Source organism: Pseudomonas sp. GM80 (genome assembly GCF_000282515.1).
GTDB lineage: Bacteria > Pseudomonadota > Gammaproteobacteria > Pseudomonadales > Pseudomonadaceae > Aquipseudomonas.
The window spans coordinates 1-54,355 of record NZ_AKJD01000150.1; the positions used below are offsets into that span (position 1 = coordinate 1).

General features: G+C 58.8%; 64 protein-coding genes and 1 tRNA gene (1 of these 65 cut by a window edge). 14 read left to right on the forward strand and 51 right to left on the reverse strand.

The features are described 5' to 3' along the window. Window positions 1-64 precede the first annotated feature (64 nt). From der to trmJ, 19 genes are all read right to left on the reverse strand, one after another. Window positions 65-1,534: a ribosome biogenesis GTPase Der gene (gene der / locus PMI37_RS20795; protein WP_008084638.1), complete on the reverse strand. Its 1,470-nt coding sequence runs from the start codon at window positions 1,532-1,534 to the stop codon at window positions 65-67. A gap of 136 nt (window positions 1,535-1,670) precedes the next feature. Then, complete coding sequence (gene bamB / locus PMI37_RS20800) at window positions 1,671-2,822, reverse strand: outer membrane protein assembly factor BamB (RefSeq protein WP_045123217.1); 1,152 nt, start codon at window positions 2,820-2,822, stop codon at window positions 1,671-1,673. Then, window positions 2,815-3,456, reverse strand: coding sequence for a YfgM family protein (locus PMI37_RS20805; protein ID WP_008084642.1), 642 nt, complete (start codon window positions 3,454-3,456; stop codon window positions 2,815-2,817). Before PMI37_RS20805 ends, bamB begins: the two co-directional genes overlap by 8 nt. A gap of 41 nt (window positions 3,457-3,497) precedes the next feature. Next, entirely contained in the window at window positions 3,498-4,787 is a 1,290-nt protein-coding gene (gene hisS, locus PMI37_RS20810; protein WP_008084644.1) for a histidine--tRNA ligase, read from the reverse strand. A gap of 37 nt (window positions 4,788-4,824) precedes the next feature. Beyond that, window positions 4,825-5,934, reverse strand: coding sequence for a flavodoxin-dependent (E)-4-hydroxy-3-methylbut-2-enyl-diphosphate synthase (gene ispG / locus PMI37_RS20815; protein ID WP_008084646.1), 1,110 nt, complete (start codon window positions 5,932-5,934; stop codon window positions 4,825-4,827). 3 nt (window positions 5,935-5,937) lie between these two features. After that, complete coding sequence (locus tag PMI37_RS20820) at window positions 5,938-6,969, reverse strand: RodZ domain-containing protein (RefSeq protein ID WP_008084649.1); 1,032 nt, start codon at window positions 6,967-6,969, stop codon at window positions 5,938-5,940. After that, entirely contained in the window at window positions 6,969-7,727 is a 759-nt protein-coding gene (gene pilW, locus PMI37_RS20825; protein ID WP_008084650.1) for a type IV pilus biogenesis/stability protein PilW, read from the reverse strand. The genes PMI37_RS20820 and pilW overlap by 1 nt, the downstream gene beginning before the upstream one ends. Window positions 7,728-7,739: 12 nt before the next feature. After that, window positions 7,740-8,888, reverse strand: coding sequence for a 23S rRNA (adenine(2503)-C(2))-methyltransferase RlmN (gene rlmN / locus PMI37_RS20830; protein ID WP_008084652.1), 1,149 nt, complete (start codon window positions 8,886-8,888; stop codon window positions 7,740-7,742). Between the two features lie 28 nt (window positions 8,889-8,916). Further along, a complete protein-coding gene (gene ndk / locus PMI37_RS20835; RefSeq protein ID WP_007916882.1) occupies window positions 8,917-9,342 on the reverse strand; it encodes a nucleoside-diphosphate kinase in 426 nt (141 codons plus the stop codon). Window positions 9,343-9,430: 88 nt separating this feature from the next. Next, on the reverse strand, window positions 9,431-9,631 hold the full coding sequence (gene iscX, locus PMI37_RS20840; protein WP_008084655.1) for a Fe-S cluster assembly protein IscX: 201 nt from the start codon (window positions 9,629-9,631) through the stop codon (window positions 9,431-9,433). A gap of 14 nt (window positions 9,632-9,645) precedes the next feature. Next, a complete protein-coding gene (gene fdx, locus PMI37_RS20845; protein WP_007916885.1) occupies window positions 9,646-9,987 on the reverse strand; it encodes an ISC system 2Fe-2S type ferredoxin in 342 nt (113 codons plus the stop codon). Next, window positions 9,987-11,852, reverse strand: a complete 1,866-nt coding sequence (hscA, locus tag PMI37_RS20850) for a Fe-S protein assembly chaperone HscA (protein ID WP_008084658.1) — start codon at window positions 11,850-11,852, stop codon at window positions 9,987-9,989. Before hscA ends, fdx begins: the two co-directional genes overlap by 1 nt. A 51-nt stretch (window positions 11,853-11,903) precedes the next feature. Beyond that, window positions 11,904-12,425 carry a co-chaperone HscB gene (gene hscB / locus PMI37_RS20855; RefSeq protein ID WP_008084660.1) on the reverse strand — a complete coding sequence of 174 codons (522 nt, stop codon included), beginning with the start codon at window positions 12,423-12,425 and terminating at the stop codon, window positions 11,904-11,906. 8 nt (window positions 12,426-12,433) lie between these two features. Continuing rightward, on the reverse strand, window positions 12,434-12,757 hold the full coding sequence (gene iscA, locus PMI37_RS20860; RefSeq protein WP_003227904.1) for an iron-sulfur cluster assembly protein IscA: 324 nt from the start codon (window positions 12,755-12,757) through the stop codon (window positions 12,434-12,436). 34 nt (window positions 12,758-12,791) lie between these two features. Beyond that, a complete protein-coding gene (iscU, locus tag PMI37_RS20865; protein WP_007916892.1) occupies window positions 12,792-13,178 on the reverse strand; it encodes a Fe-S cluster assembly scaffold IscU in 387 nt (128 codons plus the stop codon). 101 nt (window positions 13,179-13,279) lie between these two features. After that, on the reverse strand, window positions 13,280-14,494 hold the full coding sequence (locus tag PMI37_RS20870; protein ID WP_008084662.1) for an IscS subfamily cysteine desulfurase: 1,215 nt from the start codon (window positions 14,492-14,494) through the stop codon (window positions 13,280-13,282). A 47-nt stretch (window positions 14,495-14,541) separates the two neighbouring features. Further along, window positions 14,542-15,033, reverse strand: coding sequence for a Fe-S cluster assembly transcriptional regulator IscR (iscR, locus tag PMI37_RS20875; RefSeq protein WP_003227911.1), 492 nt, complete (start codon window positions 15,031-15,033; stop codon window positions 14,542-14,544). A 246-nt stretch (window positions 15,034-15,279) separates the two neighbouring features. Further along, on the reverse strand, window positions 15,280-16,056 hold the full coding sequence (gene cysE / locus PMI37_RS20880; protein WP_007916901.1) for a serine O-acetyltransferase: 777 nt from the start codon (window positions 16,054-16,056) through the stop codon (window positions 15,280-15,282). A gap of 3 nt (window positions 16,057-16,059) precedes the next feature. Further along, on the reverse strand, window positions 16,060-16,830 hold the full coding sequence (gene trmJ / locus PMI37_RS20885; protein ID WP_008084663.1) for a tRNA (cytosine(32)/uridine(32)-2'-O)-methyltransferase TrmJ: 771 nt from the start codon (window positions 16,828-16,830) through the stop codon (window positions 16,060-16,062). Between the two features lie 145 nt (window positions 16,831-16,975). On the opposite strand from trmJ, the gene suhB reads away from it, so the two are divergent. After that, entirely contained in the window at window positions 16,976-17,794 is an 819-nt protein-coding gene (suhB, locus tag PMI37_RS20890) for a type III secretion system regulator SuhB (protein ID WP_008084666.1), read from the forward strand. A gap of 225 nt (window positions 17,795-18,019) precedes the next feature. On the opposite strand, the gene PMI37_RS20895 is transcribed toward suhB, so the two are convergent. From PMI37_RS20895 to queA, 6 genes are all read right to left on the reverse strand, one after another. Next, a complete protein-coding gene (locus tag PMI37_RS20895) occupies window positions 18,020-18,568 on the reverse strand; it encodes a glycine zipper 2TM domain-containing protein (protein WP_008084667.1) in 549 nt (182 codons plus the stop codon). 121 nt (window positions 18,569-18,689) lie between these two features. Further along, complete coding sequence (secF, locus tag PMI37_RS20900; RefSeq protein WP_008084669.1) at window positions 18,690-19,604, reverse strand: protein translocase subunit SecF; 915 nt, start codon at window positions 19,602-19,604, stop codon at window positions 18,690-18,692. A 9-nt stretch (window positions 19,605-19,613) separates the two neighbouring features. Beyond that, complete coding sequence (gene secD / locus PMI37_RS20905; RefSeq protein ID WP_008084671.1) at window positions 19,614-21,482, reverse strand: protein translocase subunit SecD; 1,869 nt, start codon at window positions 21,480-21,482, stop codon at window positions 19,614-19,616. A 64-nt stretch (window positions 21,483-21,546) separates the two neighbouring features. After that, window positions 21,547-21,885 (reverse strand): preprotein translocase subunit YajC, encoded by a 339-nt coding sequence (yajC, locus tag PMI37_RS20910; RefSeq protein WP_003227923.1) that lies wholly within the window; start codon window positions 21,883-21,885, stop codon window positions 21,547-21,549. 43 nt (window positions 21,886-21,928) lie between these two features. Next, window positions 21,929-23,044, reverse strand: coding sequence for a tRNA guanosine(34) transglycosylase Tgt (gene tgt / locus PMI37_RS20915; RefSeq protein ID WP_162130783.1), 1,116 nt, complete (start codon window positions 23,042-23,044; stop codon window positions 21,929-21,931). Window positions 23,045-23,058: 14 nt separating this feature from the next. Then, window positions 23,059-24,123, reverse strand: coding sequence for a tRNA preQ1(34) S-adenosylmethionine ribosyltransferase-isomerase QueA (queA, locus tag PMI37_RS20920; RefSeq protein ID WP_008084675.1), 1,065 nt, complete (start codon window positions 24,121-24,123; stop codon window positions 23,059-23,061). Between the two features lie 108 nt (window positions 24,124-24,231). Here queA and PMI37_RS20925 point away from each other — a divergent pair. The 5 genes from PMI37_RS20925 (at window position 24,232) to PMI37_RS20945 (ending at window position 28,888) form a co-directional block, all read left to right on the forward strand. Further along, window positions 24,232-24,316, forward strand: a tRNA-Leu gene (locus PMI37_RS20925). A gap of 138 nt (window positions 24,317-24,454) precedes the next feature. Beyond that, the gene (locus PMI37_RS20930; RefSeq protein WP_008084678.1) at window positions 24,455-24,982 is read left to right on the forward strand and encodes a DUF2059 domain-containing protein; all 528 of its coding nucleotides are present in this window, start codon (window positions 24,455-24,457) and stop codon (window positions 24,980-24,982) included. A gap of 1,026 nt (window positions 24,983-26,008) precedes the next feature. Further along, window positions 26,009-26,440 carry a LexA family protein gene (locus PMI37_RS20935; RefSeq protein ID WP_008084679.1) on the forward strand — a complete coding sequence of 144 codons (432 nt, stop codon included), beginning with the start codon at window positions 26,009-26,011 and terminating at the stop codon, window positions 26,438-26,440. Continuing rightward, the gene (locus PMI37_RS20940) at window positions 26,427-27,707 is read left to right on the forward strand and encodes a Y-family DNA polymerase (protein WP_008084681.1); all 1,281 of its coding nucleotides are present in this window, start codon (window positions 26,427-26,429) and stop codon (window positions 27,705-27,707) included. The genes PMI37_RS20935 and PMI37_RS20940 overlap by 14 nt, the downstream gene beginning before the upstream one ends. Before the next feature lie 71 nt (window positions 27,708-27,778). Further along, on the forward strand, window positions 27,779-28,888 hold the full coding sequence (locus tag PMI37_RS20945; protein ID WP_008084683.1) for a DUF5677 domain-containing protein: 1,110 nt from the start codon (window positions 27,779-27,781) through the stop codon (window positions 28,886-28,888). A 17-nt stretch (window positions 28,889-28,905) separates the two neighbouring features. Here PMI37_RS20945 and PMI37_RS20950 read toward each other — a convergent pair whose 3' ends face one another. The 24 genes from PMI37_RS20950 to PMI37_RS21065 form a co-directional block, all read right to left on the reverse strand. After that, on the reverse strand, window positions 28,906-29,883 hold the full coding sequence (locus PMI37_RS20950) for a phage baseplate assembly protein V (RefSeq protein WP_008084684.1): 978 nt from the start codon (window positions 29,881-29,883) through the stop codon (window positions 28,906-28,908). Further along, the gene (locus PMI37_RS20955) at window positions 29,856-30,560 is read right to left on the reverse strand and encodes a hypothetical protein (protein WP_008084686.1); all 705 of its coding nucleotides are present in this window, start codon (window positions 30,558-30,560) and stop codon (window positions 29,856-29,858) included. The genes PMI37_RS20950 and PMI37_RS20955 overlap by 28 nt, the downstream gene beginning before the upstream one ends. Further along, window positions 30,557-31,111, reverse strand: a complete 555-nt coding sequence (locus tag PMI37_RS20960) for a baseplate complex protein (protein ID WP_008084688.1) — start codon at window positions 31,109-31,111, stop codon at window positions 30,557-30,559. The genes PMI37_RS20955 and PMI37_RS20960 overlap by 4 nt, the downstream gene beginning before the upstream one ends. Next, the gene (locus PMI37_RS20965; RefSeq protein WP_008084690.1) at window positions 31,108-32,034 is read right to left on the reverse strand and encodes a hypothetical protein; all 927 of its coding nucleotides are present in this window, start codon (window positions 32,032-32,034) and stop codon (window positions 31,108-31,110) included. Before PMI37_RS20965 ends, PMI37_RS20960 begins: the two co-directional genes overlap by 4 nt. Further along, window positions 32,031-32,717 (reverse strand): DUF4376 domain-containing protein, encoded by a 687-nt coding sequence (locus tag PMI37_RS20970; protein ID WP_008084692.1) that lies wholly within the window; start codon window positions 32,715-32,717, stop codon window positions 32,031-32,033. The genes PMI37_RS20965 and PMI37_RS20970 overlap by 4 nt, the downstream gene beginning before the upstream one ends. A 7-nt stretch (window positions 32,718-32,724) precedes the next feature. Further along, complete coding sequence (locus PMI37_RS20975) at window positions 32,725-34,434, reverse strand: phage tail protein (protein ID WP_008084695.1); 1,710 nt, start codon at window positions 34,432-34,434, stop codon at window positions 32,725-32,727. 11 nt (window positions 34,435-34,445) lie between these two features. Beyond that, window positions 34,446-34,970 carry a phage tail protein gene (locus PMI37_RS20980; RefSeq protein WP_008084697.1) on the reverse strand — a complete coding sequence of 175 codons (525 nt, stop codon included), beginning with the start codon at window positions 34,968-34,970 and terminating at the stop codon, window positions 34,446-34,448. Next, entirely contained in the window at window positions 34,963-36,138 is a 1,176-nt protein-coding gene (locus PMI37_RS20985) for a baseplate J/gp47 family protein (RefSeq protein ID WP_008084698.1), read from the reverse strand. Before PMI37_RS20985 ends, PMI37_RS20980 begins: the two co-directional genes overlap by 8 nt. Then, on the reverse strand, window positions 36,135-36,452 hold the full coding sequence (locus PMI37_RS20990; protein WP_008084700.1) for a DUF2590 family protein: 318 nt from the start codon (window positions 36,450-36,452) through the stop codon (window positions 36,135-36,137). The genes PMI37_RS20985 and PMI37_RS20990 overlap by 4 nt, the downstream gene beginning before the upstream one ends. Next, entirely contained in the window at window positions 36,449-38,434 is a 1,986-nt protein-coding gene (locus PMI37_RS20995) for a phage tail tape measure protein (RefSeq protein WP_008084703.1), read from the reverse strand. The genes PMI37_RS20990 and PMI37_RS20995 overlap by 4 nt, the downstream gene beginning before the upstream one ends. A gap of 6 nt (window positions 38,435-38,440) precedes the next feature. Next, a complete protein-coding gene (locus tag PMI37_RS32065) occupies window positions 38,441-38,581 on the reverse strand; it encodes a DUF6890 family protein (protein ID WP_045123218.1) in 141 nt (46 codons plus the stop codon). Window positions 38,582-38,604: 23 nt separating this feature from the next. Continuing rightward, window positions 38,605-38,898, reverse strand: coding sequence for a putative phage tail assembly chaperone (locus tag PMI37_RS21005; protein WP_008084704.1), 294 nt, complete (start codon window positions 38,896-38,898; stop codon window positions 38,605-38,607). 41 nt (window positions 38,899-38,939) lie between these two features. Further along, the gene (locus PMI37_RS21010; RefSeq protein ID WP_008084707.1) at window positions 38,940-39,395 is read right to left on the reverse strand and encodes a lysis protein; all 456 of its coding nucleotides are present in this window, start codon (window positions 39,393-39,395) and stop codon (window positions 38,940-38,942) included. Next, window positions 39,395-39,928 carry a lysozyme gene (locus PMI37_RS21015; RefSeq protein ID WP_008084709.1) on the reverse strand — a complete coding sequence of 178 codons (534 nt, stop codon included), beginning with the start codon at window positions 39,926-39,928 and terminating at the stop codon, window positions 39,395-39,397. Before PMI37_RS21015 ends, PMI37_RS21010 begins: the two co-directional genes overlap by 1 nt. After that, window positions 39,925-40,221: a hypothetical protein gene (locus PMI37_RS21020; RefSeq protein WP_008084711.1), complete on the reverse strand. Its 297-nt coding sequence runs from the start codon at window positions 40,219-40,221 to the stop codon at window positions 39,925-39,927. The genes PMI37_RS21015 and PMI37_RS21020 overlap by 4 nt, the downstream gene beginning before the upstream one ends. After that, window positions 40,218-40,430, reverse strand: coding sequence for a TraR/DksA C4-type zinc finger protein (locus PMI37_RS21025; protein WP_008084713.1), 213 nt, complete (start codon window positions 40,428-40,430; stop codon window positions 40,218-40,220). The genes PMI37_RS21020 and PMI37_RS21025 overlap by 4 nt, the downstream gene beginning before the upstream one ends. After that, the gene (locus tag PMI37_RS21030; RefSeq protein WP_008084716.1) at window positions 40,430-40,879 is read right to left on the reverse strand and encodes a phage protein; all 450 of its coding nucleotides are present in this window, start codon (window positions 40,877-40,879) and stop codon (window positions 40,430-40,432) included. Before PMI37_RS21030 ends, PMI37_RS21025 begins: the two co-directional genes overlap by 1 nt. Before the next feature lie 5 nt (window positions 40,880-40,884). Further along, entirely contained in the window at window positions 40,885-42,000 is a 1,116-nt protein-coding gene (locus PMI37_RS21035; protein ID WP_008084717.1) for a DUF2586 domain-containing protein, read from the reverse strand. Between the two features lie 11 nt (window positions 42,001-42,011). Next, window positions 42,012-42,692, reverse strand: coding sequence for a phage virion morphogenesis protein (locus tag PMI37_RS21040; protein ID WP_008084719.1), 681 nt, complete (start codon window positions 42,690-42,692; stop codon window positions 42,012-42,014). Beyond that, entirely contained in the window at window positions 42,682-43,128 is a 447-nt protein-coding gene (locus tag PMI37_RS21045; RefSeq protein ID WP_008084721.1) for a phage tail protein, read from the reverse strand. Before PMI37_RS21045 ends, PMI37_RS21040 begins: the two co-directional genes overlap by 11 nt. Continuing rightward, window positions 43,125-43,586 carry a head completion/stabilization protein gene (locus PMI37_RS21050; protein ID WP_008084722.1) on the reverse strand — a complete coding sequence of 154 codons (462 nt, stop codon included), beginning with the start codon at window positions 43,584-43,586 and terminating at the stop codon, window positions 43,125-43,127. Before PMI37_RS21050 ends, PMI37_RS21045 begins: the two co-directional genes overlap by 4 nt. Window positions 43,587-43,682: 96 nt before the next feature. Then, window positions 43,683-44,408, reverse strand: a complete 726-nt coding sequence (gene gpM, locus PMI37_RS21055; protein ID WP_008084724.1) for a phage terminase small subunit — start codon at window positions 44,406-44,408, stop codon at window positions 43,683-43,685. Then, window positions 44,405-45,424 carry a phage major capsid protein, P2 family gene (locus PMI37_RS21060; protein ID WP_008084726.1) on the reverse strand — a complete coding sequence of 340 codons (1,020 nt, stop codon included), beginning with the start codon at window positions 45,422-45,424 and terminating at the stop codon, window positions 44,405-44,407. The genes gpM and PMI37_RS21060 overlap by 4 nt, the downstream gene beginning before the upstream one ends. Window position 45,425: 1 nt before the next feature. Then, entirely contained in the window at window positions 45,426-46,346 is a 921-nt protein-coding gene (locus PMI37_RS21065) for a GPO family capsid scaffolding protein (RefSeq protein WP_008084728.1), read from the reverse strand. A gap of 162 nt (window positions 46,347-46,508) precedes the next feature. On the opposite strand from PMI37_RS21065, the gene PMI37_RS21070 reads away from it, so the two are divergent. The 3 genes from PMI37_RS21070 to PMI37_RS21080 all read left to right on the forward strand — a co-directional run bounded on the left by PMI37_RS21070 (window position 46,509) and on the right by PMI37_RS21080 (window position 49,679). Next, complete coding sequence (locus PMI37_RS21070) at window positions 46,509-48,566, forward strand: terminase large subunit domain-containing protein (protein ID WP_008084730.1); 2,058 nt, start codon at window positions 46,509-46,511, stop codon at window positions 48,564-48,566. After that, window positions 48,505-49,356: a phage portal protein gene (locus PMI37_RS21075; RefSeq protein WP_008084734.1), complete on the forward strand. Its 852-nt coding sequence runs from the start codon at window positions 48,505-48,507 to the stop codon at window positions 49,354-49,356. Before PMI37_RS21070 ends, PMI37_RS21075 begins: the two co-directional genes overlap by 62 nt. Window positions 49,357-49,421: 65 nt before the next feature. Continuing rightward, window positions 49,422-49,679: an ogr/Delta-like zinc finger family protein gene (locus tag PMI37_RS21080; RefSeq protein ID WP_008084736.1), complete on the forward strand. Its 258-nt coding sequence runs from the start codon at window positions 49,422-49,424 to the stop codon at window positions 49,677-49,679. A 52-nt stretch (window positions 49,680-49,731) separates the two neighbouring features. On the opposite strand, the gene PMI37_RS21085 is transcribed toward PMI37_RS21080, so the two are convergent. Together PMI37_RS21085 and PMI37_RS21090 are read right to left on the reverse strand one after the other, a co-directional pair. Then, window positions 49,732-49,917 carry a hypothetical protein gene (locus PMI37_RS21085; RefSeq protein ID WP_008084739.1) on the reverse strand — a complete coding sequence of 62 codons (186 nt, stop codon included), beginning with the start codon at window positions 49,915-49,917 and terminating at the stop codon, window positions 49,732-49,734. 101 nt (window positions 49,918-50,018) lie between these two features. After that, complete coding sequence (locus tag PMI37_RS21090; RefSeq protein WP_045123221.1) at window positions 50,019-50,366, reverse strand: XRE family transcriptional regulator; 348 nt, start codon at window positions 50,364-50,366, stop codon at window positions 50,019-50,021. Window positions 50,367-50,458: 92 nt separating this feature from the next. Here PMI37_RS21090 and PMI37_RS21095 point away from each other — a divergent pair, with 92 nt between their 5' ends. From PMI37_RS21095 to PMI37_RS21115, 5 genes are all read left to right on the forward strand, one after another. Continuing rightward, on the forward strand, window positions 50,459-50,659 hold the full coding sequence (locus tag PMI37_RS21095; RefSeq protein WP_008084742.1) for a DNA-binding protein: 201 nt from the start codon (window positions 50,459-50,461) through the stop codon (window positions 50,657-50,659). Between the two features lie 29 nt (window positions 50,660-50,688). Next, a complete protein-coding gene (locus PMI37_RS21100; protein ID WP_274517675.1) occupies window positions 50,689-51,168 on the forward strand; it encodes a YmfL family putative regulatory protein in 480 nt (159 codons plus the stop codon). Beyond that, on the forward strand, window positions 51,165-51,527 hold the full coding sequence (locus PMI37_RS21105) for a hypothetical protein (protein WP_008084746.1): 363 nt from the start codon (window positions 51,165-51,167) through the stop codon (window positions 51,525-51,527). The genes PMI37_RS21100 and PMI37_RS21105 overlap by 4 nt, the downstream gene beginning before the upstream one ends. Window positions 51,528-51,599: 72 nt before the next feature. Next, complete coding sequence (locus tag PMI37_RS21110) at window positions 51,600-51,854, forward strand: hypothetical protein (protein ID WP_008084747.1); 255 nt, start codon at window positions 51,600-51,602, stop codon at window positions 51,852-51,854. Then, window positions 51,854-54,355, forward strand: partial view of a toprim domain-containing protein gene (locus PMI37_RS21115; RefSeq protein WP_045123222.1) — the 5' portion only. It continues 201 nt past the right edge of the window; only the first 2,502 of its 2,703 coding nucleotides appear in the window; it begins with the start codon at window positions 51,854-51,856; its stop codon lies off the right edge, out of view. Before PMI37_RS21110 ends, PMI37_RS21115 begins: the two co-directional genes overlap by 1 nt.

Here is a 54,355-nt window from a genome sequence, read left to right on the forward strand (position 1 = left end):
CCTGCGGCAGCTCCTACAGAAGCCATTGAGCATTCCCACACCAAGGCAGGAATGGCCACCTCAATCACTTCTTGTCGCGGCGCTTTTTGTCGGCTTTCTTGCTGTGCGACATCATCCGACGCTTCCTGTTGACCTGGCGGTCGGTCAGGGTGTTTTTGTTGCCTTCATACGGGTTCTCGCCGCCCTTGAACTCGATGCGGATCGGCGTACCGACCAGCTTGAGCACACGACGGTAAGTGTTTTCCAGATAGCGCACATACGACTTCGGCACTTTCTCGATCTGGTTACCGTGGATCACGATAATCGGCGGGTTAGCGCCACCCAAGTGAGCGTAACGCAGCTTGATTCGGCGGTTGTTGACCATCGGCGGCGCGTGCTCGCCAACCGCATCTTCCAGAATCTGGGTCAGACGGTTGGTCGGCCAGCGGGTGACCGCCGACTTGAACGAGTTCTGCACCGAAGCGTAGAGATTGCCCACGCCGGTACCGTGCAGTGCCGAGATGAAGTGGATGTCGGCGTAATCAACGAAGAACAGACGACGCTGCAGCTCGACCTTGACGAAGTCGCGCTCGCTCGGCGTCATGCCGTCCCACTTGTTGATCGCGATCACCAGTGCACGACCCGACTCGATGGCGAAGCCGAGCAGGTTGAGGTCGTGATCGACCACGCCTTCACGCGCATCCATCACGAAGATCACCACGTTGGCGTCTTTGATCGCTTGCAGGGTTTTCACCACGGAGAATTTTTCGACTTCTTCGTGGATCTTGCCGCGCTTGCGCACACCGGCGGTGTCGATCAGCGTGTACTTCTCTTCATTCCGTTCGAACGGGATGTAGATACTGTCACGCGTGGTGCCGGGCTGGTCATAAACGATAACCCGGTCTTCACCGAGCATACGGTTGACCAGAGTCGATTTGCCGACGTTCGGACGACCGATGATGGCGATCTTGATGCCGTCTTTTTCGCTTGGGCCAGGAATGCGCTTGGCTTCCTCACCTTCGGCAACGATTTCTTCTTCGCCGTCTTCCGGCTCTTCTTCGTCTTTCGGGAAATCACCCAGGGCGATTTCCAGCATCTGGGTGATGCCACGGCCGTGAGCACCGGCGATCGGGATCGCGTGGCCCATGCCCAACGGAGCGAATTCAGCGCGGGCCATTTCCGGGTCGATGTTGTCGACCTTGTTGGCAACCACGTAGGAGCGCTTGTTACGTTTGCGCAGGTGTTCGGCGATCATCTGGTCGGCGGCGGTGAAACCGGCCTTGGCATCTACCAGGAACAGCACAACATCTGCTTCTTCAATGGCCAGCAGCGACTGCTCGGCCATTTTTTCGTCCATACCGTGCTCGTCACCGGAGATACCACCGGTGTCGACCAGAATGTAGGAACGCCCTTGCCACTTGGCCTCACCGTACTGGCGATCACGGGTCAGACCGGACAAGTCGCCGACGATGGCGTCGCGAGTCCTGGTCAGGCGGTTGAACAAGGTGGACTTGCCGACGTTCGGTCGGCCCACCAGGGCGATTACGGGAACCATGCGGCTCTCCACTTCGTTATTTCAGAAAATACAAAAGCCGCTGCGAGGCAGCGGCTGGTGCTCGGGGCAACGCCTGTTAGCGCTGCAAGCCCCATGAATCCGGGGCCGCCTGGGGGTTTAACCCCAAGCATAGTTGTTACTTGATGGTCAGGGCTTCCAGTTTGCCGCTGTTGCCATACACATAAATCGTGTCACCCACCACCAGCGGACGGGCACGCAGGCCGTCGCTGTCAATGCGCTCACGGCCGACGAAACGACCGTCGACCTGACTCAACAGGTGCAGATAACCTTCCAGGTCACCCACTGCCACGTAGCTGGAGAACACTTCCGGCGCCGACAGTTGACGGCGAGCCAGCGAATCGTTGCTCCACAATGCTGTGGTGGAACGCTCGTCGACGCCTTCAACGGTGCCCGAGGACAGGCTCACGTAAACGCTGCCGAAACCCTGAGCAATACCAGCGTAGCTCGACGCATCGCGCTGCCAGAGTTGACGACCGCTTTCCAGATCCAGTGCCGCGACGCGACCCTGATAGCTGGCAACGTACAGCGTACCGCCGGACAACAGCAGACCGCCGTCGATGTCGACTACGCGCTCCAGCTCCGAACGACCTTGCGGAATCGCAATGCGTTGTTCCCAAACCGGCACGCCGTTGGAAATGTCCAGAGCGACGACTTTACCGGTCGACAGGCCAGCCACCGCGAGGCGGTTGGTGACCAGCGGTGCACTGGTGCCACGCAGGGTCAGTACGGCCGGAGTGCTGTCATACACCCAACGCTGAGTACCGGTGGAAGCATCCAGACCGATCAGACGATCGTCCTGAGTCTGCACCACCACGACGTCACCGTTGTTGGCCGGTGGCGCAAGAACTTCGCTGTTGACGCGGGCACGCCACTTCTCTTCACCGTTGATGGTGTCCAGAGCAACGACTTCGCCACGCAGGGTGCCGATCAGAACCAGCCCATAACCAACGCCGACAGCGCCGGAGACAGGCAGATCAAGATCCTGCTTCCATTTCACATCGCCATTGCCGCGATCCATGGCCATCACCACGCCGGTTACATCGGCGGCGTAGATGGTGTCACCGTCGATCGCCGGCACCAGCATGTTGTAGGTTTCGCCCTGACCGTCACCGATCGAACGACTCCACTGCTTTTGCAGAACCACTTCTTCTTTGAAGTCGGTCAGTTCAGCCGGTGGCAATTCTTTCTTGCTGTTGCTGCTGCAACCCGCGGCCAGAAGGGCCAGAGCCAGCAATGCTGCATGCTTCCAACGGATCACGTCACGCATCCCCTTTGGCCAGGTCGTCGAGCTTGATTTGAAGGCCACCGACCGCCGCTTCATCCGACAGTGCCGCCTTGGCTTTTTGATACGCCTTGTTCGCGTCATCGGTACGGCCCAACTGCACCAGCAGGTCGCCCTTGAGTTCTTCGCGAGTGGCCAGGAACGCTTTGTCGGCATCACCGTCGAGCAGTTTCAGGGCGTCGTCGGCTTTGTTCTGTGCACCCAACACCTGCGCCAGACGCTGACGGGCGATTTCGCCCAGCGCCGGGTTGGCCGGTTTGTCGACGATGGCTTTCAGCTCGGTGGCGGCGTCATCCAGCTTGCCGCTGTCGACCGCCACTTTAGCCACGAACAGGCTGCCGTACTGCGCGTAGGCCGAACCGGCGAACTCGCTGTTGAGCTTGCCGGCCAGATCCGCAACGCGGGCAGCATCAGGCTTGCCGTCAGGCGTCAGCGTGGTTTCCAGCAGTTGCTGATAGAGCACCGAGGCGCCTTGCGACTGGTTGCCCTGATATTTGTGATAAGCCTGCCAGCCGAACACGATGACCAGCGCCAACAGGCCGCCGGTGACCAGAGGTTTGCCGTTGCGTGTCCACCAGTCCTTCAAATCCGCCAACTGTTCGTCTTCGGTACTCGACACCCCAATACTCCTTAATCGCTAAATCGGCTGTTTAGACAGCTTCAACCCTGCACGACGCAGGTGGCCAGGTGAGCGGCGAGCGCATCCCAGGCAATGCTTTGTTGTTCGCCCTGGCCACGCAGGGGTTTGAAACCTACCACTTGCTGGGCCATTTCGTCGTCACCGAGGATCAGTGCGTACAGCGCACCGCTCTTGTCGGCCTTCTTGAACTGGCTCTTGAAGCTACCGGCGCCGGCATTGACTTGCAGGCGCAGGTTTGGAAGTTGATTACGAACACGTTCAGCCAGGGCCAGACCCGCCAGCTCGGCTTCTTCGCCGAATGCGCACAGATAGACATCAACCTGACGGGAGATTTCTTCCGGGATCTGCTCCAGCGTTTCCAGCATCAGCACCAGACGTTCGATGCCCATGGCGAAACCGACGCCGGTGGTTGGTTTGCCGCCCATCTGCTCGACCAGACCGTCGTAACGGCCACCCGCGCAGACAGTGCCCTGAGCGCCGAGCTTGTCGGTGACCCATTCGAAAACGGTTTTGCTGTAGTAATCGAGGCCACGCACGAGCTTCGGATTGAGTACGTACGGAATGCCGACGGCATCCAGACGCGCTTTCAAACCTTCGAAGTGTGCACGCGACTCGTCATCGAGGTAGTCGGCCATCTTCGGCGCATCGACCAGCACCGCTTGAGTGTCGGCATTTTTGGTGTCGAGCACGCGCAGCGGGTTAGTTTTCAGGCGACGCTGGCTGTCTTCGTCGAGTTTGTCGTGGTGCGCCGAGAGGTACTCGACCAGCGCTTCACGATAACGCCCACGGGATTCGCTGGTGCCGAGGCTGTTGAGTTCGAGTTTGACTGCATCACGAATGCCCAGCTCGCCCCACAGGCGCCAGGTCATGGTGATCAGCTCGGCGTCGATGTCCGGACCGTCGAGGTTGAACACTTCCAGGCCGATCTGGTGGAACTGGCGATAACGGCCTTTCTGCGGACGCTCGTGGCGGAACATCGGGCCGATGTACCAGAGTTTCTGCACCTGGCCACCGCCGGTGATGCCGTGCTCAAGCACCGCGCGTACGCACGCCGCGGTGCCTTCCGGACGCAGGGTCAGGGAGTCGCCGTTGCGGTCTTCAAAGGTGTACATCTCTTTTTCGACGATATCGGTCACTTCACCGATCGAGCGCTTGAACAGCTCGGTGAACTCGACGATCGGCATGCGGATCTGCTTGTAACCGTAGTTATCCAGCAGGCGCGCAACGGTGCCCTCGAAATAACGCCACAGGGGAGTCTGTTCGGGCAGGATGTCGTTCATGCCACGAATGGCTTGCAATGACTTGCTCACTTTAAATCCTTAAATTCGTTCGGCTCTTCAGTCAGGGTCAGCCGCGCGCAATTACGGCAGCGTCAGCTTCGACCTTTTCGGCCGCTTTCTGGCGGATCAGCCTTTCCAGCTCGTCCACCAGATTGTCATTCGTCAGTTTCTGCGCCGGCTTGCCGTCGATGTAAATCAGGTTGGGCGTGCCGCCGGTCAAGCCGATATGGGCTTCCTTGGCTTCGCCGGGGCCGTTGACCACACAACCGATCACCGCGACATCCAGCGGCACCAGCAGGTCTTCAAGGCGCCCTTCCAGCTCGTTCATGGTTTTCACCACATCGAAGTTCTGCCGCGAGCAACTCGGGCAGGCGATGAAGTTGATGCCACGGGAACGCAGATGCAAAGACTTGAGGATGTCGTAACCGACCTTCACTTCCTCGACCGGATCGGCCGCCAGCGAGATGCGGATGGTATCGCCAATCCCTTCGGCGAGCAGCATACCTAGGCCCACGGCGGATTTCACTGTGCCCGAACGCAATCCACCGGCTTCGGTGATGCCCAGGTGCAGCGGCTGGACGATTTCTTTCGCCAGCAAGCGGTAGGCTTCGACGGCCATGAACACGTCGGAGGCCTTCACGCTGACCTTGAAGTCCTGGAAATTCAGGCGTTCGAGGTGCTCAACGTGGCGCAAAGCAGACTCGACCAGCGCGGCAGGCGTCGGCTCGCCGTATTTCTTTTGCAGGTCTTTTTCCAGGGAACCGGCGTTGACGCCGATGCGGATCGGAATCCCGCGATCACGCGCAGCATCGACCACCGCGCGAACACGGTCTTCGCGACCGATATTGCCCGGGTTGATGCGCAGGCAGTCGACGCCCAGCTCGGCGACACGCAGAGCGATTTTGTAGTCGAAGTGGATGTCGGCAACCAGCGGCACCTTGACCAGTTGTTTGATCTTGCCGAACGCCTCGGCGGCGTCCATGTCCGGCACCGAGACGCGAACGATGTCGACGCCAGCGGCTTCCAGACGGTTGATTTGCGCAACAGTGGCGGCAACGTCATTGGTGTCGCTGTTGGTCATGCTCTGCACCGCGATCGGCGCATCACCGCCCACCGGTACGTTGCCGACCCAGATCTTGCGCGAAACGCGACGTTTGATTGGAGATTCGCCGTGCATGACTTATTGACCCAACTTCAGGCGAGCAGTCTCGCCACTGGTGAACGGAGCAACATCGACCGGCTGGCCGTTGTAGCTGACCTGCGCGCCACGGGCATAGCCCAGGCGTACGGCAAAAGGCGGCTTGCCGGCAACGGCCAGGCTGTCGCCTTTGCGCTTGAGACCACTGAACAATACTTTACCGCTGCCATCGGAGACTTGCGTCCAGCAGTCAGCGACAAATTGCACCGACACCTGGCCTTGGCCGGCAACCGGGGCTGCAGCAGGCGCGGCCGGTGCCACCGGGGCAGTCACGGTCGGAGCGGGCGTGCTCGGCACAGCAGGCGCCGGCGTGGCAGGCGAGGCAACCACGGGGGCAGGCGTATGAGCGGGAGCGGCTGGCGCTGCCGGAGCAACCGGTGCAGCAGGCGCAGACTCGGTGGCTGGAACGGCAGGCTCGGCACCCGTCGATTCAGCCGTGGTTTCGGCTTGCGGCAATGCCAGAGCGGTCGAGCCCTCGGTCTGGTTTTCCGCGACAGCCTGATCTTCCGGCTCATCGATCGGGTGAATCTGGGTAGTGCCATCAGCCCCTTCGACTTCAACGTGCTCAGGCGCCAGAGACGTCAGGTCCTTGGTGCGCAGCGAGGTCTGATCCTGCCACCAGACGAAACCACCGCCGATGACCGCGATCAGCAACAACAGGCTGACGATACGTAAAATGGTGTGGGAAACCCGTACAGGCTCTTCGATACGGCCGAGGGCGTGGACGTTGCTGCCCTGCGAGTCGGTGCCGGTGGACTGGTCGAACTGCTGAACCAGAACGGTCTGGTCCATACCGAGCAATTTGGCATACGCGCGAATGTAACCGCGAGCGAAGGTATGCCCCGGCAGCTTGTCGAAAGCGCCGGCTTCAAGATTGCCCAGAGACGTCACGGTGAGGTTGAGCTTGAGGGCCACTTCGGCCAGCGACCAGCCATTGCTTTCGCGGGCCTGGCGCAGGGTCTCACCGGGGTTAACGCGATTCGCTGCTACAACTTCGGGATGCGCCGCTTTCATCATTGCTCCGACAGGTATTGCTGATATTCCGGCGTACCGGGATAGAGTCGTTTTAGTTGCAGGCCATAACTGGCGGCCTTGTCGCGATCTTCAAACACTTTTGCCAGCCGAACGCCGAGCAATAGACTACGTGCATTTTGTTCGGTAAGCAGGCTGAAACGGTCGTAATAGTCACGCGCGGGCACATAATGCCTGTCTTCGAAGGACAACTCAGCCATTTCCAGCAACGCACGTGGCTGTTGGCGGTTCAGACGCAGCGCCTTTTCCAGCTGTTGCTGTGCCAGATCACGCTGACCGAGCTTCGCTGCCGTCATGCCGAGGTTCTCGAACACACGCGAACGCTCAGGATACAGGGTATCGGCGGCGGCCTGTTCAAAACGCTCGTAGGCTTCTTTATAACGCTGTTCTTCGTAGAGGAAACTGCCGTAATTGTTGAGGATGCGCGCATCGGCAGGACGGGAGGACAAAGCCTTGCGGAAGTGTTCGTCGGCAAGTGCAGGCTCCATTTCAGACTGAAACACCAGCCCGAGGGCCGCGTTCGCATCCGGATCGGAACTGTCCAGTTCCAGGGCCTTCTTCAACGGCACCTTGGCCCGCTCGGTCATGCCTTGCTGCAAGTACCCCAGCCCCAACTGCACGTAGGCAGCCCGCGCTTCATCGCGGCCCTTGCTGGTCTTCATCGGGTTGTAATCACCCGACAGGACACAACCAGCACACAGGCTGGCCAACAGCAACAGCAGCGCAAAGCGCAGGGACATAGAGATCCTCTCTTAGTTAGTGTTCGCGGCGTTCTGTGCCAGATCGCTGTCGGCGTTCAACTCACGCACGGCGATGTAACGTTCGCTGCGACGGGTGCGATCCAGCACCTGCCCTACCAATTGACCACATGCGGCGTCGATGTCTTCACCACGGGTGGTGCGGACAGTGACGTTGAAACCGGCCTGATGCAACTGATCCTGGAAACGACGGATCGCGTTGTTGCTCGGACGCTCGTACCCGGAATGCGGGAACGGGTTGAACGGAATCAGGTTGATCTTGCACGGAATGTTTTTCAGCAGCTCGACCATCTCGACGGCGTGCTCAACCTTGTCGTTGATGTCTTTGAGCAAGGTGTACTCGATGGTCAGCACGCGTTTTTCGCCCAGGGACGACATGTAGCGCTGGCACGACTCGAGCAGCATCTTAAGCGGATATTTCTTGTTGATCGGCACCAATTGGTTACGCAATGCGTCATTCGGTGCGTGCAGGGACAATGCCAGGGAGACGTCGATGTGCTTGGCCAGCTCATCGATCATCGGCACCACGCCCGAGGTGGACAGGGTCACGCGGCGCTTGGAGATCCCGTAGCCGAGGTCATCCATCATCAGATGCATGGCGGCGACGACGTTGTCGAAGTTCAGCAGCGGCTCACCCATGCCCATCATCACCACGTTGGTGATGGCACGGTCGACGGTTGCCGGGACGCTGCCGAAAGATTTGTTGGCAATCCACACCTGACCGATGACTTCGGCGGCGGTGAGGTTGCTATTGAAGCCTTGCTTGCCGGTGGAGCAGAAACTGCAATCCAGGGCACAGCCTGCCTGGGACGAAACGCACAGAGTGCCGCGTTTGCCCTGGGGAATGTACACGGTCTCGACGCAGCTGCCGGACGCCACACGCACCACCCACTTACGGGTGCCGTCGGTGGAGATGTCCTCGCTGACCACTTCCGGACCACGGACCTCAGCAATAACCTTGAGCTTGTCGCGCAAGGCCTTGCTGACGTTCGTCATGGCGTCGAAATCATCGACACCAAAGTGGTGAATCCATTTCATTACCTGACCGGCACGGAAACGCTTCTCCCCGATTGAGTCGAAGAATTTTTCCATTTCCTGTTGAGTCAGACCCAGCAGGTTGGTTTTTACAGTCGATGTAGTCATGGATTCACCTTCACTCTTAAGCCAATGCTTAGCGAGTGGTTACTTCAGTAGCTGCGAAGAAGTACGAGATTTCACGAGCAGCTGCGGCTTCGGAGTCCGAACCGTGAACAGCGTTGGCGTCGATGGAATCAGCGAAGTCAGCGCGGATGGTGCCGGCAGCAGCTTCTTTAGGGTTGGTAGCGCCCATCAGCTCACGGTTCAGAGCGATAGCGTTTTCGCCTTCCAGAACCTGAACAACAACAGGGCCGGAGATCATGAAAGCAACCAGGTCGCCGAAGAAACCACGAGCGCTGTGCTCAGCGTAGAAGCCTTCAGCTTCAGCTTTGGACAGTTGCTTCAGTTTCGAAGCTACAACGCGCAGGCCGGCTTTTTCGAAACGAGTGGTGATTTCGCCGATGACGTTTTTTGCAACAGCGTCAGGCTTGATGATGGAGAAAGTGCGTTGAACAGCCATGGTGTAACTCCAGAAACGGTAATTTGCGAAAAATTAAACCCGCGAATTATACGCGGGTTCTTGGGTATTGCCTAACCTGCGAGGACGATCAGTCCAATTCTTCAGCCCAGAGCGTCTGAACCGCTTCCAACACCTTCTCGCCAACTCGACCAGAGGTATTGTCAAAATCAGGCAGCTCTTTGATCCATTGCTGCAGATCGACGAAATTGACAGAAAACGGATCTACACCCGGCTTGGCCTCGGCCAGTTCTTCTGCAATACGTTGAACATCATTCCAACCGTAGCTCATGACAGTCTTACCAGTCAGTGCGGCGCTTCAGCCGCATGGTTAAGCGAATATTTCGGAATCTCGACGGTGATGTCTTCTTCACCGACGATGGCCTGACAGGCCAGGCGCGATTGCGCTTCCAGACCCCAGGCACGATCGAGGAAGTCTTCTTCCAGCTCGTCAGCCTCTTCCATCGAGTCGAAACCCTCACGGATGATGCAGTGGCAGGTGGTGCAAGCGCAGACGCCGCCGCAGGCGCTTTCCATCTCGATGTGGTGTTCGTGGGCCAGTTCGAGAATCGATGTGCCGGGCGCAGCCTCGACCACCATGCCTTCAGGGCAGAACTTCTCGTGGGGCAGAAAAATGACCTGCGGCATCAGATATCCTCGATTTCATTCAGATTGCGCCCCGACAGAGCGGCTTTCACCGTCAGATCCATGCGGCGGGCAGCAAAAGCATCGGTCACTTGCGACAGACGCTTGGTCTGCTGCTCGATGGCATAACCATCGGTACCTTTCATCAGTTCGGCCAATTCCTGCAACTGCAGGTCGATGACCATGCGCTCTTCGGCGTCGAGCAAACGCTCGCCATCAGCCTCCAGAGCGCCCTGCACCGCTTCGATCAGGCGCTGGGCATCGACTTGTTGCTCGCGTAGAACGCGGGCGACTTTATCGTCATTGGCGTGCTGGAACGAATCTTTGAGCATTTTGGCGATTTCGCCGTCGGTCAGACCGTAGGACGGTTTGACCTGGATGCTCGCTTCAACGCCTGAACCCAATTCACGGGCAGCAACGCTGAGCAGACCGTCGGCATCGACCTGGAAGGTCACGCGAATCTTCGCTGCGCCGGCCACCATCGCTGGAATGCCACGCAATTCGAAGCGTGCCAGCGAACGGCAGTCACTGATCAGCTCGCGCTCACCCTGCAGAACGTGGATCGCCATGGCCGACTGGCCATCTTTGTAGGTCGTGAAATCTTGTGCGCGAGCGACAGGGATGGTGGTGTTGCGCGGAATCACCTTCTCCATCAAGCCGCCCATGGTTTCCAGCCCCAGGGACAGTGGAATCACGTCGAGCAGCAGCAGTTCGCCGCCATCGCGCTTGTTGCCAGCCAGCGTATCGGCCTGGATCGCGGCACCGATGGCCACCACTTGATCCGGATCGATTTCGGTCAAAGGCTGACGACCAAAGGCTTCGGCGACGGCTTCGCGAACGCGAGGAACGCGAGTCGAACCGCCAACCATGACCACGGCGTGCACGTCTTCCAGCTCTACACCGGAGTCGCGAACAGCGCGGCGGCAGGCTTTCAGGCTGCGCGCGACCATTGGCTCGATCAGCGCATCGAAGGCTTCGCGGGTCAGCGGCGCTTTCCAGTCGCCGTAGGCCACTTCAACACTGGCCGAGTCGGTCAGGGCTTCTTTGGCCGCGCAAGCGGTTTGCAGCAGATTACGTTGTGCGCCCGGATCGAGATCGGCGGACAGACCGGCGCTCTCGATGATCCAGCCGGCAATCGCGTGATCGAAGTCATCGCCGCCCAGCGCGCTGTCGCCGCCAGTGGCCAGCACTTCGAAAACACCGCCAGTCAGACGCAGAATCGAAATATCGAAAGTACCGCCGCCCAGGTCATAAATCGCGACCAGGCCTTCGGCATGCTGATCCAGACCATACGCCACAGCGGCCGCAGTCGGCTCGTTGAGCAGACGCAGCACGTTCAGACCGGCGAGTTTGGCCGCATCTTTGGTGGCTTGACGCTGAGCATCATCGAAGTAAGCCGGAACGGTGATCACCGCGCCAACCAGTTCGCCACCCAATGTCGCTTCAGCGCGCTGACGCAACACCTTGAGAATATCGGCGGAGACTTCGACCGGGCTTTTCGGGCCTTGCACGGTGTCGATGAACGGCATGTGCGATTCGCCACCGACAAAGCGGTACGGCAACTGGTCGCCCAATTGCTTGACGTCGGAGAGACCACGACCCATCAAGCGCTTGACCGACAGCACAGTGTTCAAAGGATCGGAGGCGGCGGCCAGCTTGGCCGACTCGCCGACTTCGACGCGATCGGCGTGGTAACGCACAGCGGACGGCAGGATGACCTGCCCGTTTGCGTCGGCCAACGGTTCGGAAAGACCACTGCGCAACGCAGCGACCAGCGAATTGGTAGTGCCCAAGTCGATCCCCACAGCCAGACGACGCTGGTGCGGTTGAGGACTTTGGCCGGGTTCGGCGATCTGCAGTAGGGCCATCGTGATCAGGACTTATCTGTATATCAGGCGTGCGACCGGAGCGGCACTGGGTTAATCGTCGAGGCGCTCTTCTAACTGGCGCACTTCGTAGGTGAGCTTGTCGAGGAACTGCATGCGCCGCATCAGGCGTTCGGCCTGTTCGCGTTGCGCTGCATCATCCCAACAGGCTGCGAAGCTTTCGTTGAGTTCTTCCTGAGCCACTTTCAAGCGACGCTTGAACACCGCGACACCGTCGAGGTCGGCACTGTCCTGGAGGTCTTCAAGCTCTTCGCGCCACTGCATCTGCTGCAGAAGAAACTCGGGATCATGGACCGTGACTTCCATCGGCACTTCATGCCCGCTGATGGTCAGCAGGTAGCGTGCACGCTGGGCCGGACTCTTGAGCGTCTGATAGGCGTCGTTGAGCCGAGCAGACTGCTCAAGTGCCGACCGTTGCTCACGCTCGGAAGCGTCGGCAAAGCGGTCAGGATGAACGCCGCGCGCCAACTCACGATAGCGCGTGGCCAACTGCTCGAGATCCAGACGGAAACTCGGTTGCAGCTCGAATAAAGCGAAATGACAAGGAATACCCACGACAAGCCTCAGATGTTGAAGCTTTCGCCGCAGCCACATTCACCGCGTACGTTGGGGTTGTTGAACTTGAAGCCTTCGTTCAACCCTTCCTTGACGAAGTCGAGCTCGGTGCCGTCCAGGTAGGCGAGGCTTTTCGGGTCGATGATCACTTTTTCGCCGTGACTCTCGAACACCTGATCCTCTGCAACCACCTCGTCGACAAACTCCAGCACGTAGGCAAGGCCGGAACAGCCTGTGGTGCGAACACCCAGACGAATCCCTTCACCTTTGCCGCGCCCGTCGAGGGAGCGCCGCACGTGTCGAGCAGCCGCTTCTGTCATGCTGATAGCCATCGGTGACTCCTTACTCGTCGCCAAATCCAGAAAGTCAGATCAAGCCTTTCTTCTGCTTGTAATCGCGAACAGCCGCTTTGATCGCGTCTTCAGCCAGTACCGAGCAGTGAATTTTCACTGGCGGCAGGGCCAATTCTTCGGCCAGCTGAGTGTTCTTGATGGTTTCGGCTTCGTCCAGGGTCTTGCCCTTCATCCACTCGGTGGCGAGGGAGCTGGAAGCGATAGCGGAACCGCAGCCGTAGGTCTTGAATTTGGCATCTTCGATGATGCCTGCGTCGTTGACCTTGATTTGCAGACGCATTACGTCGCCGCATGCCGGAGCGCCGACCATGCCGGTGCCGACATCAGGATCTTCCGCGTTCATCTTGCCGACGTTGCGCGGGTTTTCGTAGTGGTCGATGACCTTTTCGCTGTAAGCCATGATTCTCAATCCTCACTCATCAGGGCCGCTCTTGAGACCCTGCAACTGCGCTGCGTAAACCGCCGCGTCGCTACAGGATCTGTATCTGGCGGCTTCTATATTTAGTGTGCCGCCCACTCGATTTTCGAGATATCGACGCCGTCTTTGTACATGTCCCACAGCGGCGACAAAGCGCGCAGCTTGGTAACGGCCTCGCAGACTTTCTGCGCGGCGTAGTCGATTTCTTCTTCGGTGGTGAAACGGCCGAAGGTGAAGCGGATCGAGCTGTGTGCCAGTTCGTCGTTGCGGCCCAGGGCGCGCAGTACGTACGAAGGCTCCAGCGACGCCGAGGTGCACGCCGAACCGGACGATACCGCCAGATCCTTGAGCGCCATGATCAGCGACTCGCCTTCAACGTAGTTGAAGCTCAGGTTCAGGTTGTGCGGAACGCGGGCGGTCAGGCTGCCGTTGACGTACAGCTCTTCCAGATGCTCGACCTGCTTGTAGAAGCGGTCGCTCAAGGCTTTGATACGGACGTTTTCGGCAGCCATGTCTTCTTTGGCCACACGGAACGCTTCGCCCATGCCGACGATCTGGTGGGTCGCCAGGGTGCCGGAACGCATGCCGCGCTCGTGACCGCCGCCGTGCATGGTCGCTTCGATGCGCACACGCGGCTTGCGGCTGACGTACAGCGCGCCGATGCCTTTAGGGCCGTAGGTTTTGTGGGCGGAGAACGACATCATGTCGACTTTCAGTTTCTGCAGGTCGATCTCGACCTTGCCAGTGGACTGAGCGGCGTCGACGTGGAACAGAATGCCCTTGGCGCGGAGCATTTCGCCGATTGCGGCGATGTCGTTGACGGTGCCGATTTCGTTGTTCACGTGCATCACGGAGACCAGGATGGTGTCTTCGCGCAGTGCCGCTTCAATCATGGCCGGAGTGATCAGACCGTCTTCAGTAGGCTCGAGGTAGGTCACTTCGAAACCTTCACGCTCCAGTTGGCGCATGGTGTCGAGGACAGCCTTGTGCTCAATCTTGGAGGTGATCAGGTGCTTGCCCTTGGAGCCATAGAAATGTGCCGCCCCCTTGATTGCCAGGTTGTCGGACTCAGTGGCACCGGAGGTCCAGACGATTTCGCGCGGATCGGCGTTGACCAGATCGGCCACCTGACGACGAGCGTTTTCGACGGACTCTTCAGCTTTCCAGCCGAATACGTGGGAACGGGACGCCGGGTTACCGAAGTTTCCGTCGACCAGCAGGCATTCACTCATTTTTTGCGCAACGCGCGGATCGACCGGGGTGGTCGCAGAGTAATCAAGGTAAATCGGCAATTTCATGGACTATCTCCTAAATCAGGGCTGGCGTGCCGCTAGCTCTCTGGCTGTCATTCGACGGCGGACGCTTCAATCTTGTCCAGGCGTGGCGCCTTGCTGTTGCAACGGCGCTGGTCCTGACGCTGGGCTACTTCTTGCACCTCACGGCGAGTCACAAGATCAGCCAAGCTGATACCACTTAGAAATTCGTGAATCTGCAGGCTCAAATCGCACCACAGATGGTGAGTCAGGCACGTGTCGCCGGAATGGCAATCGCCCTGGCCCTGGCATTTGGTGGCGTCGACCGATTCGTTTACCGCATCGATCACCTGGGCGACCTGGATGCCCTGCATGTCGCGGGACAACTGGTAGCCACCACCCGGGCCGCGAACACTGGAAACCAGGTTGCTGCGGCGCAGTTTGGCGAACAGCTGTTCGAGGTAGGACAGGGAGATGCCTTGGCGCTCGGAGATATCGGCCAGGGACACGGGCCCGTGCTGCGCGTGCAACGCCAGGTCAAGCATGGCGGTCACGGCGTATCGGCCTTTTGTAGTCAGTCGCATGGACAGTTACCACGGAGTTCAGAATGGGGCGAGTATGCAATTCCCGAGTATTTAAGTCAACTTTAAGACCTAGTACTTTAGTCAGGATTACCCGCAAAAGAGCGCGCGAATGATAGCAGGGTCTGCGGCCTAATGGCACACCGGCCGGCGCAAGCCTCTGTAGGAGCTGCCGCAGCTGCGATCTTTTGACTTTGCCTTCCACAAGATCAAAAGATCGCAGCCTTCGGCAGCTCCTACACAGGGGCGCTAGCTGGCTTTGGATTCGTCTTTGCCTTTGACGCAGGCGAAGTCTTCTTCGCGCAGCTCAGGCAGATCTTTCGCACAGTAATTGCTGCCCAGATCCTTCAACGCGCCGCACATGCCTTCCAGCCGCCCGTCCACCGCTTGCAGATGATCAAGCAACTGACCGATGGCGCGCGCTACCGGGTCGGGCATGTCTTCGCTGACACCATAGGCATCAAAACCGATCTTCTCGGCCATGGCCTTGCGCTTGGCATCCTGCTCTTCGTCGGATTTGACGATGATTCGCCCCGGAATCCCCACAACAGTGGCGCCCGGCGGCACTTCTTTGGTCACCACGGCGTTGGAACCAACCTTGGCACCCGCACCGACGGTGAACGGGCCGAGCACCTTGGCGCCCGCCCCCACGACAACACCGTCACCCAGCGTCGGGTGGCGCTTGCCTTTGTTCCAACTGGTGCCACCCAGGGTCACGCCCTGATAGATGGTCACGTCATCACCGATCTCGGCGGTTTCACCGATGACGATGCCCATGCCGTGGTCAATAAAGAAGCGTCGACCGACTTTGGCCCCAGGATGAATTTCGATCCCGGTCAACCAGCGACCGAAGTTCGACACCAGCCGCGCCAGCCATTTCAGCTCGTTGCGCCACAGCATGCCGGCCAAGCGATGGATCCAGATCGCATGCATGCCGGGGTAGCAGGTCAGGACTTCAAAAGCGTTACGCGCCGCCGGGTCTCGATGGAACACGCTCTGGATATCTTCACGCAAACGCTCAAACATTGTTTAGTCCTTCCGCTTTAGAAGCTCACCACGGGCCGCTTTTTGGGTTTCCGTGAGGATGCCACGCAAAATATTCATTTCCGCCCGGCTGACCGAGCTGCGTCCGTACAACCGGCGCAGGCGCGCCATCAAGTGCCGTGGTTTTTCCGGATCGAGGAATTCGATCGCGACCAGCGTTTGCTCCAGATGCTCATAAAAGCGCTCCAGCTCATCCATGGTCGCCAGCTCGGCGCTTTTCACCGAAGCCACTTCTTCTTTCTCGATCTTGCTCGGCTGACCTTGTGCGGCCAGCCAGGCCATGCGCACTTCGTAGCTCAACACCTGCACCGCCGCGCCGAGGTTCAGCGAACTGAACTCAGGGTCGGAGGGGATGTGCACGTGAAAGTGACATCGCTGCAGCTCATCATTGGTCAGGCCGGAGTCTTCACGACCGAACACCAAGGCGATTTCGGCGCCCTGCCCGGCTTCCTCGACCACTTTGGTGCCGCATTCGCGCGGATCCAGCAGTGGCCAGGGAATGCGGCGGTCACGGGCACTGGTGCCGAGCACCAGATTGCAGCCGACCAAGGCATCTTCGAGGGTGGCGACGACTTGTGCGTTTTCAAGGATGTCGCCGGCACCGGAGGCGCGAGCATCGGCCTCGTGATGCGGAAACAGGCGCGGTTCGACCAGCACCAATCGCGACAGACCCATGTTTTTCATGGCGCGCGCGGCCCCGCCGATATTGCCGGGGTGGCTGGTATTGACCAGGACGACACGAATGTTCTGCAGCAAGGGAGGCGCTCTCGGACACAGGAAAGGGGTGCAAATCTTACAGAACAGCCTACCGTTAAGCTATGAAAGCGAACAGCGTCCTTCACCTGAAGAAAAGTTCTGATAGAATGCGCGGCTTTCTTTAACAACCTTAGGTGACACATCCATGCAGCCCATGCTGAATATCGCGCTGCGCGCCGCCCGCAGCGCCAGTGAACTGATCTTCCGCTCCATCGAGCGCCTGGATACCATCAAGGTCGACGAAAAAGACGCCAAGGATTATGTATCCGAGGTCGATCGCGCCGCTGAACAGAAAATCATCGACGCGCTGCGCAAGGCTTACCCGAACCACTCCATCCGCGGTGAAGAGACTGGCATGCACGCCGGTACCGGCATCGAAGGCGAAGAGTACCTGTGGATCATCGATCCGCTGGACGGCACCACCAACTTCCTGCGCGGCATTCCTCACTTCGCTGTCAGCATTGCCTGCAAATACCGTGGTCGCCTGGAACACGCAGTGGTTCTGGACCCGGTTCGCCAGGAAGAATTCACCGCCAGCCGTGGTCGCGGCGCTCAACTGAACGGTCGTCGCCTGCGCGTCAGCGGCCGTACAAGCCTCGACGGCGCCCTGCTGGGCACTGGCTTTCCGTTCCGTGACGATCAAATGGACAACCTGGAAAACTATCTGGGCATGTTCCGCGCCCTGGTTGGCCAGACTGCCGGCATCCGCCGCGCCGGTTCGGCGAGCCTGGACCTGGCTTACGTAGCTGCCGGTCGTTTCGATGCATTCTGGGAGTCGGGCCTGTCCGAGTGGGACATGGCTGCAGGCGCCCTGCTGATTCAAGAAGCCGGCGGCCTGGTGAGCGACTTCACCGGCGGTCACGACTTCCTTGAAAAAGGCCACATCGTTGCCGGCAACACCAAATGCTTCAAGGCAGTTCTGACGGCGATCCAGCCGCACCTGCCGGCTTCGCTGAAGCGCTAAGCGTTACGCGAAACGAAAAAAGCGCCCTTCGGGGCGCTTTTTTTATGCCTGAATTTTACCCCCACCCCCTGTAGGAGCTGCCGAAGGCTGCGATCTTTTGATCTTGGTTTTTAAAAGACAAAGATCAAAAGATCGCAGCCTTCGGCAGCTCCTACATTGGGAATAGGTTTCATGCGGGTACAAAAAAGCACCCCGCAGGGTGCTTCTTGTTAAAACAGTCGGTCTTTATTGACCCGGCTCATTCTGCGACAGAATCAACTTGCCTTCCTTGTCGACCGGAATCTGGTTGCCCGGATCACGATCCATGCGCACCTTGCCTTCCTTGCCGTCCAGCGAGTAACGCACGTCGTAACCAACGACCTTGTCGCTGATGTCATTCACGGTGTTACAGCGAGTCTGGGTGGTGGTGTAGGTGTCGCGATTCTGCATGCCTTCCTGCACTTTGTTACCGGCATAACCACCACCGACTGCACCAGCGACCGTGGCAATCTTCTTGCCGGTACCGCCGCCGACCTGGTTACCCAGCAAACCACCGGCTACCGCACCAATGGCGGTGCCGAGAATCTGGTGTTGATCCTTGACCGGCGCCTGGCGGGTCACGGCTACATCCTTGCACACTTCACGTGGCGTCTTGATCTGTGTTTTAACCGGTTCAACGGCCAACACTTGCGCATACTCAGGGCCGCTTTTAACCAGGCTGTAGGTGGCAACAGCACCCCCGGCAGTCACACCGACAGCACCCAATACCGCACCAACCAGCAACGACTTGTTCACATGAACCTCCTGACCATCACATGCGGGACACGCCCGCGCTTCTCCCAGCCTTGGAGCATAAAAAAAGGCGCGAGTTCAACTCGCGCCTTTCTTGGGCTGACAGCCGGGAAAACGATGACCGTTATGGACGGTCGTCGACTTCCTTCTCGGTGTTGGCCGGAGGAATCAGATCCTCGGTGGTCAGGTTCAGCCAGATCAGCACCACGTTGGCGATGTAGATCGACGAGTAAGTACCCGCCAATACACCGATAAACAGCGCGATCGAGAAGCCGAACAAGTTGTCACCGCCAAAGAACAGCAGCGCCGCGATCGCCAGCAAGGTCGAAATCGACGTCGCCATGGTCCGCAGCAGGGTCTGCGTGGTCGAGATGTTGATGTTCTCGATCAGCGTCGCCTTGCGCAGCACGCGGAAGTTCTCACGAACCCGGTCGAATACCACGATGGTGTCGTTCAGCGAGTAACCGATGATCGCCAGCACCGCCGCCAGCACCGTCAGATCGAAAGTGATCTGGAAGTACGACAGGATACCTACGGTCACGATCACGTCGTGAATCAGCGAAACGATGGCGCCGACCGCAAACTTCCACTGAAAGCGGAAAGCCAGGTAGATCAGGATGCCGCCGAGCGCCAGCAACATGCCGAGGCCGCCCTGGTCGCGCAGCTCTTCACCGACCTGCGGGCCGACGAACTCGACACGCTTGACTGTCGCCGGGTTGTCACCGCCGAGCTTCTGCAGCGCTTGCGCGACCTGATGACCCAGCTGCGGGTCTTCACCCGGCATGCGCACCAGCAAATCGGTGGTAGCACCAAAGCTCTGCACGATGGCTTCGTGGTAACCGGAAGTTACCAGCTCTTCACGCACCTTGGTGACGTCGGCCGGACGCTCGTAGGTCAGCTCAATGAGCGTACCGCCGGTGAAGTCCAGACCCCAGTTCATGCCCTTGTGGAAAACACTGAACAAGGCAATGACCGTGAGTAACACTGTGACGCCGAACGCAACGTTGCGAACGCCCATGAAGTTGATTGTACGTAACATGGCAGCCCCTTAAATCCACAACTTCTTGAAGTCACGTCCGCCAAAGATCAGGTTGACCATTGCGCGGGTCACCATGATGGCCGTGAACATCGAGGTAAAGATCCCGAGGGACATGGTCACTGCGAAACCTTTGACCGGGCCGGTGCCCATGGCAAAGAGAATCCCGCCGACCAACAAGGTAGTCAGGTTGGCGTCGAGAATCGCGGTGAATGCCCGGCCGAAGCCTTCGTTGATTGCACGCTGCACGGTCATGCCGGCGGCGATCTCTTCACGGATCCGCGAGAAGATCAGCACGTTGGCGTCGACCGCCATACCCATGGTCAGCACGATACCGGCGATACCTGGCAGGGTCAGTGTGGCACCCAACAGCGACATCAACGCCAGCAGCAGCACCATGTTCACCGCCAGCGCGACGGTAGCAATGACGCCGAAGAAGCGGTAGATGGCGATGATGAACAGCGACACGAACAACATGCCCCACAGCGACGCATCGATACCTTTGGTGATGTTGTCAGCACCCAGGCTCGGGCCGATTGTGCGCTCTTCAGCGAAGTACATCGGAGCAGCCAGACCACCGGCACGCAGCAGCAGCGCCAGCTCGGACGACTCACCCTGACCGTTCAGGCCAGTGATGCGGAACTGAGCACCCAGCGTCGACTGAATGGTCGCCAGGCTGATGATCTTCTTCTCTTCTTTGAACGTCTGAACGGCGACGTCTTTCTCGACACCGTCGACCACTTGCTTGGTGTAAGTGGTAACCGGACGCTGCTCGATGAAAATCACTGCCATGCTGCGACCGACGTTCGAACGGGTCGCGCGGCTCATCAGCTCGCCACCGTGGCCATCCAGACGGATATTCACTTCAGGCGTGCCGTGCTCACCGAAACCGGCCTTGGCGTCGGTCACCTGGTCACCGGTGATGATCAGACCACGTTCGATCTGCGCAGCGGGACGATTGCCTTCACGGAACTCGAAAGTCTCGGAAGTGGCTTTCGAAGCACCCGGCTCAGCAGCCAGACGGAACTCAAGGTTGGCCGTCTTGCCGAGAATACGCTTGGCTTCGGCAGTGTCCTGCACGCCCGGCAGTTCAACCACAATGCGGTTGGCGCCTTGACGCTGAACGATCGGTTCGGCAACACCCAGCTCGTTGACGCGGTTACGTACCGTGGTCAAGTTCTGCTTGATGGAGTATTCACGGATTTCCGCCAGCTTGGCCGGGGTCATCGCCAGACGCAGCACCGGTTGACCGTTGAGGTCGGCCGGAACAATGTCGAAATCGTTGAAGTTCTTGCGGATCAGTGCACGGGCCTGTTCGCGGGAATCTTCATCGCTGAAGCCCAGCTGAATGGCACCGCCCAGTTGCGGCAGGCTGCGATAGCGCAGCTTCTCTTTGCGCAGCAGGCTCTTGACGTCGCCTTCGTAGACTTTCAGGCGTGCATCGAGGGCTTTGTCCATGTCCACTTCCAGCAGGAAGTGCACACCACCGGACAAGTCCAGACCCAGTTTCATCGGGTGCGCGCCCAGATTGCGCAGCCATTGCGGGGTGGTCTGTGCCAGGTTCAGCGCGACGACGTAGTCATCACCCAATGCCTTGCGCACAACGTCTTTGGCCGGCAGTTGATCTTCAGCCTTGGTCAGACGGATCAGGCCGCCCTTGCCATTTGCCGCCAGCGTGGCCGCCTTGACGTTGATCCCGGACTCCTTGAGCGCAGTGCTCACACGATCCAGATCAGCCTGATTGACTTGCAGCGCAGTGCTTGCACCGCTGACCTGAATGGCCGGGTCATCGGGGTATAGATTCGGAGCGGAATAAATCAGACCGATCGCCAGCACCGCCAGGATCAGAATGTATTTCCACAGAGGATATTTGTTCAGCATCACGCCGCCCGTTATGACGCGGGGCGCCTTGCGCGCCCCGTCGATTGAGTAGAAGTTGTTGCTCTTAGATCGCTTTCAGCGTGCCTTTTGGCAGCGTGGCGGCGATGGCGCCTTTCTGGAACTTCATTTCCACGGTGTCGGAAACTTCCAGAACCACGAAGTCATCGGCAACTTTGGTGATCTTGCCGGCGATGCCGCCAGTGGTCACAACTTCGTCGCCCTTCGCAAGGCTGCTCAGCAGGTTCTTCTGCTCTTTGGCGCGCTTGGCCTGTGGACGCCAGATCATCAGGTAGAAGATGACCAGGAAGCCGACCAGGAAAATCCACTCGAAGCCGCCGCCCATTGGGCCTGCAGCAGCCGGTGCAGCTGCGTCAGCCATGGCGTTAGAGATAAAAAAGCTCATTTAGCACTCCAGTTGCAAATGTTGAATCTTGGGGTCAGAAAACTCAGTCCAAAGGCGGAACGGGGAGCCCGCGTTTGGCGTAGAAGGCATCGACAAAGGCGGCCAATGTACCCTGTTGAATAGCCTCGCGCAAACCAGCCATCAGCACCTGATAATGGCGCAAGTTATGGATGGTATTGAGCATGCTTCCCAGCATTTCGCCGCACTTGTCCAGGTGATGCAGATAAGCGCGAGAGAAGTTCTGGCAGGTATAGCAATCGCAGGTCGGATCCAGCGGCGATTCATCATGGCGATGGAACGCGTTACGGATCTTCAGCACGCCGGTATCAATGAACAGATGCCCATTGCGGGCATTACGGGTTGGCATCACGCAATCGAACATGTCCACACCGCGGCGCACACCCTCAACCAGATCTTCCGGTTTGCCAACGCCCATAAGGTAACGAGGTTTGTCAGCCGGCATCATGCCCGGCAGATAATCCAATACTTTGATCATCTCGTGCTTCGGCTCGCCGACCGACAGACCACCAATGGCCAGGCCATCGAAGCCGATTTTGTCGAGGCCTTCGAGCGAGCGCATGCGCAGATCCTGGTGCATGCCGCCCTGAACGATACCGAACAGCGCTGCGGTGTTTTCACCGTGGGCATTTTTCGAACGTTGAGCCCAGCGCAGCGACAATTCCATGGAGATCCGCGCGACGTCTTCGTCAGCCGGGTACGGCGTGCATTCGTCGAAGATCATCACGATGTCGGAGCCGAGATCGCGCTGTACCTGCATCGATTCTTCCGGGCCCATGAACACTTTGGCGCCGTCGACCGGAGAAGCGAAGGTCACACCCTCCTCCTTGATCTTGCGCATTGCGCCGAGGCTGAATACCTGGAAGCCACCGGAGTCGGTGAGGATCGGGCCTTTCCACTGCATGAAATCGTGCAGGTCGCCGTGTTCCTTGATCACTTGGGTGCCAGGGCGCAGCCACAGGTGGAAGGTGTTGCCCAGAATGATTTCTGCGCCAGTGGCGACGATGTCGCGTGGCAACATGCCCTTGACCGTGCCGTAGGTGCCCACCGGCATGAACGCCGGGGTCTCGACGGTGCCACGCGGGAAGGTCAGACGACCACGACGGGCCTTGCCATCGGTGGCAAGGAGCTCAAAGGACATGCGACATTCGCGACTCATTCTGTTTCCTCTGGGCCGGTTTCTTTAGGGGCAGTAGGGGCGGGATTACGGGTGATGAACATCGCATCACCGTAGCTGAAAAAGCGGTACCCGTTGTCGACGGCGGCCTTGTAGGCGGCCATGGTCTCGGGATAACCGGCAAATGCCGACACCAGCATCAACAGCGTGGATTCCGGCAAATGAAAGTTGGTCACCAGGGCATCGACCACATGGAACGGCCGGCCCGGGAAGATAAAGATATCGGTGTCGCCACTGAACGGCTTGAGCACGCCATCGCGCGCGGCACTTTCCAGCGAACGCACGCTGGTGGTGCCGACAGCAATCACCCGACCACCGCGCGCACGGCACGCAGCGACTGCGTCGACCACGTCCTGGCCGACTTCCAGCCACTCGGTGTGCATATGGTGATCTTCAAGCTTCTCGACGCGCACCGGCTGGAACGTCCCCGCGCCCACGTGCAGCGTGACGAACGTGGTCTCGACGCCCTTGGCGGCAATCGCCTCCATCAGCGACTGATCGAAATGCAGCCCCGCCGTCGGCGCCGCCACCGCGCCGAGACGCTCGGCGTACACGGTCTGATAACGCTCGCGATCCGAGCCTTCATCCGGGCGGTCTATATAAGGAGGCAACGGCATGTGCCCGACGCGGTCGAGCAGCGGCAACACTTCTTCAGCGAAGGCCAGCTCGAACAACGCATCGTGACGCGCGATCATTTCAGCTTCGCCACCACCGTCGATGAGGATCTTCGAACCCGGCTTCGGCGACTTGCTGGAGCGCACATGGGCCAGCACGCGGTGCGAATCGAGCACGCGTTCGACGAGGATTTCCAGCTTGCCGCCGGACGCTTTCTGCCCGAACAGCCGCGCCGGAATCACCCGGGTATTGTTGAACACCATCAAATCGCCCGGGCGCAAATGCTCAAGCAAATCAGTGAATTGACGGTGTGCAAGGGCGCCGCTCGGCCCATCAAGGGTCAGCAGGCGACTACCGCGACGCTCGGCCAAAGGGTGGCGGGCGATCAGCGAATCAGGGAGCTCGAAAGTAAAGTCAGCAACACGCATGATGGGGTTCGTCTAGCAGGGCCGGAAAGTTTAGCGGAAATATCGAAAATAGACCATGAAACGTGATTGACCAACGGTAATCTCATCTCTATACTTCGCCGCCATTGAGCCCTGATGGCGGAATTGGTAGACGCGGCGGATTCAAAATCCGTTTTCGAAAGGAGTGGGAGTTCGAGTCTCCCTCGGGGCACCAGCACAATGAAGAAAGGCCTTGATTATCAAGGCCTTTTTTTTCGTCTGGCGTAAATGTGGCGTAGTGGCCGCCACTTCTCACCGTGTGAGAGAGCCAGGGCGGACGATTCAACTCTAAGAAAATATCGGGAGTGGGGCTATGGCTGGATCGAGAAGAAACGAGATCGTAATCGCCGTCATTGGCCTGGTCGGAGTCATCTTCACCGCCGTTATTTCGAACTGGGACAAGATCTCCCCGTCCACGGCAAATTATCCGGTGGCCAGCGACGATATCAACGTCCAGGCTCAGTACTACATAGAGTCAACAGGTTTCCGAGCGACCCTGGAGGCATTCGAGAAAGCGAGAGTTGAACGCTATCGACGTGAGTACAAGGTCTCCGCCGAAGAGGCGGATTGCATGATCGATATGGGCATCCCTGCTGCTCAACTGGTCAGTATCGCTACGAACGTTCTGAAGGCGCATTACACGCTCGAAGAGCTAAAAGAGATGAACCGCATTGCATCACTTCCTCTCATGCGGAGAGTGACTGAAAAGCAACCCGCGATCGGGTTGGATCTCTTCAAAGGCATTGAGGAAGCGGGCGAAAGAGCACGTCGACGGAATTTAGCGATCGCAGGCGGGGCGAGGAAGGTCGCTCAGCAGAGTACCGCATGCCCAGCGCACTAGGGCCACTGCAAGACTCTGAATGGGTGGCTGCGCATAGGCCGTAACTCTCAAATGTGCAGCGCGTGAATCTGCGTGCGGCACACACCCTACGCGACGGAAATTTTTTTCCCTGCCCTATGCTCAAAAGCACGTAAGAAGTGTAAGTGAGAGATGTAGATTCTCTGTATCCCTTATAGATAGAGGGATAGAGGTTTCTCTATTACTGTAAGTGAACTGTCGGAAGGCTGTTTTTACCTAACAGTCGGCACCTGTAAGTTGAAATTCTCCCAAGCCCTTGATTTACAAGGCTTGCAGCGCAGTCAAAATTCCCCATACAGTTTCCTACACTCACACTGTAAGCAGCGATCCCCAATGAATCCGGGGTGTTGAGCCGTTTTCTAACACACCCAACACCACTTACACGTCTGGAAGGGACTACCCAAGAAAGTGTTTTTGGTGATCGACCAGGCCTGGCAGTTGCCCGCTCCTGAACTCCCGCGCTGCGTGTGAGACTTTGAAACGCATCAAATAGCCCGCAACCCTTGATCCGTGAGGGCTACAGCGAAATTCTGCATCCCGAGAAGTCAGCCAGTTTTCAGACGTAAAAGACCTACACCCGCCGTTAAAACCTGCTGAAACCCGAGTTTTCAAAGTCTTCGACCAATCGAACCGGGCACTTCAGCGACCCTCCCCCCGCTGGCGCTCCCTGCACCTCTGTGCAAGCGCACTGCATTTCTCTTCAAAACTTTGCAAATTGTGAAACGCCCGCCTTGCTGCAAAGCCCCACGGCCCGCCTGGGCTGCAGGATCATTTGCACTACATTCCGATTTACACAAAAAAAGGACGCAAAGCCCGTCGGCGGGAGGGGGATAAGTGCTTTTTTATTGATTTTTTTTTGCCGAGGCATTTTTTTGTAATGACGCGCAACACCAATTGATTGAGCGAAATTGTGTCACCCGTCGAAATGTCTTACGCACAAGATTGACCGCGACTTGTCCGCCGCGTTTACTGTATGCACATACAGCAATTTCTTATTGGGTTTGCATCATGAGTGTCACCATCCTTGGTCCGCTGTCAGAGGGAGGCGCAAAGCTTCCGTTCTATTCTTTCCAAATTCCGGCCGGGTTCCCATCGCCGGCGGCCGATCACATCGAAAAGCACATCTCCCTGGACGAGCTGTTCGAGATCCGAGCCCCGCACGTTTATTTGGCAAAGATCGAGGGCGACAGCATGGAAGGTGCCGGCATTTTTTGCGGGGACATGGTGGTGGTCAATCGCAGCCTGACCGCCGAGCACGGCGATATCGTGATCGCTGGCCTCAATGCCGAGCCGATCTGCAAGCGCCTGCACATACGCGATAACACCATCATCCTGATGTCTGCGAATACTAAGTATCCGCCGCGCTATGTGATGGAGGGCGACGAGCTGTTGATCTGGGGCGTGGTGACTTACAGCGTGCGCGACCATGCCAAGTCGTGAGCCGGTCTTTGCCCTGATTGACTGCAACAGCTTCTATGCCAGCTGCGAGCGCGTGTTCCGGCCTGACCTTGCCAAGACGCCAATCGTCGTTCTGAGCAACAACGACGGTTGCGTCATCGCGCGCAGCTACGACGCCAAACCTTTCGTGAAAATGGGCGCCCCGTACTTTCAGATCAAAGACGTGCTGCGCAAGCACGGTGTGCAGGTGTTCAGCAGCAACTATGCACTGTACGGCGACATGAGCGAACGGGTCATGAGTATCATCGAATCCATGGTGCCCACCGTCGAGGTGTACAGCATCGACGAGGCCTTCGCTGACCTGACCGGCATACCCGGCGACCTGACCGCATTTGGGCGAACGATCCGCGCCGCCGTCTACAAAGGGACGGGCATTCCGGTAGGTGTAGGCATTGCTCCCACAAAAACCTTGGCCAAACTCGCCAATCACACAGCGAAACGCTTGCAGGCGGAGACGGGCGGCGTCGTGGATATCTGCGACCCGGTCAAACGCGACTGGGTGCTGCGAAACACAGACGTAGGCGAAGTGTGGGGCGTCGGCCGTCGCATGAAAGCGCATCTCGAAACCATGCAAATCAAATCAGCGATGGATCTAGCGAAAGCCGACCCATGGACGCTCCGGCAGAAATTCAGCGTGGTGATCGAGAAGACCGCGCGCGAGCTCACTGGAACGTCGTGCCTCGAGCTTACCGAGGCCGAACCGGCCAAGCAGGAGATCTGCAGCAGTCGCATGTTCGGCAAGCGTCTGACGACCATAGAGCCGATCAAAGAAGCGGTCGCCACCTACGTGCAGCGTGCGGCGGAAAAGCTGCGGGCGCAGAACTCGCTGTGCAAGAAACTGCGCGTCAGCATCCGCACCGGCATGTTCAGTCCGGAGGAAGCCAAGTACGCCAACGGTGCGCTGGTTGAACTACCCTACCCGACGAATGACGTGAGGGTATTGACCAAGGCGGCGACCGAGGCGATTCACCGCCTATTCCGGCCTGGCTTCAAATACAGCAAGGCTGAAGTGCTGTTGATGGATCTGCGGCAGCCTGGGGAATTCACAGACGACCTTTTCGCCCAGTCGCAACCGCAAGCGGCTGAAAAAGTAATGAGTGTGCTAGATGAGATCAATCAACGATGGGGCCGGGGAACACTTCGCACCGGAGGGGTGCCAGCGACGCCTGATTGGGGGATGCGGAGGGAGATGATGAGTCAAAGCTTCACCACGAAACTTGATCAGCTATGGGTTGTAAAATCCACCTGACAACCCGGTCGGTTGCGAAGCTGACTCGCCCCTTCTACGCTCACACTTCTGTTATGAGAAGGAGCGACGCAGTGAGCGCTGATGCAAGCAAAGAAGACTCGAATACAGGATTATTCCGCAAGCTAGTGGATGGGTTGAATTTAAATGCAGATGAGATTGAAAACATCACAAAGTTTTATGAGCAACACTCAGATGAGTTAACCCATTTTTTTTCTCGCGATCTGTTCGAGTCTCTAGACTCCGGAAAAGATGAACTACTGCTTGAGCACTATGAGCTTCTTGAGGAATTCAGAAAGCGGCTATTTGACACTTGGGGGACGCCACTGAAAAGACTGGATAGTCTTATTTATATATGTATGGAAATCGTCAGTGACCTTAGAAAAGACGAAACCTACTTGCCACTCACCAAGAATAAAAAATTCAATGTCGCAACAAGGTTACAGGCACGTTGCGTTCAAATCGGTAACGAAATCTCCCACTTATTGCATGGTGGTTTTGCGGATGGCGCCTTCGCGAGGTGGAGAACGCTTCACGAGACGTCGACAACCACCAAATTTATTTGCGAAGGCGATGAAGACCTATCGATCAGATTCCTTGACTATCAAAGCATCATCCGCTTTGACGGGGCAATGAAGTACAACGATAAAAACCTGCTGAATTTTGAACCAATCCCGGCTGAACAGCTGGAGGAGTTCAGGGCGAAAAAGGATGAAATATTAAAACAGTACGACGCGCCCTTCGGAAAAAAATTTGGATGGGCACGAAAAGCGCTAGGTGATACATCAAAAGATAACTTAACTTTTCCAGCGATTGAAAAATTTGTGAAACTGGATTTGTTAAGGAATCACTTCAGCTTCGCCAACCAGTATGTACACGCCGGCATAGACAGTATTGGCTACAAGCTGGGGACGTCAATGTCTAACAAAGATCTTCTGTTGACAGGGCCGTCAAACGAAGGACTTATAGAGCCGATACAGTGCACTAGCCTATCTATGATCTATGCAACAGAAGCGTTAATCAGAGCATTTCCAAATGATGAGTCTCTAATGACAATATCGATATTGTGGATGTGGCACGATGCTTTGAAGCACGAAGTAGTTGATGCAACTGATGCACTTCAGGCTATAGGCGACGCTTTTATTCAGGCATTTATCGAGACCAGTGAATGGCCTAAAACATAGAACGTTTGCGAAAATTCTCAAAGCGTAATTGGTTTAAGTTTCATACTTAACTGTAGGGCCGTTGTCGCTTTCGCCTGAAATGCCGCTGCATCTGCCGGCGCCGGCGTTGGGCCTGGCACGTGGGTATGCGCAGCCAGTTGCGTGTTCATCTGGTGCAGCAGATCGAGCATGTCGCACACAACCTTGAATAAATTGACCGTTTCAGACCCGACCCAATTTTTCGGCGCTTGCATCTGCTGACTGACACTGGCCACGCTTTTGCGCAGGCCTTGAATCCTTTCTTCCATGTCGCCACCCACGGTGGCGTTGTGCTTCTGCCCCACCACCAAGTTCAGATCCCGCCCAGTAGCCTGGTGCAGATCGTCCACCGCCGCCAGGCTCGCGGATCCTCCCGACAGCAGCTTGAGCGCGCCCAACGCCTCGATCTTCTTGATGCCACCCACTGACTCGGTCGAATGGTCGTCCACCGTCCTGGTGTGATTCTGGAACGTCTCGGTGTTGCCCAAGGCTTCAACCTCGCGCTCGATCGCCTTGTCCTGGATCTTGCCATCGGTCTGGCGCAGCCAGTTGCCGTCTGCGTCGACACGCTGCTGGCAGGCTTCACTGTGCTGCCACACCTGGTCGCCCTTTGGCACGCGGGGCAAGCTCAACCCGTGAGGCAGAATCTGCGTGATGAAGGGTTTGTGAGGCTTGCCGTAGGCAAAGCTGACCACCACAGTAGTGCCCTCCTCCGGAAAGCCAAACATGCCGGCTTCTTGCCCGCCCATCGGCGCCGGCAGCGGCAGGCCGGTCAGAATCGGCAGATCCGGATCCGGTTCGCCGTCCTCGCGTAGCACCTCGACGTCGACGCTGAAGCGCGGTCGGAAGTCATCGCACAAACTGGGCGCTGCAGGCGCGTCCGGTACCGCGACCACGCGGCCAAAGCGCGGAAGGTGATAACCACCGCTCAGTTCAGGGAATTGGCGCGCTACGCTGCGCTTGATTGCGTCGTCCATTTGATCGCCATTTGATTGCCGGCAAGGGTCACACTGGTGATCCGCTCGCCCTTGTTGATGGTTGCACCTGGTCGAAGCCCTGGAAGGGGCGCGATCATGGCGCTCTGATTGCCCTGGTAGCCGTCGAACAGTTCAACAGGCAATTGCAGGGCAGGACGGACACCGAAAAAACTGTCAGCCCAACTGCCCACAAACACTTCACCGTCGCCCTGCTGCTGCCAGATAAAGTCGGGGATGCCGAACACGCCGGGCAAGCTGTCCATGGCCAAATATCCCGACGCCAAGCTGTAGAAAAACGGTGCTTTGACTTTGGTGTAAGCCTTGTCAGGGATCCGGAAGCCGAGCCCGGTCTTGTTGCTGATCTCGGCCAGCACTGCCTGCAGATCGACGTGCCGCAGGTTCAGCGGCAACGGATTGGCCAGGATTGAGGACAACTCACGGCAGGCGACCAGCTGCTGAGTGCTGTTGGCGGCAGTCGATCGCTCGACGTACCCGATAAAGTGACGCTGCAGCGCGCTGTCGTTGTAGCCAATATCGAGCGTCACCAGCCCCTTCAGAGCCTCGCTGGCTTGCACTGCAAATGTCGCACGCCCGGGACTTTTGATGTCCAGGCGGACTTCATCTGTGATCAGCGGATACACGCGGCCGGCGATCGTCAAAACCTTATGCAACTTCATGTTTTCGGCGCCAGGTAGTCGTCCAGTTTTTTCAGGGTTTTCTCGAAACCGCTCAACTCTTGGCCGTTTCCGGCTTCGCCGCCGGCGCCGGCAGCACCGCCAGAGCTACCCACTGCTTGACCAGGTGCTGACTGCGAGCTGACGCCATTGGCCGCTCGCCGCTGTTCGACCTTCTCGGGGTTCGATTCCTTTTCCGACAGCGTGAACTGCACCAGCCACGCCGCCAGGGTGTCGTCCTCCCGCGCACTGATACCTTCGGAAAACTGCACCTCACGAATGCCGAACGCGGCGGCTGTGTCGTTGACGATCCGGTACATCTTCAATTGACCACCGCCGGCGGTGGCTTCAGCCAGCCGCATGATCGTGCGCAGCTGCACCTGGTCGACGAAGGGGATCATCAGCGATACCGCCAAGGTTTTTGGCTTGAAACCTTTGTGCGCGGTCTGAGTGTTGCTGGTCTGCCCAGACATATCAGCGGCCTCGATCCGCAGGTTGCCGGTGACCTTCATCTTCTTGCCCAGGATCTGCTCGCCGTCGAGAAGTAGCGTCATAGGCCGACCAGCTCCCGAACAAAGCTCAAACCCTGCTGAGAACCGACCAGCAGCACCCCAGCAGACAACACCCACTCATGACCTGGTGCTTCGCCCTCGAGCAGAAGCCGGCGTAACTCGCTGCTGTCGCCGGGGCCAACGATCCTTGCGCGCATGCTGGTGTCTGCGTTTCCGCCGGCCAGCAGCGCTTTCAGATCATTCAACTGCTGATCGCGGCCCAGCTGCTGGGCAGCCTTGCGGGTGGCCAATGCCGCCAGTTCACCCATCGGCGAGCTGTCGGCCGCGTAGCTCTCCAGAAAGGCAAGCTGGCCGGACATGGATTGTTTGGCGGCTTTCACCAAGGTGCAGCGCTCGAGGGGCAAGGTCTGCCAACGCGGCAACGGCCCGGCGCTGGGAATCACCCACTTTTCCGTCTCGAGGCGCGACAGGTTGCGAGCCCGGCGCTCGGTGCGCACCAGGTCGGGGATCGGCAGCAGCGCATTGAAGCGCGCCAGGGTTTCGGCGAACTGGTCATAGCGCGTGCCCAGAAACATCAGCGACAGCGCAAATTGGGGCCCGGTTGGGCGCCCGGTATCACCGGCGTCGACCAGTTTGCTGGCCAGCTGCTGCAGCAAGTTCGGCGCCGATAGAAAGCGTTGCTGACCGCGTCCCTGGCCGACACCGCTTTGAAACGGCGTAACCGTCAAACAGGCCGGGACTTCGCCCATTTGTCCGGCAAGCGCGGCGCGACCGGCAGCGATCGCGCTTTCAGCGGCAGCACCGACCGGCCCAGGGTTGGTGCTGGTCATCCCGTCCAGTCCCGCCAATCGTTGCGCGGTACTGGCCAGCTCACCACCGGCAAGATCTTTGGCAGCCGATAGCTCGCCCATCCAGTGCGTGGCCTGCTCCGGCCATTGCATGGTCACAGGCGCCCAAGTCGTCATTGAGGATCTACCCAGGTCATCGCTTGAAGCGATGCGAGATCGCCCGCCGCCAGAGCCTCATCCAGCTGCTGCTTCAAGCGGTTGGCTTGCTGCAGCATCTTGAGCTTGTAGCCCGTGAGATCGTCGCCGACCTGACGCAGTTGGGCCACGGTGTGCAGGCGAAAGTCTCGCATGCCCTGCTCGTCCCGGCTTACATACGGGCCATCGATCCCGCGCAGGATCATGCCGGTGAGGTTCAGTTGATCGCTGAACTCACTGGTGTATTGATGAGGCTCACCCAAGGCCGACGACCAGAAGCCTTTGGTGATCGCTACAGCGCAGGCCTTGTTCACTTCGGACACTTTCACTTCATACACACGCCCGATATCGGCCACCCACTCGCCGCTCTGCCAATGGTGCGCCGGCGACGGTCGCGGTGTAGTTGTCAGTCCTGCAGGCAGCTCTCCCAGATCGAGATGTTGCTGCTCGGATCCATCGACGGTGCTGAATACCGAACCGCGCCGATCAATGATCTGCTTCGGCTTGCTTCCCACCAACGCCCAGGCAAAGCCTGTCGGTGGTGCCGAAAGCGGCTTGGCCAACTGGATCGCGTTGCTCGGCAGCGAATCGCCAAGACCTGGAATAACTGGAAACTCTACCGGCCCCTGCAAGGCACCGGCGCTGTCGATCAAATAGCTAAACATGGTGACCTCAGATCAGTTTGATTCGGCCGGGATAGGCGATGTTGCGTGGACGGGTTTCCGTGGCAAATGTGCCGCTTGGATAACCGTCAAAAAACGTCTGCGCGGGAATGGTGTCGTTCGCCCATTTGTTCGGCAGGGCGAATGCCCAGGCGGTGTCAAGGATCAGGGCGGTACCGCCGTCGGCGCCGGCCGATGTAGGCAAGTAGTGTTGGTGATGCTGCAGTGCTGACCCTTGAGAGCTGCCGGCCACGCGGTTGAGATCCACTGCCCGGCTTTCATCCAGCACACGAAGAAACTCACCGCGCCCCTCTGGACCACGGAAGGTCAACGCACCGGTGCCGCTCGTCCAGCCGCCTTCCTTGCCGATGCGCGCCGCCTCGGTGGTCAACATTCCCGATTGTTGTGCGTGATCCCACAGCCAGGGCCATTCGGCACGGACCAGCTCTCGACCGTTAAGCGGCCCGTAGCCTCCCGGATTGAACAGCATCGTGGTTTCGAAAACCGGTCGACCGAGCGGCGTGTTGTCGTGCCGCGCGATGGGCCACCAACTGCCGGCGCCGTCACTGCGCAGGTGCCAAAAATCACCCGCCCCCATGAGCACGAGGAACGAATACCCGGCCGCGTTGAGGTGGGTGTGAAACTTGATCTTGTCGGTGCCCTGGGCAGCAATCACCAGACGGTTGCCGGCGTTATCTACACGCCGAACAAGAATGTCCATGACGCCCAGGGCGGCATCAGCGACCGGCAACGTCACCGTGCGATTGGATGCGGCCGCATCGATCAGTACCAGCCCTCGGTTGAGTCCGGTCAACGTCGTGTCCGCTGCCAAACTGGTGACCACATTGCGAATCGCGAAGTGCTTCACCAGTGGTCCGCCGATCGGCTCCGCCGGCCGGCGATCAGTCACGGTGTTTGAATTCGGCAGATCCGCGATCGCCACGCAGTAATGGCGCGCTCCAGCGCTGTCGGTGTAATCGGCCTTGTCCGCGCCAAACACCACTTTCCAGCTGGCCACGACATCATTGAGCTCGCGTTGCAGGCACACATCCAGCCACGCCGTGGTTGGAAACGCCGACGGCACCACGGCCAACACCGAGGAACGCTCAATCCGGATGCCTTCCAGATAGCCGGTGCCGGGTTTGAGTTGATAGGTCGCCCCCACTTTTTCCAACTGCAGCGACGTACCGAAAAAACATGCACGGCCAAATACTTCGCGGTTGCTCATCCGCTCTCGCTCATCGATGCCGGCCAGGCGCACGGTGAAGTCGTGTTGCCAGGTCTTGGCATCAATGGTGATGCCAGTGATTGCCTGGGCACCATCAAAGGCCACCAGGAAGTTGCGAGTCAGGTTGTTGCCGATCTGCAGCGGCGGGATGTTCCGGCGCTTCTGCTGCAGCGGCACGTAGGCCACCGCGAACAGAACGCCCTCAGCCGACTCCAGACCAATCCAGTTGAAATCCCAATCACCCACGTCTGAACCGATTTGTGCGCTGTACACCACCTGGTTGGGGTTCACATAGCCGGCGTGATCCCCCGGAATTTCGTGCACATACACAATCTGAGCCGCAGCGGGTTTCGGCGACGAGCGATTGACCGGACTGTTCGGGTCAAGTCCTGGGACTTTGGCAAAGATGAACCGACGCACTTCCAGCCCCTGCAGGGCTGCAAGTTTTTGCGCAATAAGGCTCTCGCCGGCGAGGGTAATACTGGCTCCCATTGACGGGGCTCCTAGAGGCTGGCAACCAGCGTTTGCTGGTCGTCGTTGAAGTCGACCAGCACAATGCCCATTGGCACCGACGTGATGGTCACGAAGTCATAACGGCGGCAGGTGCGGCCGTATTGCTGGATCAATACGCGCAACAGCTCGGGGTTTTGGGACAGTTGGGTGTCGGAGAAACGCAGCAGCACAACATCCCAATCCCGGTCGGGCATGCGCTCCTCGATCTCGACATAACCCACGCCCAGTCGTACTAGAATGCGTTTCATGCCGGCCGTGCTGCCGGCGTCGACCGCGTTGATGAAGGCGAATTTCACGCGCAGCCGGTAGAGCGCCTCGGGCTCGCCCTTGAAGCGGGTGATGTCGCGCTGCCAGGCCAGGAGATCGAGCACGATCAAATGGCAGGTGTCGGCGTCCATCTGCATCAACGGCCAGCGCAACCAGCCCTCAACCTTTTCCCACCAGCTTTGGGCGGCATCTTTGAGTTTGGTCAGCTCGGTACCGGCCAGCCAGAACTTGAGGTTCAGCTTAATCATGCAGGTGTACCTGCAGGCTGCGGATCCGGGGAATGTTCAACTCGGAGACGATATCCGCGTTGGCGAAGTCCAACGACTCAATGCCAGCGAACTGCAGATGGAGTTCTTCGCCCAGGCGACTGAACGAAAAGCGCGACTGCGGATGGGTTCGCGTCGGCTGATAGTCGCTGGTCGAACTCTCGCGAAACGCGGCACGGATGAACTGGGTTACACCCTCCTCCAGCGCCTGCAGCTGCTCCGCTGTCAGGTAAGAACGCGGCCAGATCTGGACGCTCACATCGTGCTGGGTTTCGGGCATCACCATCACCAGCAGATCGTCGCCATGGCCATGATTGCCAGAGTCTCGAATGTGCGCGTTGATTTGCTCTAGGTACGTGGCCGCCGGCACATCGGCCTCAAACAACACGTACGCGTTGGCACTGCCTGGGCCGCGTGGTGCGCCATGCTCGAAATACACACCGTCCGGGCTCACACCAGGGAATGCGGAAATCATGGCTCGATACACCGCGTCGGTGTGCCACTGGTTGACCGCTGAGAACTGGTTACGGGTACGCAAGCGCAGATCCTCATTCGGCTCCGGATCTGCGCCTGGCGTGGTCAACCAGCCGTCAGCATTCACCACTTGGGCAATGCCTGGCAGCGGTTCCGGCAGAATCGCGTAATAACCAGGCGCGAGGTTGAACCCTGAGCCGGTCTCGATCGCCTCAACGGGGATCTGCAGCTGCATCAGGCCGTCCGTGAACAATCCCGGCGCCGTTGTCACCAGTTGATAGATGTGTCCATTGATCGCGGCGGACTGCACGACCGTGCGGGCAGGCACCTCCATTGCCCCGCCTGGAGCCGTTCGAGTGAACAGCAAAACGCCCTGTGCTTTGGTTGCGCCCTTGCGCTCGACGTTGACTGCCCAGGCCAACATGTCGAGCCAGCTATCCACGGCCGTTTTAACAAAGAAGTTCGGCAGCACCGTGGCGACGAAAAAGTCGAGGATCCACAGTACGGGCTTGGTCACCAGCGCGGTGACAACCCGCCAGAACGGTGAGTACGCGCTGGTGTTGCTCAGCTTGCTGCCCTGGGCACTCACCTCAGCTTCCCATGCCTGGCGCAGACCCGCGTCGGTGGTTGGGATGCCGGCGTCCGCAAGGGCCTGTTTGAAATCTACGTCGCTCACAACGTTACCTCGATCTTGCCGAATTTCAGGGTGGTCGCCGTAACCAGGTACTGACCCGGCTGCAGCTGCGTGATCAACGCGGTGCCCGGTACCAGGCGTTCGTCTGCCTCCACCAGCAGTTCCATCTGCTGGATGCAGTCGCGTTGTTTAAGCCGATCGCGCTCTGCGACCAGCGTCACGAGCAGGCCGCTGTCGCGGATCATGTGAGCGGTGTCCTGGGCGATGCTGGCCCGGTCATCGACGAGCAGCGGCTGGCGGGAAAGATCCAGCACCAGGTCGTTGTTCTGAATCAGCAGATCGATGTATTCGCTCATCCCGGCACCGACATGCTCATCATGTTTTCCAGCTCCAGTGGGGTCATCGGTTTGGCGGTGTTGATGGTCAGGGTTTCCACGTGCGTGCCCTTGTTCTGGCTGCTGTTGTTGTTCTGAATGCTGGTCAGCAGTCCGCCCTGCGGCACCGCACTCGGCCGCACAGGTGACAAACTCGGGATGGCTGCATTGATGGTGTTTTGAGCCTTCTGCGCGGCGGCAGCGCTGTCCGCGTTGTTCACGCCGATGTCAGTGCCGGGCACCTCAGGCATGGCGCCGAATTTGGTCTCGATGTTCACGCCTGGGATCTTGTTGAGCATCTCGATCAGGTTGTTGATCGAGGTGTGAAAGATCGCGACGATGCCGTCCCAAGCGGCCTTGGCCATGCCACTCCAGCCGCCCATGGACGTGAACCAGTCAGACAGGGCCGACAACTGATCGCTGACCCACTTGAAGGCCTCACTGTTCATCAGCGCGGACGTCCATTCGTCCCAGTACACGACTGCCAAGGTGATCACGGCGATCAACGCCACAATCCCCGCGACGATCAACAACACCGGGTTGGCCAACATCGCGGCGTTGACCAGCCAGATCGCGGCTTGCCACAGCATCATGCCGGCTCGAATAACGCCCATCGTCGTGTACATCACCACCAGGCCCGCGACCAACAAGGCGATCACCGTCGCCTGCAGCAGAAAGCCCGCAATCGCCCGCAGGTTGAGCAGTTGCACGACTTTCCAAACGGTCACCATCGCGAGCCAGGCCATGCGGCTGATACCGACGGCCAAGGTCAGCAAAGACATTGCGGCAATGATCGCCAGAATGGTCAGCGTGACGATGCCGATCACGCGAGCGATGTTGGGAAAGATCTGCGCCCAGCGAGCCATGGTGCTGGCAATGCCGCTGAGTTTGGCCATCAGTGGCGTGAGTATCGGCAGCAGCACCTGGCCGAACACGATGCGCAGCGCTTCAACAGCGGCAGTGAACTGCTGCCAAGGATCGACCATCGCATCAGCCATGTTCTTGGCGTCTTCGAGCCCGCGCACCTTACCCAGTTTGTCCAGGCTGTTACGCAAACGATCGCTGTCCTTGGACAAGGCACCGATCACCTGGGCGCCTTCACCACCGAACGCCTCCACCAGTTTTGCGCTGGCAGACGCGGTGGTCAGATCGCCCAACTTGCCTTCCAGCTTGGACATGATGTCCAACATCGGCAGGGCCTTGCCCTGGTCGTCGGTGAACTTCATGCCCATCTTCTCGGACGCCGCGCCGAGGTTTTCAAAGAAAGCCTTGTAGCGCCCGCCGGCGTCGCCGCCCTCCATGGTGCTGGACAGCGAACCGATCACCGCGAACTGCTCGGCAATATCCACGCCGCTGGCCGTAGCAATCGCTCCCACCTCCTTGAAGGCGTCTTTAAGCTGGGCCCCGTCAGTGCGGAACAGCTGCACCGCGAGAGCAGTCTGGCCGCCCAGCTTCTCGACCCACTCGCCCTTGCCCATCGCGTCGGCCTGGCCCTTGAACAAGTTGTACATGGTGCCCACGTAGGAGCCCATGGTTTCAGCGTCGGATTTGGTGGCCTTGGCCAGCAGGTTGCTGGTGTTGGTGAAGGTGGCCAACTGACTGCCGGTCAGGCCCTTGATGGCGCCCTCGATGCTGTACGCCGAGGCGACAAAATCCCGTGCGTTCTCGCCGTAGTTCATCGAGAACTCAAGGGCCTTCTGATTCAACGCCGTCAGCGCGTCTTCTGCCACGCCCAGGGATTTGACTTCGCCCAGGGCGCGGTTCATCTCCAGCGCCGGCTGCAACGATTCGTTGATACCAACGAACGCACCGGTAACACCCGCCAAGCCCATGCCCATCGTCTTGATGTTCTTTTCGCTTTGCTCGGTCAGCTCGGAAAAGCCCATTTTCACCTTGCCCAGAGGTGCAGTGACCTTGTCGGTCAGGGCCAGGATGAAATCGAGGCGGGCACTACGGTCTGCCATGCGGGGTTATCCATTCAATGCGTGAGCGATGCCGTTAGCCACGGCAAACTCCGTGCGTTTCCAGTGTTCGTCATCCAGCCACTTGGCCGTGCCCATGTTTTCAATGCTGGGCTCGGCACCGGGTAGCCAGCGCATGGTCAGGGCCATCAACTGGCCCAGACCGTCCTCGGTCAGGCGCTCGGCGTATTCGAGGGCTTTTTTACGATGATCTCGACGTCAGGCGCGTACTCCTCGAGCAGCGCACCGACGATCTGCATGGTCATCACCGGGTTAACCATGATTTCGCGCAGCTCCCCTTTCTGGGCCGGCAATACGGTGCCGCTCAGCAAGTTGAAGGACGGCGCGACCTTGTTGGTGGCGGTCATGGCGTTGAAGTACTTGGTGACGTCCTGAGGGGTCAGGGTGAAAGTGAATTCCTTGCTGCCGACTTCCAGGGTGATGTCGCGGGATTGGATCTGGCTCATGTTCGTGTCCGTTGTGGTGGTTGATTGAAGGGTGATTCGGGTCAGCGCAGGCATACCTGGCGCACGTAGTCCTGCAGCCCCAGGATCATTTGCCGGCTGAGGGCAAGCTGGTCTCTGAGGGTGAAATAATCCGGTCGAGCGTCTGTTGCGAGTTCGGCGGTGTCTGCATCAGCCAAGCCGCCGGCGCCGGTGGCGTCTGGCGTAGTAGCGCTGCAGGTGGCTTTGACGCGCAACCGCTGACGGCCATCGGCAACATCAAGGCGCAAAGTGTCGATTTCAGTGCGTGCATGGTTCAGTTCCTGGGTGCGGGCTCGATCGATCTCATCGCGGGCGGCGAGCATTTCGCCGCTGATCCGGGCGGCTTCACGCAGGCCGTTGGCTTCGTACTGGGCGGCATCACGTTCGTCGCGTGCGGTGTCGAGTTGGCCTTGCAGGATGTCGAATCCAACGAAGGCCGCGAGGCACAGCAGCAGCGGAAACAGGATCTCGCGCAGCATCAGAGGCCCTCCGCGCACATGGCCGCTTCGGCGCGCCGGCGAGCGTGCAGCCCTGGCACAAACTTCTTTCGGCCCTGGGCATCGGTGACGGATGACCAGACCGGTGTCTTGCCATCAGGCCCCCACGCAAGCGCCTTGCAGCCCTCGGCAATCCGGCCGGCGTTGATCAGGCCGACGGCCCGACTGGCGCAGGTGCTTGGCACGCCGAAGTTGTGGCCGTGGCTGCTCAGCGCGTCGAATGTGTTCTGCCCGATCGCGGGATTGGTCAGGCAGTCGGCAAGTGCCAACTGGCCCTTCTCGACCACCAGCTGCTCCACCTCGGCGCAGCGCGCCGGCGACCAGTAGTCACCGACGATCAGCGGATACGGACTGGTGTAACGGGTGATGCCCTTGCACACCGTGGGTAGGCCACGGGCCAACTGATCGCGGTAAACGACGTTCTGGCCTTCGCCTTCCCAGTTGCCCAGGAACGCGAGCAGCGGAGCGCTGGCCAGTACGATCGCACCGGTGGCGATCTTGTTACGCAGGCTCATGGGAACAGCACCCGCAGCAAGGCCGGCCCAACCATCTGCGCCACGACGCCCAGCACGGTCAACACTGCGAGCATGCGGGTCACCTTGGTGCCGATGTCGGACACCGTGGCTGTGAGCTCGCGCTGGCCGTCATTCAGATCCGAAAGCTGGACGGCCATGTGTTCAAACTCGCCTTCCAATCGCGTGACGCGCGTCGGCACGGTTTCATGACGATCTTCCAGATCGGTGACACGGTGCTCGAGCACAGCGAAACGGCTTTCCAGACTGGCTTTGGGCGTGGCGCGAGCGTTCATCGGCGCTGTCCTTGTTCAACAACGGTTTGGCACGGCACGCAGCGGGTGATGCCGCCCAGCGCCTGGCGTTTTTCCGGGATCGGGTTATCGCAATCTTCACAGTGGGTCAGGCTGGGCCCGCTCGGCCGCGCTTGGGCGAGCTGGGCGGCAATCGCCTGGTCACGCTGACGTTGCTCCAGCGCCTGGGCACGATCGAACGGGCAGACCATCAGCGCAGGCCCTCGATCTCGGCCGCAGCCAGGTACGGCACGCCGTTCACACGGATGAAGTCCGGACTGGAAACGTCGAAAGGCACCTTGTGCTTCGATTTCTCGCCGCCTTTTGGATCGACGCTGAGCAGGCTGGATACCTTCAACTTGCAGCCGAAGGCCTCAATGCGCAGTTCCTCATCGCCGGCTTTGGCGAAGAAGACCGAGTCGAAGGGCTCCAACTGGCGGAAGCTGCCGGCAGAACGCGCTGCCTCGATCAGTAGATTGAAGTTGCTGGTGTCGAACTCGAACTCGCCACTAGCAGAAACATCGCCGTCGACGGTGCCGTTGGGCACGCCACGGGATTGCGCTACGGCGGTGTTGTCGGTGATGTCCAAGCTGCAGCTTTCGACATGAATCTGCAGGTCGCCCAGGTTGATGTCGAAGTTTTTACCGCCAATACGGGACATAGGGGTTACTCCGAATCGTCATTGGAAAGATCCAGGGCGATGTTCGCCGTCAGATCTTTAGGGCAGTTGAGCGGGCGGATCTTGATGTAGATCTCGACCTTGGTTTTGCTGGTCCAGGTCAGGACGATATCGCCGTCCTTGGGGGACTCGATTTCACCCGGGAACACCTGACCCGCGAACGTGGTGGACTTGGCCATCTGGCGCAGTGGCTTCATGAACGCGCTGATGGCGGCGGCCATGCTGTTGGGCGAATTGTTCAGGCGGCGATCACCGACGCGACGGATCAACAGCGGGCGAATCTGGCGAGCGGCCTTATCGGCAAGACGCAGGTACTCGACCACCAGGTAGTCGCTCGCCGGCGCGTCGAGCATGTTGCCGTCCCCCCAGAAAACACCCGGATAGTCGGGATAGGTCTGCGACACGGAGAAACGAGCGCTATCCAGCTCGGCGCGGATCGAGGACGGCAGCGGAACTCCGTCTTTGTCGACCGGAACCGGGCCCAAACCGAGCAATGCACCGGAAGCAACGCGCATCGGGCTGTCCGCAATGCTGACAGCGGCGTCTGCCAGTCGACCCGCCAGTACGCCTTGGTCGTTACCGTGCAGTTGCGGCGCGACCAGGACACGCGGCGCTGCCAGGCCTTCTGTAATTGCCTTCTGCTCGAGCAGATAGTCCGACCAGGTCTGTTGCCCGGTGATGCCTGCACTGCAGGCCATGACGAACACACGACGGCCGTATTTGTTGTTCAGTGCCACGGCAGCGTCATGCATGGCCGAAAGCTCTGCACCGGCTGTCACCGGCTGGGTGATTACCACCGCTTCAACGGAGAAGCCTTTCTGCTGGGCCAATTCGAGGGCATCGGCCCATTCGCCGTCTGCCGCGATCGGCGCCGCCAGGCAAGCCCAACGGTCACCGCCGTTCTGGCGTGCTGCGGTGATCTGGGTTTTCAGATCGCTCGACGGAGCGCCCAGCATCAAGTCCAGATCGCTGTCGGTGTTCAAAGGAATCAGGCTACCGACGCTTTTTGCGCCGGGCCCGATGAATAGGAAATAGCGCTCGATCTCGGTCACGGCGCCTTGGCCGAGGTTGAGATTGTTTACGCTGACTTTGCCAAGTGCCATGCAGTGCCTCGTTAGCGGGATGAGTTAAGAATTTGTTCAAACACCTGGTTAACCAGCTGACTGGTTTCCTGTCCGGTGCTGACGCCCAGGAACTGGCGCTTGGGCAGGATGATTTCCCAGCTCTGCTTGCCGGCGCCGTCAGCTTTTTCGCCTGACAAAATGCGGATCAGAAGCCCGGCCTTGGCATAACTCACGTGCTGCTGAATCCAGGCTACGGCGGGACGCTTCGCGGTTTTTTTGCCGGCCTGGCGCACTTTGAAACCCAGATTCCGTAAGCGCTTGGCCTGCTTGTCGGTTGCTGCCAAACCTTCCGGCACACGGTTCCACTGGCGCATCTGCGCGGCGGTTCGGCGCTCTGACGCACCGTGGTGTTGTTGGGCGGCGACCCAACTGGTCAAGCCGTTACGCCAGCCCAAGGTCGCGCTGTCGGGGGTCAGGTTGGTGACCTGAAGCAACTTGCCCAGGCCGGCCTCCATCTTCTTTTTGCCCTTGCTGTCGCCTTTGCGAGCATCGAACGGTGAGCCGTCCAGGTTCTGCTGTTCGCGGATCCGCTTGCGGCTTATGGTCCGGACTCGCTTGCTGACGTTGTTCAGCAGTCGCCGGCGCAACTGCGGCGCAAGACTCAACAAGGCCAATTGCGCGTCCACGCTCAACTGCCCTTGCAGGTCGAGGTCGAGAGCGCTACTCGCCACGGTTTCGCACCTCGCCGCGCTCGGCCGTCCAAAGATCAAACGGCACCAGCCCCCACTTTTTGCCAAACGCATCGACCAGTCCGTCAGGATCCTCGGCCAGGTGCTGGGCCTCCACGAACTCCAGCGTCAGTTCCAAGTCGGCTTCGTCGGGGGTGATCTGGTCGACAGCAAAGATCGGCGCCGGCAGGTCGTCGTCGCGGTCGGGATCGTTGGATTCCAACCAGCCGCCGAGCAGCGCCATCAGCAATGCCGGGTTGCCGGCGAATCGCTCGATCTGGAATACGGCGCGGTAACGCATATCGCCCATGTGCAGGCCTTGGGTGCCCGGTTTCCAGATCAGATCGAGGTTGACCTGCTCGGCCCAGCTGTCGATCTGCTCCGGCAGCACCAGATTGAGGCTGATCAGGTAGGTGGTCAGGGCGCGAAGCTTGTTCATAGCAGCGCCGCCGTCATGCGGCCACGGCCCTGCAGCGAGCGCACCGCTTGCTGGCTGAATGCCAGGAAGGTCTCCGGGCGATCAGGCAACTCTTTGCCCAGGTTCTCGGCGCTGTCGCGGCGGATGATCGACACGAATTGAGGCAACAGACTGGCTTTCGCCCTGCAATACACCGCGCGCTTGTACGTCGCTACGTGAAAAGTGGACTCGCGCAGCACCGTAGGGTCAGCAGATTCCAAGGTAATGACACCTGCGCTCTGCCAACGGGCCTTGCACTTGGCCAGGTCGCTGTTGACCTCGGTCATCGCCGTGGTCAACTCAGCAGTCAGCAGTTCCACCAGGTATTCCGCCGGCAGGCGATAACCCTTCTGGAACTCAGCCACATCGAGCTTCGGCCAGAAGCCGTCGTTCTCGATCGCCAGTTCCACAAGAGTGGTGGGTTTACCTGAAAAGCTCATGCTGACCGCTCAAATAGGGCGGGAAGCCTGTTTTCAGTGGGACGGTCCATAAATGGGCGGCTCACTTCCACAGGTTCCCGCTGGGGGGGTAGTCGGTTATTCGGCGCCGGTGACGGCGGGTGGCTGTTTGGCGATCGCCTTTCGGCACTTCGCAATGCGCGTCTCGTTGCCAGCCTTCGCGTACAGCTCGCTGGAACGCTCAAGGTGCTTGAGCGCGGTTTCCCACTGCTCGGCCTCCATGGCGCGCATGCCGATCAACTTGTGGTATTTGGACGGGATCTGTTCAGTCAGCTCCCATTCACCGTCGACACGCGGCAACAGGTCGGACAGGTACGGCTCCGGACTACGCTGGGCGGTGTATTCAGCGAATGCCCACTCACACACGGCGTCAGCAACAAAGGTCTGGATATCCCGACGTTTGAAACGCTCGGGCATTTCCTGGCCCTGCTCCATCAGGAAGTCCGCGAGTTCCAGGGCGTCTTCGAACTGCACGGTGTCGAACAGCCAGACCATGACCTGCACCGCAACACGGTTCGGGAAATTCAGCCCCGATTCGCAGTAGCGCTGGACGTATTCCTGGTACTTGGGCAGCAACTCATCGCGCTTCAGTGCTTGGCGGCCGGCCATGCCGTTGATCGCGCTGATGCGCTCCAGATCCTGGTCCAATGCCGCTTCCTGCAGCATCAAATGCTTGCGCGCATTGGCGGGGCTGCTCAGCGCGTCAGCCGGGGTGTACGCCAGAGCCGCGCCCGAGAGGGCGGCGGCAGCGGCGGTTACACCCATGGCCAAGGTGCGGCGCTTGTGTGCCAGGGCCAGGCTCACGCAACCAGCTCCACGTTTTCGGTCAGCGCGATCTTTTCCAGTTGCTCGATCACGTAACCTTCGTTGCGGCTGTTGTAATCCTCGACGCGGGAGCGTTTCGGGTTGTCGACCGTCTGTTTACGCCAGCTCGAATCCTGGAAGTAGATCGACAGGTTGTCCCAGCTGGTAACCAGCACGCCGTTGACCGGGAAGAACGGCACGCTGAAGCTCGGCAGACCGCCGTAGGTGGCGATCACCTGAGCATCTTCGATGCGTTCTTTTTCGGTCGGCACGTCGCCTTGTTTGGCGTACAGCTTGGCCTTGTCAGCGGCCAACAGGTCGGAACCGATGATCGCGACCAGGTCGCCGCCGTCGCGCAGGCGTTCGTCAACCATCTGCTTGGTGTCGTGTACCAGGGCGTCGAGGTTGGCGTAGTCACCATTCGGCCCCAGAGTGACCTTGCCGGCCACCTTCCCTTCCTTAAGCACCTGCTGCGGGGCCTGCTCACGCAGTTGCTGCAGCCAGCCCTTGTTGACGTCCTGCAGCATCGGATACAGCTCGATGTCGCTCTGCTCCGCAGCATGCGTGCCGTGGAAGCCGACCATGATGCGGTCCAGGGCGATCTGTTTTTGAACCGCTGCGGAGTATTTCTGGTGGAAGTCCGGGAACTTGGCCCATGCGTCGATTTTCGCGTATGGCAGGCCTACGTCGGATTCGGTGGAAGACAGCTCGTAAGTCGACTGATCCAGCGCCGACGCATCTTTGGCTTCGCGGTCTTTCGTCTTGGTATTGGTGCGGCCGGTAACTGGGCCGGACACACCGAGGAACACCTTTTGCCCTTTGATCTCGGTCACCGGAATGACGTTGATGCGCTGCAGGAAGTCCGACTTGGCCGTAATGGCCTCGTTCAGCTCTTGGGCAATGGTCGGCTCGACGCTGAACTGCTTCGTGGCCAGGTCGACGCCGTAGCTCTCAGCAATAGCGAGCTGCAGCTCCGCGTACATTTGGGCGCCGAAGGCGCTCAGGGAATAGGCCATGTCAGAGCACCCGCTTTTTGGCAGTGGTTACAGGACCCGCGTTGCGCGGCAACTGGCGACCGTTGGGGGTGTTCTGCAGTGCAGAGAACTGCTTCAGCAGCGCGTCCAGTTTCGCCGTTACGGATTGGTTGCCCTTGGACTTGCGGCGGAACTCGCGCTCCTCCTCGGCGGTGGCGACGATGTCGTCGACGGCCGAGCTGACGTCATCGATCAGACCCTGATCGGGTTCTGGTGCATCGGCGGCGGCAGGCTCGATGACCGCCTGAAGGCCGGCGGCGACAACCAGCAGCTGCGCCACCAGGGCTGTCAAAGCCGTTGCTGTAGCTTCATCCATTGGGGGTTTGCTCTCTGTGTTGGGTGGAGTGGATTCGGTGGGCAGCACGTCCGCAGCGAAACGTTTGAAAAAGCCGGTCAGAGCGTTAATCAGTCCGGTTTCAGCGGTGCTTTGGCTGTCGTCCTGCAGGCGGCCGAGTTCGACCGAGGCTGCGTAATAAGATGCGCGGGAGTTTTTGTGGGAGAAGTAGAGTTCCTGAGTGCCCACGCTGGCAGGCTGGTCGGTTACGCCCATGCCGGTCAGGTAGGCTTTGCCTTTGCCCCGGAAGTCAGGGGTGATCTCAATGCTGGTGAACAGCTTCTGGCCCTGGTCATTCAGGTACAGCAGCCGGTCGTTGGGCTTCAATTGCGCTTCCAGCGCCACTTCGCCGGGTTCCAGATCTTCGGCTTCTTCCACCAGGCGCACGGCGTAGACGGTGCCGTGGGAACCAGGCCAGCGTTCGTGATCGCACCAGATCACTGCCGTGTAAAAGGATGGCTTGTAGGTTTCAGCGATATCGCGCAGTTCCTGGGGAAGGATCACTCGGCCATCAACGGTCGCGCCGCTGGTGGCGACACGTTTCCAGAACGAAACAAGGGAACGGGGCATGGGGATAACTGCGCTCAATCGGTGATTTGAGCCGCCAAGATATGGAGCAAACCGCCCCCTAACAAACGGTTCAATTGCGCGTTCCTCCTAGATTCAAGATCTAGGTTTATCGCAGAATTTAACCCCGCGTTTTCACCGTTTTCGCCGCATAGACTGCGGCCCATGTACTACTCGACCGAAGTTAAAGAAGCCGCCAAACGCCTGTTTCTGCGCCGCTGTAAGGCCAAGGAAATTCAGGCGCAACTCAACCTGCCCAACATCCGGATCGTCTACTACTGGATCCGCCAGGGCGGCTGGGAAGACATGCTGTCGGACGAAGAACCGCTCACCGCTGTTGGCCGGCGTATCACCTTGCTGCTGGACAAGGTCGGCAGCCTTTCCAAGGACGATCTAAACGAACTCGACCGGCTGACCGCCGTGCGCGAACGACTGCTAAAGCAAGCGGCCAAACCGACGCCGGCGGCGGCATCGATCGGAGACGATCCGTGCGATTCCTCGGAACCTCGCCAGCGACCGCGTGGCGAACGTTCCGGCCGTAGCGAAGGCGGCGGCAAGAAAAAAGAGAAGAAGGCCAAGAACGACATCAGCGGCCTCACCGAAGTCGACTTCCTGGATAAGTTCATCAGCAAAATGTACCGCTACCAGCAGGAGCTGTTCGCGGCCAAGCAGAACCCGCTGACGTGCCGAATCCGCAACATCCTCAAAAGTCGTCAGGTCGGCCTGACCTACTACTTCGCCGGCGAAGCGTTCATGGACGCGGTATTGAGTGGCGACAACCAGGTCTTTCTGTCGGCCAGCCGATCGCAGTCCGAGATCTTCCGCAGCTACATCATCCAGTTCGCCAAGCAGTGGTTCGACATTGAGCTGACCGGCAACCCGATCGTGCTGAGCAACGGCGCCGAACTGCGCTTTCTCAGCACCAACAGCAGCACCGCCCAGGGCTACCACGGCCACGTCTACGTCGACGAATATTTCTGGATCCGCGATTTCGAAAAACTCAGCACCGTGGCCAGCGCCATGGGCACCCACAAGAAGTGGCGCAAAACCTACTTTTCGACGCCTAGCGCTGTGTCGCACCAGGCCTATCCGTTCTGGACCGGCGAAGAATTTCGCAACAGCAAGCGAGGGAAAAAGATCGGCGGCACCTGGCCGATCGAAGCATCGTATTCACAGGGTGCTCTGTGTCCGGACGGCCAATGGCGCAAGACCATTACCATTCAGGATGCGATCGACGGCGGCTGCGATCTGTTCGACCTCGAGCAACTGCAGCTGGAGTATGACGAAGACAAGTTTCAGCAGCTCTTCTACTGCAAGTTCATCGACAGCACGCAGAGCGCGTTCGGCCTCAAGGATCTGGAGCGCTGCTATTCCGACCTGTCGTTGTGGGAAGACTACAAGCCCGACGACGATCGGCCGTTCGGCAACAGTCCGGTCTGGCTGGGTTACGACCCGAGCCGCACCCGCGACGACGCGACGTGCGTTGTCATCGCCCCGCCGCTCGAACCTGGTGCGAAGTTCCGGATACTGGAGAAGCACAGCTGGCGAGGACATTCGTTCACCTATCAGGCTGCCCAGGTCAAGAAGCTGACCGAGCGTTTCAACGTCCAGCACATCGGCATCGATGTCACCGGTGTGGGTTACGGCGTGTTCGACCTGGTGCGCGACTTCTACGCCAAAGCGACGCCGATTCATTACAGCCTCGAGGCGAAGAACGCCCTGGTGCTCAAAGCCCAGGACACGATCCAAGGCAGCCGCATCGAGTGGGATGCCGGATGGACCGATATCGCCCAGGCGTTCTTGACCATCAAGCGCGGCACCACCAACAGCGGCCAAGTCACCTACAGCGCCTCGCGCACCGACGCGACCGGCCACGCCGATATCGCATGGGCGGTTATGCACGCCCTGGCCAACGAACCTTTGAACACCAACAAGCGGCGTCGTAGCCGCTACGTCACGAGTGGAAACAATGCCCAAGCATCGACGCAGAAATCGCCCGGTCAACCAGCAGGCGCAACAGCAACAGCCCATGCGGGCGTTTACGTTCGGCGAACCCGAGCAGGTGCTGTCGGGCAACATCGGCGAGTACCTGGGCGTATTTCTCAGCGACGACGGCGAGATCTACAAGCCGCCAGTGTCGCGGCCTGGCCTGGCCAAACTGTTGCGCGCCAACGCGCACCACGGCGCCATCCCCAAGTTCAAGCGCAACCTGCTGTTGCGTGAGCTGATTCCCTCGGCCGGCTGCAGCGCTCGGACGATGGGCTGTGCGGGTCTGGATTACATGGTGTTCGGCGAAGCCTTCTTCTACCGCGACACCAATGCATTCGGCCAAGTCCTGGAGCTGCAGCACCTGGCAGCGATCAACATGCGGATCAAGGTCGACGGCGGTTTCCGAATGCTGCTGCCTGATAACAAGTTCATGGACTTCGACCAGGACGAGATCGAGCACGTCCTCGACTATGACGTGGAACAGAACATTTACGGGGTGCCGGACTACCTGGGCGGCATGCAGGCGCTGCTGCTCAACGAAGCCGCAACCTTGTTCCGCCGGCGTTACTACAGCAACGGGGCTCACGCCGGTTACATCTTCTACACCAACGATCCGGACCTGACCGAGGAGGACGAAGACAACCTGCGCGCGCAGATCAGCTCAAGCAAGGGCGTGGGCAACTTCCGCTCGATGTTCGTCAACATCCCCAACGGCAAAGAGAACGCGATTCAGATTATCCCGGTGGGGGATTTCCAGGCTAAAGACGAGCTGGAGAAGGTGAAGAACATCACCCGCAACGACGTGATCGCCGCCTGGCGGATGAACCCCGCGCTCGCCGGCATCATTCCGGAAAACAGCGGGGGTTTTGGCGACATTGAAAAGATTGACCGGGTGTACACCAGCAACGAGATCCGGCCGATCTGTCAGCTGTTCAACCAGGTCAATGACACGTTACGACCAGACAGGCGAATCAACTGGAGAGAAGTGGATATTCCAGTTGATCCCACTGCATCCGGTGCTTAGCTAAGAGATTGCCACTAAATATTGTGGCAATATGGTGGCGATTGGCTGCCCTGGGGAGGGACACAATGCGAGTTGAATGCAAATGCGGACACAGAGGACGGATCGCTTCGCGAGAGAAGCTATCGACGGAGTTTGCGAAGCTGTACTGCCAGTGTCTGGACGCAAAGTGCGGGCACACATGGGTCGCAAATCTGACGTTCTCGCACACGTTGAGCCCATCGGCTCAGTCTTTCGAAAGGATGTTGTTCGACCATTTGCGGGATATGCCCAGGGCGAAACAGCGGGAGCTGTTCGAGCAGCTGGGGTCACAGGCAGTGGCGTGATGTTCGGACCGCCGACTCATAGGTGTCGGCGATCGACTACATGGCTCGATTATCAGTTGTTGGCACCGTCTTCGGGCTTGGTGGCAAGCACCTCAGAAAGGCGGCGTAATTGAAGTTGCTCTTGTTCGCTCAATAGTCGATATAGGCCGATCAGGCGTCGTTCAATTGAGGTCAACCCGAGCCACTCGAATTCACAGAAACCAACACAGGCGCGGTCTTTTTTCGTGCGATCCAACATGCGTACTACTCCATAAAGTGCATTGCTGAATCGACGTTATCGGGGCGGAAGCTGGCATTGGTACTGAGAGGCGACGAATGTCTTATTTGCAGTGTGTCTGTTTAATTCTGGCTTCGAGCGGCGTCGTCGGCCATCGCCTGCAGAAAACGACGAATCGCCTCTTGGTCAAAAGGCGTGATGCTCCTGTACTGCCTAATCAGCTTTTCCTCTTCTGGAGAAAACAGTACGCCGAGAGGCGTGGAACGTCGGCCCGTCAGCACAAATGCAGCATCTACTCCGCACTTTTCAAGTGCCGCCACATAGCGAAGATCGAGCGAATTAGCCTCCAGTTCATAGTTTTTCTGAGTTCCCCGGCTCACACCAAGTAGTACTCCAAACTCTGTTTGATTCAGGCCTAGGCGCTCGCGCTCTTCCCTTAGGCGTTCTCCTACTTGATCTGCTATGAGCATTTTTTTATTCACCACCATTGACTTGATCAATTTTTTGACCAAGAATCACCACAGACAAACGTAAACAAACACAACTGAACAGAGTGCGCACTATGCCCGCCACAGTTACGCCGGAGCAAGCCCGAGAGGCTTTGGATCGCAGAGGAATGAGCATTGCGGAATTCAGCCGAAAGCATGGACTGAACAAAAATTTAGTCAGCGACCTGTTGAACGGTCGGATCAAAGGTCGCCGTGGGGAGGCACATCGCGCCGCGGTGTTGCTGGGTATCAAAGACGGCGTGATCGAACAGTAATGGCACCGGGCCACAGGGAAAAGCAGAACATGAAAAGCACAGTTCTAAAAACTCGGCGTCAGGTGGTCAGCGCAATCATCTGCGCCTATCCCGGCGGGCGCGAATGCGCCGCCGCTCGCATCGGCCTATCGCTTAAGAAGTTCGACAACCACGCCTATGAAAACAACAACTGCCGCCCGCTGACCGATGCACAGATCCACCAGCTCGAGCTTGATACCGAGACAACCTTTCTCCCCGAGTACATCACAGCAATGTACGGCGGGATGTTCGTTCCGGTGATTGAGCCTGAAGCGTTGGACAACGTGGAAATGTACGCCCGTTGCGTCCAGGCCTCAGCCAAGAAAGGCACCGTCGATCACCTCATTGAGGAAGCATTGAAGGACGGGATCATCAGCGAGGCCGAGGCCGAGGCGATCCTTCACGCGGACTCACTGCACCTTGCGGCCAGACACGCCGAAGTTCTCGCCGTCATCCAATTGCACGCGTCTAAATCGAGGAAAGCCAAATGAACATAGCTTCCAAGGATCTGGATTACCGCAGCACTATCCGGGCTGCTGCTCTCACATTCCTTGAACGTCATCAAGGGGAGCACTTGGGCGATCAAGGTCAATTCATTGAGCGCACCGCCAGCCATCTGGTGGATAGCTTTCAGGCTGATAAGCCGCTTGCGATCCGACTCACCTGTGAAGCAATGAGCGACCTTCACGAAATCAATGTCCGGCAACGGCTCGATATCCATGCAAGTGAATCCCACGCGGTGGTCATCACTGACCCGGTCCGTGGTTGCACTTGGTCGGTGCCTGTCCACCTGATCTACGAACACTTGATAGCCGCCGGCCGCGCCACCCGTATCACGCCCGCCACCTAAACATCCCTACTACTGTCCTGAGCCTGCTAGCCGTGGGTTTGGGTGAGCTGCGCCCGAAATTGAGGTTTGACGATGGAAAACGCCATGGATATCCACACAAAACTGACGCCTAACCAGGCTCAAGCGCTCTTGGCCAACCTGCGCGAACAGTACCGCCACAGCCTCAATGACCTTTGGTACGCAGATCAATACCGGCGCATCCCCGATGGCCTCCGCCACGGATCGATTCTCGCCAATAGCCCGGTGATGGCCGCTCAGAAAACGCTGATCGGCGCCCTCACCCATAGCCTCAGCCTCAGTCTCAAAGCAGCGAAGAAAAAATCATGATGAAAGAAGACCTCAAAGATACGGTCATCGAACGGCTGCAATTCGATTTCGACCTGAAACTTCGCGCCGGCACGAAATACATGCGGGGTGGCACCTGCCCCAAGTGCAAAAAGAAAGAACTCTACGCTCGATACGACAATCCCTGGCAGATCCGCTGTGGTCGCCCTGAACGCTGCGGTCACATCGAGCATGTGAAAAACCTGTACGAAGATCTGTTCGAGGACTGGAGCAAGCGTGCACCGGCGACAGATAACGATCCAACCGTGACAGCTCGGGCGTACCTTGAGTTCGCCCGGGGCTTTGACGTTGGGATGCTAACCGGCTGGTACACGCAGGAAAACTACGTCAATCACGAGACGGGGCATTCCAGCGCCACGATCCGCTTTCCGCTCCCCAACGGTGGGTATTGGGAACGTTTGATCGATCGCCCATCCCGCTTCGGCAAGATGAAGGCTCGGTTCAAACCCAAATATAGCGCCCTCGGTTACTGGTGGTGCCCGCCCTCCGTCGACCTGGCCACCGTAGAAGAGCTATGGATTGTCGAAGGGATCTTCGACGCCATCGCTCTCCAGCAGAACGGCATCCCGGCAGTCTCTGCAATGTCGAGCGTCAGTTACCCCGCTCATGCGCTGGAACAACTGGCAGAGCAACGTAAAGGCAACCTGCCCCGACTGGTCTGGGCTTTGGATAACGAACCGACAGCGCGCGGCTACCTACAGCGTTGGGCGAAGTTGTCTCGCGAGCTGGGCTACAGCTGCAGTGCAGCGCTGATACCACAACGCCGACGGCAGAAGCTCGACTGGAACGACCTGCATCAACGTTGGGGGTTTGAAGACTCCGACAAGCGCGAACAACGACGTCAGCGCGATCTCCAAATTGCGCGTCACGAAGGTGATTTGCTTCTGGCGGCTTCGCCCCGTGAGAAAGCGATCTTGATGTACACCTGGGAAGATGCAACGTCGGAATTCCATTTCGATTTCGCCGACCGGATGTACTGGGCAAAATTTGACCTGTCCAAGCTGGAAGACGAGCAACGCGCCCTTATCAACAGTGACGATCACGACGATCAACTGCTGAACGATCGCCAAGCACGTCACAAGGTTCTGGAGTCTGTCTGCGCGTTGAAACAGATTGCCAACTGCAAATTTGAGGCGCTTTACAAGCAGGTGAACGACGTGACCGGTGACGCCTGGTTCTATTTCCAGGTTGAAACCCCGAGTGACAACGCACCTGAAAAATTTACGTTCACTCCCAAACAAATATCGTCGAGCAGTGAATTCAAGGCGCGCTTGATGTTCGCCGGCGCGACCTGGCTTGGCACACAAAAATACCTAGACCAGATCGTCATCCGCCAGACGGAAGGGCTGCAAACGGTCGAAACCATCGATTACATCGGGTACAGCAAAGAGCATAAGGCCTACATCTTTAACGATATCGCCATCCAAGGAGGGAACGTCTACAAGGCCAACGAAGAAGACTATTTCGAATTCGGTCAGTCACGGGTCAAGTGCCTGATGAAGTCCATCAAGATCGCCATGGCGCCCACTGCTAAGGCCTATCGCGATGATTGGCTACCAAAGCTCTGGCTGTGCTTTGGCGAAAAGGGACTCGTTGCCCTGACCTACTGGTTTGGCTCGCTATTCGCCGAACAGATCCGCGCCGACTACGAGAGCTTCCCGTTCCTGGAAATGTCAGGCGAGCCTGACTCCGGCAAGACGACCTTGATCAAATTTCTTTGGAAACTGTTCGGGCGTCTTTACGAAGGCTTCGACCCTGCGAAGGGTTCCACCTCCGGCCGCAGCCGTGCAATGGGTCAGGTTTCCAACATTCCCCTGGTACTACTCGAAGCAGACCGCAACACCGATGCCGATAACGCAAAATCGTTTGAATGGGATGAGTTCAAGGACTACTACGGTGGTGGGCTGCTGCGAACCCGGGGCGTGAAGAACAACAGCAACGACACCTACGAACCGCCCTTCCGTGCGTCGATCGTTATTGCGCAGAACGCAGGTGTGTCCGGGCATGAAGCGATTCTGAGCCGGATCACCAAACTGTATTTCCCTAAGCCCAACATCACCGAAGACAGCCGTGCAGCTGCAGACTCGCTCGTTCAGACGCAAGTCGAAGACGTCAGCCACTTCATAGTCAAGGCGATGAAGGCCGAGTCGCAGGTGATGAAGCGCTTCGCCGAGGTATACCCGAAGTACCGTACGGAACTATGGGCAAGCAAAAAGCTGACTTCGGATCGCATCATCCGTAATCACAGCATGCTGCTCGCCTTGGTCGACTGCCTTCAATTGGTACTCCAACTGCCTGAACAGATGGTTCGAGAAACCCAGCAATACATCAAGGGCATGGCCAACGAACGGCAGGCGGCGATCACCACCGATCCGCAAGAGCTGAACGACTTCTGGCAGGTCTATGACTACCTGGAATCCCTCCCGGGCGCCCCGCTGGTCAACCACAGCAAGAACGCCGGCGTCATCGCGATCAACCTCAAC

Coding starts and splice junctions, on each gene's coding strand:
- queA (WP_008084675.1), bottom strand. CDS start 24,123: ATGCGTGTTGCTGACTTTACTTTCGAGCTCCCTGATTCGCTGATCGCC.
- PMI37_RS21025 (WP_008084713.1), bottom strand. CDS start 40,430: ATGGTCTGCCCGTTCGATCGTGCCCAGGCGCTGGAGCAACGTCAGCGT.
- PMI37_RS20980 (WP_008084697.1), bottom strand. CDS start 34,970: ATGATTAAGCTGAACCTCAAGTTCTGGCTGGCCGGTACCGAGCTGACC.
- PMI37_RS21095 (WP_008084742.1), top strand. CDS start 50,459: ATGCCCGCCACAGTTACGCCGGAGCAAGCCCGAGAGGCTTTGGATCGC.
- PMI37_RS21010 (WP_008084707.1), bottom strand. CDS start 39,395: ATGCTGCGCGAGATCCTGTTTCCGCTGCTGCTGTGCCTCGCGGCCTTC.
- PMI37_RS21080 (WP_008084736.1), top strand. CDS start 49,422: ATGCGAGTTGAATGCAAATGCGGACACAGAGGACGGATCGCTTCGCGA.
- PMI37_RS20955 (WP_008084686.1), bottom strand. CDS start 30,560: ATGAAGTTGCATAAGGTTTTGACGATCGCCGGCCGCGTGTATCCGCTG.
- PMI37_RS20930 (WP_008084678.1), top strand. CDS start 24,455: ATGGCTGGATCGAGAAGAAACGAGATCGTAATCGCCGTCATTGGCCTG.
- suhB (WP_008084666.1), top strand. CDS start 16,976: ATGCAGCCCATGCTGAATATCGCGCTGCGCGCCGCCCGCAGCGCCAGT.
- PMI37_RS20950 (WP_008084684.1), bottom strand. CDS start 29,883: ATGGACGACGCAATCAAGCGCAGCGTAGCGCGCCAATTCCCTGAACTG.
- PMI37_RS21105 (WP_008084746.1), top strand. CDS start 51,165: ATGAACATAGCTTCCAAGGATCTGGATTACCGCAGCACTATCCGGGCT.
- yajC (WP_003227923.1), bottom strand. CDS start 21,885: ATGAGCTTTTTTATCTCTAACGCCATGGCTGACGCAGCTGCACCGGCT.
- PMI37_RS21110 (WP_008084747.1), top strand. CDS start 51,600: ATGGAAAACGCCATGGATATCCACACAAAACTGACGCCTAACCAGGCT.
- rlmN (WP_008084652.1), bottom strand. CDS start 8,888: ATGACTACATCGACTGTAAAAACCAACCTGCTGGGTCTGACTCAACAG.
- PMI37_RS21015 (WP_008084709.1), bottom strand. CDS start 39,928: ATGAGCCTGCGTAACAAGATCGCCACCGGTGCGATCGTACTGGCCAGC.
- PMI37_RS21065 (WP_008084728.1), bottom strand. CDS start 46,346: ATGCCCCGTTCCCTTGTTTCGTTCTGGAAACGTGTCGCCACCAGCGGC.
- ndk (WP_007916882.1), bottom strand. CDS start 9,342: ATGGCTGTTCAACGCACTTTCTCCATCATCAAGCCTGACGCTGTTGCA.
- iscA (WP_003227904.1), bottom strand. CDS start 12,757: ATGGCTATCAGCATGACAGAAGCGGCTGCTCGACACGTGCGGCGCTCC.
- hscA (WP_008084658.1), bottom strand. CDS start 11,852: ATGGCCCTACTGCAGATCGCCGAACCCGGCCAAAGTCCTCAACCGCAC.
- pilW (WP_008084650.1), bottom strand. CDS start 7,727: ATGTCCCTGCGCTTTGCGCTGCTGTTGCTGTTGGCCAGCCTGTGTGCT.
- PMI37_RS20970 (WP_008084692.1), bottom strand. CDS start 32,717: ATGTTTAGCTATTTGATCGACAGCGCCGGTGCCTTGCAGGGGCCGGTA.
- PMI37_RS21020 (WP_008084711.1), bottom strand. CDS start 40,221: ATGAACGCTCGCGCCACGCCCAAAGCCAGTCTGGAAAGCCGTTTCGCT.
- der (WP_008084638.1), bottom strand. CDS start 1,534: ATGGTTCCCGTAATCGCCCTGGTGGGCCGACCGAACGTCGGCAAGTCC.
- PMI37_RS21100 (WP_274517675.1), top strand. CDS start 50,689: ATGAAAAGCACAGTTCTAAAAACTCGGCGTCAGGTGGTCAGCGCAATC.
- secD (WP_008084671.1), bottom strand. CDS start 21,482: ATGCTGAACAAATATCCTCTGTGGAAATACATTCTGATCCTGGCGGTG.
- PMI37_RS21060 (WP_008084726.1), bottom strand. CDS start 45,424: ATGGCCTATTCCCTGAGCGCCTTCGGCGCCCAAATGTACGCGGAGCTG.
- PMI37_RS21045 (WP_008084721.1), bottom strand. CDS start 43,128: ATGAACAAGCTTCGCGCCCTGACCACCTACCTGATCAGCCTCAATCTG.
- PMI37_RS20940 (WP_008084681.1), top strand. CDS start 26,427: ATGCCAAGTCGTGAGCCGGTCTTTGCCCTGATTGACTGCAACAGCTTC.
- PMI37_RS20870 (WP_008084662.1), bottom strand. CDS start 14,494: ATGAAATTGCCGATTTACCTTGATTACTCTGCGACCACCCCGGTCGAT.
- PMI37_RS20975 (WP_008084695.1), bottom strand. CDS start 34,434: ATGGGAGCCAGTATTACCCTCGCCGGCGAGAGCCTTATTGCGCAAAAA.
- PMI37_RS21070 (WP_008084730.1), top strand. CDS start 46,509: ATGTACTACTCGACCGAAGTTAAAGAAGCCGCCAAACGCCTGTTTCTG.
- PMI37_RS21005 (WP_008084704.1), bottom strand. CDS start 38,898: ATGAGCCAGATCCAATCCCGCGACATCACCCTGGAAGTCGGCAGCAAG.
- PMI37_RS20935 (WP_008084679.1), top strand. CDS start 26,009: ATGAGTGTCACCATCCTTGGTCCGCTGTCAGAGGGAGGCGCAAAGCTT.
- PMI37_RS20995 (WP_008084703.1), bottom strand. CDS start 38,434: ATGGCAGACCGTAGTGCCCGCCTCGATTTCATCCTGGCCCTGACCGAC.
- iscU (WP_007916892.1), bottom strand. CDS start 13,178: ATGGCTTACAGCGAAAAGGTCATCGACCACTACGAAAACCCGCGCAAC.
- iscR (WP_003227911.1), bottom strand. CDS start 15,033: ATGCGACTGACTACAAAAGGCCGATACGCCGTGACCGCCATGCTTGAC.
- bamB (WP_045123217.1), bottom strand. CDS start 2,822: ATGCGTGACGTGATCCGTTGGAAGCATGCAGCATTGCTGGCTCTGGCC.
- secF (WP_008084669.1), bottom strand. CDS start 19,604: ATGTTACGTACAATCAACTTCATGGGCGTTCGCAACGTTGCGTTCGGC.
- fdx (WP_007916885.1), bottom strand. CDS start 9,987: ATGCCGCAGGTCATTTTTCTGCCCCACGAGAAGTTCTGCCCTGAAGGC.
- PMI37_RS20965 (WP_008084690.1), bottom strand. CDS start 32,034: ATGACGACTTGGGCGCCTGTGACCATGCAATGGCCGGAGCAGGCCACG.
- iscX (WP_008084655.1), bottom strand. CDS start 9,631: ATGAGCTACGGTTGGAATGATGTTCAACGTATTGCAGAAGAACTGGCC.
- PMI37_RS21085 (WP_008084739.1), bottom strand. CDS start 49,917: ATGTTGGATCGCACGAAAAAAGACCGCGCCTGTGTTGGTTTCTGTGAA.
- PMI37_RS21090 (WP_045123221.1), bottom strand. CDS start 50,366: ATGCTCATAGCAGATCAAGTAGGAGAACGCCTAAGGGAAGAGCGCGAG.
- cysE (WP_007916901.1), bottom strand. CDS start 16,056: ATGTTTGAGCGTTTGCGTGAAGATATCCAGAGCGTGTTCCATCGAGAC.
- tgt (WP_162130783.1), bottom strand. CDS start 23,044: ATGTCCTTTGAGCTCCTTGCCACCGATGGCAAGGCCCGTCGTGGTCGT.
- PMI37_RS32065 (WP_045123218.1), bottom strand. CDS start 38,581: ATGGCCCTGACCATGCGCTGGCTACCCGGTGCCGAGCCCAGCATTGAA.
- PMI37_RS21035 (WP_008084717.1), bottom strand. CDS start 42,000: ATGGCACTTGGCAAAGTCAGCGTAAACAATCTCAACCTCGGCCAAGGC.
- PMI37_RS20820 (WP_008084649.1), bottom strand. CDS start 6,969: ATGAAAGCGGCGCATCCCGAAGTTGTAGCAGCGAATCGCGTTAACCCC.
- PMI37_RS21050 (WP_008084722.1), bottom strand. CDS start 43,586: ATGAGCTTTTCAGGTAAACCCACCACTCTTGTGGAACTGGCGATCGAG.
- PMI37_RS21030 (WP_008084716.1), bottom strand. CDS start 40,879: ATGTCCCGTATTGGCGGTAAAAACTTCGACATCAACCTGGGCGACCTG.
- ispG (WP_008084646.1), bottom strand. CDS start 5,934: ATGCACGGCGAATCTCCAATCAAACGTCGCGTTTCGCGCAAGATCTGG.
- PMI37_RS20960 (WP_008084688.1), bottom strand. CDS start 31,111: ATGACGCTACTTCTCGACGGCGAGCAGATCCTGGGCAAGAAGATGAAG.
- PMI37_RS20990 (WP_008084700.1), bottom strand. CDS start 36,452: ATGAGCGAATACATCGATCTGCTGATTCAGAACAACGACCTGGTGCTG.